Here is a 57,671-nt window from a genome sequence, read left to right on the forward strand (position 1 = left end):
TTTCGTTGTGGCTTCTTAGGCCTGCTGCATATGGAAATTATTCAGGAGCGGCTTGAGCGCGAATACAAGCTTAACCTGCTTGCAACCGCGCCGAGTGTGCAGTACGAAGTTGTCAAGCGTGATGGCACCACGGTCTTGATCAACAAGCCGTCAGACATGCCGCCAGCAGGCGAGATTGAAGAGATCCGCGAGCCATGGGCACGGGTGACAATCCTCACGCCAAGCCACTATATCGGCAATCTGATGGAACTGGCGACATCGCGCCGTGGTGTCTTGGTTGAAATGGACTATCTGGACCCCCAGCGGGTTCGCCTCGTGTTCGACGTACCATTGGCCGAGTTGATTGTTGACTTCTATGACCAGCTGAAGTCTCGCTCGCAAGGCTACGCGTCGCTCGATTATCAGCCGATCGGCTATCGGCCTGGCGACCTCGTGAAGCTCGACATTCTCGTCCACGGGAAACCGGTTGATGCGTTGTCGCTGATTGTGCATCGTGACCAGGCCTATGAGCGCGGTCGCGAGCTCGTTCAACGCTTGCGCACCTTAATCCCGCGTCAGCTGTTCGACGTGCCAATTCAAGCAGCGATTGGCAGCCGCGTCATTGCGCGCGAGACGATTAAAGCATTGCGAAAGAACGTGCTCGCTAAGTGCTATGGCGGAGATGTAACGCGCAAGCGCAAGCTCCTCGAAAAGCAGAAAGAAGGCAAAGCTCGCATGAAGAAAGTCGGCAGTGTCGAAATTCCGCAAGAGGCCTTCCTGGCCGTGCTGAGCCTCGGCGACAATACGCAGGGGGGCAACCGGTGAGCATCACCGTTGTTGGGCTTGGGCCAGGGCAAGTAGAACTGCTCACAGCTGAAGCACGCGCAATCCTTGAGCATGCTGCTGGCCACATCTTTGTCCGCACCAAACAGCATCCGGTTGTCGCTGCCTTGTCGCATCTCGCCTGGGAAAGCTTTGATCCACTCTACGAGCGGGCAGCAAGCTTTGAAGAAGTCTACGAAGGAATTGTCACAACGCTCATCGAAGCCGCCCGTCATGGACCGGTCGTCTATGCTGTTCCAGGGCATCCGCTCGTTGGCGAAGCAACCGTCCGCAAGCTTCTTGCCCAAGCGCGTGCATCAGCGATGTCCTGCAGCGTCGTCCCTGGATTAAGCTTCGTCGACGTCGTCCTGCCGCTGCTCGAGTGCGATGCACTGGCCGAGAACCTTCAGATCGTGGATGCATTCGACCTCGCTGCTTGCCTCGATGGTCAGCCCTTCTCCGGAGGCCGTTGGCCCATTTCACCCCTTCGGCCGGCGCTCATTGGGCAGGTTAGTGACCGGTTTCTCGCGTCGAAAGTCAAGCTGGCCTTGATGCGACTCTACCCCGATGATATCGAGATTACGGTTGTCAGCAGGGCTGGAATGGCTGATCCACTGGTCCGACGCCTCCCGCTCTATGAGCTTGATCACCACGAGATAGATGCATTGACGGCAGTGTTCATCCCTGCACAGTCTGCTGAACAGAGCCGTGTCGCTGAAGGACTTCAGCAGATCGTCGCACGACTGCGTGCTCCTGGAGGCTGTCCCTGGGATCGTCAACAAACGCCGCAGAGCTTGACACGGCATATCCTTGAGGAAGCCTACGAGCTCGTTGAAGCGATCGAGCAGAACGACACTGAGGCAATCTGCGAAGAACTTGGCGACTTTGTCTTGCAGGCCTTCATGCAAGCGCAACTCGCAGAAGAACAAGACGCCTTCACCCTTGAGGATGTTTTCAGCGGCGTTATTCACAAACTCGTGCGCCGGCATCCACACGTCTTTGGCTCTGTCCGTGCCGAAACTGCTGAGGTTGTGCTGGCAAACTGGGAGCAGATCAAGGCAGCCGAGCGAGCGGAACGCAAGGGGACAGCGGAGAACGGCACGCACGATGTGTCGCCATTTCCAGCGCTTGCCCGAGCACAGCGCTTATTCCGTCAAGCAGCCCGGCGCAAACAGGCTGTGCCACTACCGCCTCACGCCGCAGCGTCGCTTGAAAACCTCCGACAGGAGGCCCCAATACCGGAAGACATGGTGGTGGCACGGCTCGTGGCACTTTGTGCGCTGGCAAGCGAGCAGGGCATTGATCTTGAACGGGCGCTGTTTCGCTGGACACGCCAGGTCGAACATGCCCAGGACACCACTACGATGAATGCGGAGGCGATCGAAGAAGAGAACGGCGCGTAATCGGCATGTGAAAGGGATGCAGATGATGCAAGAACCGACAACAGGGCAACGGGTGCCAGGCGGTCGCTCGTATACAACATGTGGCGAGCTCCGTCTTGCCGACGCTGGACGCCGTGTTACGCTCAAAGGCTGGGTACACCGACGGCGCGACCACGGTGGCCTCATCTTTCTCGATTTGCGAGACCGGTATGGTATTACCCAGGTCGTTGCCAATCCCGAGCACTCGCCTGAGGCCCACGCGGTTGCGGATCGCGTGCGCAGTGAGTATGTGCTCGCTGTCCATGGACAGGTTGTGCCACGGCCGGAAGGAACGGCCAATCCATCGATGGCCACTGGCGACATTGAAGTGCTCGCCGATGCCATTGAGGTACTCAACCCAGCTAAGCCATTGCCGTTTCCTATTCACGAAGAAGCGCCTGTTGACGAAGCGCTCCGGCTCGAATTTCGCTATCTTGACCTGCGACGTCCGCGGATGCAGCGCAACATCCTGCTCCGGCATCAGGTGATCCGCTTCATCCGTGAGTACCTCGATGCTCGCGACTTCGTTGAAATCGAAACGCCAATGCTGATTAAGAGCACGCCAGAAGGCGCACGTGACTATGTTGTGCCAAGTCGCATCTTCCCTGGACAGTTCTATGCGCTGCCCCAATCCCCCCAGCAACTCAAGCAGTTGCTGATGGTCGCGGGATTTGACCGGTACTACCAAATCGCGCGCTGCATGCGTGATGAAGATCTCCGTGCTGACCGGCAACCTGAGTTTACGCAGCTTGACTTGGAGATGTCCTTTGTTGACATGGAGGACATCTTGACCCTCATCGAGGGACTCTATACTGAGCTCTTCGAGCGTTTCGCCACCAAGCCGTTGCAGCAGAAGCCGTTCCCGCGCCTAACGTTTGCTGAGGCGATGCTCCGGTATGGCAGTGACAAGCCTGACTTGCGTTTTGGCCTTGAAATCAGCGATGTCAGCGAACTCGTGGCCGAAAGCCAGTTCAGCGTCTTCCGTAACGCGGTCGCTCAAGGTGGAGTTGTGCGTGGTCTCGCTGCACCCGGTTTTGCCAGCGCCACGCGCAGCCAGCTTGACGGCTTAACCGAAATCGCACGCAGTTTTGGGGCAAAAGGCTTGGTGTGGCTTGCGTTGCAGCACGAAAACGGCCAACTCAGCGCTCGCTCGCCCGTGGCCAAGTATCTCAGCCAGACTGAACTTGAGAGTATGGCAGCGCGCTTGGGCGGCAAGCCGGGCGATCTTCTGCTCCTCGTCGCTGACCAGCCAGATGTGGCTGCCAACGTGCTCGGGCGATTACGCCTCCACCTTGGTCGTGAACTGAAGTTGATTAATGAGCATGTCCATGCCTTTTGCTGGGTAGTCGATCCTCCACTCTTTGAGTGGAACGATGAAGAAGGCCGTTGGGAGGCAATGCACCATCCCTTCACCGCGCCACGGGATGAAGACGTGCCTTTGCTTGAATCAGCGCCGAACCATGTTCGCGCCAAAGCTTACGATCTTGTTGCGGATGGCTATGAGCTTGGCACTGGCAGTATTCGGATTCATCAGCGTGATGTCCAGAATGCCATCTTCCGCATTATGGGGTACGACCAACCAGAGATTGAGCGACGCTTTGGCCACTTGCTCCGGGCATTTGAGTATGGCGCACCGCCGCATGGGGGCATGGCGCCTGGCATTGACCGGACCGTCATGATCTTGGCTGGCGAGGATTCAATCCGCGATGTCATCGCATTTCCCAAGAACCAGCGGGCGCAAGATCTCATGCTTGGTGCACCATCACCGCTTGACGATCGTCAACTTCGGGAGTTGCACATTCAGGTCGTCTTGCCTGAAGAAGAACACACGCCGGCGCGCTCGTAAGTAGTCGTGCTGTTACCGCGGCGCTGCCTGTTGGGTTTCCACAGGCAGCGCCGCGCCGTCTTCACGTTCCACTGTTTCATAGAGACGCTCTCCCCGGTGTAGTCGCGCGGCAATCCGATACGTCTGGACTTGCGAGCGAGCAGTTGGCGCGTGTGCAGCAAGATACCGGGTTGCTGCAAGCAGCATGTGCCAGCTTTCCGGTGTATTGCCGCGTTGCGCGACTTGGCTGACCGCTGCTTCAACCATCTGAATAGTGTGGAAGTTCCGATCTTCCCGCAGGAGAAGTTGTCCGAGCGTTGCCACGAGCGGTGCAATTGCGCCGCCTTTTGCTTGATAGCGTGCTACTGTCTCAGCGGCCGCTTGCACCTGCTGCTGGCGGTCAAGCAGCTCAGCAAGCGTTGCAAGCTCTTCGTGCGGATCACCTGCCAGAGACGGATAGGACGGGATCCGTACCGCCGGGATATTGAGGAAGCGGTCAAGATAGACACTCATAGCCGCGTCGAAGACCCCGCGAAGCAACCAGGGTGACGGGACACGGCGCAGTCCCCGCTCAACGGCATGAGCAAAGCTCAGCGTATGGAGCGCGGTATCCCAGTCGCTAAATTCATTGCTGGTGGGGAAGTGTGCGATCCGTAGCGCGGCAGCGTAGGTTACCGCTGCGGCAAGTTGGGCGGGTTTGGCACCGTCGCGCAGCGCGTCAAGCAAGGCATCTGCGATCGCCTGTGGATCATCTCCAAGCAAGACTGGGAGAAGTGTGGCCTCATCACTCCATTGGGTTGCTCGAGTCTGTCCCTGCTCCAAGGCCTGTGGCAGTACATCAAACGCCTGCTCCAGGATGCGCACGAGGTCGATGGGACGACGCCACTGGTTATGTTCTTCCATACGATCGCCGTTCACGTAACCCGGCACTAGACTCGGCAAGATCTCTGGCGCAAGATCCCAGCCCAGGCCATCGAGCGCTTCGAGAGCTTTATTCGTAAAGTCGAGTGGGTGTCCAAGACTAACGTAGCGATGGTCGGTGATCGCCGCAAAGAGTGTCTCTGCAATGACAGTCGGATCTGCGCCGTTCGTCAGCATGGAAAGCAGGCAACGTTCGGCCCCCTCACGGTCGCGAACGTCAACGAACTGGCGGAACCAACGTTGATAGAGCGCGTTGTCACGAGCTGGGCCGGGCAGAGGCCGGACCGGTAGGTGCGGAGGCATCTGCTGGGTATCAGCGGCTACGGCTACGATTCCGTGATACAAGGCTAATGGCCGGTCCTGGGGAGCAAGCCACGGAGCGAGGTTCTGCATACAAATCAGAATTGTTAGCCCAGGCCCCCAACCAGCCTGACGATACCGCACGCCAAAACGCGCCGCTTCGCAGTAGGCAGTGGATTCCGCTTTATTCTCCGCAAGCGTGAGCGCAGCTTTCGCAAGGACAAGCGACAGATTGTGTGCGAGTCCGTCCTGTAATCGCTGTAGAGCGTGTTCAACTGGCGAACTGGTTGGCGTCAGGTCAACCCAGACTTCGTTTCCTCGTATCTCGACTCGATACGTGCGCACGTCACCCGCCCAGAGGTCAAATGTGCCGCCGGTTGCAAGATCGAAGCGTGCGTGGTGCCAGTGGCACGTCAGCAAGCCGTCACAGACGGTACCACGGTCAAGCGGAAAGCCCATGTGCGGACAACGATTGTCGAGCGCGTAGACATGGTCGTTTTCAGCAATCAACAGGACTGCGTGGCCATTGAGTGATACGACAAGCTTTCCAGCCGCCTGTACCGCATCAAGCGGGGCAGCGTAGACAAACTGATCCTGTTCCATTGCTTCTGCTCCTTTGAAGCTATGCTGCTAACGCCAGGTGCGTTGTAGACTGCGCCGGATAGCGCGGCGAACCCACCGCCGTTCCACTTGTCGCGTCCGCCCGCGACTGAGGTCGTAGAGGTCAAGGATGCGACTTGCTGGCCGCCGTGCTGAGCGTGGGAGTAGCGCAAAGAAGAACCACCGCCACCACCGCATGGTTCGACTCCTCTCGGCCTGAGGTAAGTGTGGGAGGAAGTTGGCGAGGCGTCAAGAGGAAAATTGGGTGAGAGCATTAACAAAAGACCCGGCGCGATGGCCGGGGGATGTTCGCGTGGCTGGGGCTATCAGTGCCGAGGGGCGGGATCGAACCGCCGACACCGTGATTTTCAGTCACGTGCTCTACCAACTGAGCTACCTCGGCAAACGCCTGAATTCCCGGCGTCGTGGGCGATAGAGGACTCGAACCTCTGACTTCCACGGTGTAAACGTGGCGCTCTACCAGCTGAGCTAATCGCCCATGCCATGGTGCCGAGGAAGGGATTTGAACCCCCACGCCCTTTCGGGCACTACCCCCTCAAGGTAGCGCGTCTGCCTATTCCGCCACCTCGGCATCGCGCTGCCAGCCTCGGCAGCAACGAAAAGTATAGACGCGTCTGCCTGTTCCTGTCAAGCGCGTTGCGTTCGCCCCAAGCTGCCTGCCCGCGTGATTCGCGGGAAACCCTCGTGCGCTTCTTGGAAGAAGGGTACTACGAGGACTGAAGGCACACTGGCGTACTTACTGGGGTGCGGCGCTCCCGCGCACTGAAACCAGTATCTCGTAAACCACGTTGCTGCTTGAGGTTGTTGCCTGGCTTATCGACACTGGCCGCCTGACAGAACAGCACTGTCCGGTGACCGTTACTGATAAACCCAATGGCCGTTATATTGCCCACACTGTTCCTCTCCATGGTTCTGGGAAGCCGTTTCTCGCGCAACCCCAGGTGCGTCAGCGCATGTGGGTTGAGACGCATCTTAACTCGCTTGATCTCTACCGCAATGCGTGCACTATCCTCGAGCGATGTGGCGTGTCACCTGCCCGCGTACAGGTGCGCTTTGGATAGTCAGGCAACTGCCGAGGAAGAGGCATAGACCGGCACTGAGCCTGCACCAGGCACAGGATCACCAGACGCACGGTTGGATCTCTCCAGCGATACACGGGGCAAGGGTACCGCTCCTTGCCCCGTACACGTTGTCTATTTAATCGCAGGCAACTAGCGAGCAGCGGCAGCCGCGGCTTCAACGAAGAGATCGATTGCGCGCCGGTAATTCGCTGCAATCTGCTCAGCAGCCGCTTCAGCGCTGAGGTTGCCATTCAAATAACCGCGCACGCCATCCCACCACAACGTTCGTCCAATCGCAAACCCGATATAGCCTGGGACACCAGCCCCTTGTCGCAGCCAGTGATCAACTCGGTCCGGGTCAGCGCCACGGCCGAGAACGACGCAGCCCACATGGTCGCGCCCACCTTGGCGCACTTGCGCTGCCATCCGCTCACAGTCTTCGCGCCGGTCAAGCCCTTCGATCTTCCAGATATCCGGCTCAACCCCGGCTTCCTGAAACTCGGCGATCGCTTGAACCGTCAAACTTGGGCGAACATCCCGATCATATCGCTCCGTATCCCCACCGACTGATTCAAGTTGCGCCTTCGTCGCTGGCACCAGCAATTCCAGGAGAAACTTCCGGTCACGTTCATGCAGCCAATCCGAGAGCCGCTTTAAGCGCTCAAGCTGAATGCGCTTGGTTTCGGGATCATCGTCCGGGTTATAGCGGACCAGTGCCTTGGTAAATGTCGGATTAAAGTCTTCAATATGCTTCGCAAAATCTTCGCCATATTCAAAGTCAAAGACTTTCTGTCCACTCTTTTCAACCGGCATCGCAAACAGATAGCCTTGCGCGCGGGCATCCCGGGCAACATCGGCACCATACTGCTCGTCAACGAGGATGCCAGCGGCGTCACGGGGAGCGCCGTTGCGAATCGCATGCTGAAATCCTTCGTAAATGACGCGTTTGGCAGCGCGAACGCGCTCTGGCACCTCGTCCGGTGCAACACCAGCCTTTTGGGCCATCTCTTCAAATGAACTTCGGTGATCAAACGCCAGAATGTAGAGCGGTCGATCGTATCCGAGTGTTCCCATTACCGATGCTCCTTTCACTCCAACCCCTATGAGGGGTTGTACCCGATAGTGCGCACGCTGACAAGCCTTTTACCTATGGCAGGCGTTGTGCAGCGATCATACCAAGACTGCAAGACCAACACCCTTCGCTGTTACGTACTCCTCTCCTTGAGCAGCCTGCAATCTCTCTGTTCACGCTGCTTTTTCTGCGAGATTGGATGGTGGTGCCCCTTAGCTAGCGGGAACGTCGTGTCGGCAAGGCTGTTGCATCATAACATGTCGCGCACCGACCGAGTATGAATGCCGACACCGATCAGTGTGATGCAGCCGTTGACAGCGTGGCCAAATACGCAGTATTATTGCAGGCGGATATTGGGGAGTCGTCTAACGGTAGGACGGCTGACTCTGGATCAGCAAGTTGGGGTTCGAATCCCTGCTCCCCAGCTTCAGGCACAAGGCGGCTGACAAGCTGCCTTGTGCTTTTTGCTCACCAGCTCATTTCACTGGAACCCTATCCCAATCTGCCCAAGCGTAAGCACATCAGCATGGCGGATATGGGTTCGCTATACTCAAGCTAGCACGAATCTGGTGAGATGGAGGGAACGTTGATTGAGACACGGATGGCAACCGAGCGTGCCTTCCTCATTGGTGTTGACTGGGAACGGGATGGCTGGGATATTGAGTCGTCGATGGCAGAGCTTGCCCAGCTCGCGCGCTCGGCTGGCCTTGACGTCGTTGGTATGCTCACCCAACGGCTGCCCCATCCGCACCAAAGCCACTATCTTGGCGCAGGCAAACTCGAAGAACTGAAGGCACGTCAGGCAATCACGCCGTACGATGTGGTCCTCGTCAATGACGAGCTGAGTCCAGCGCAACTCCGAACACTCGAGGACGAACTTGGGGTCAAGGTCATTGACCGGACTGCACTGATTCTTGACATCTTCGCCCGGCGTGCCCAGACGCGCGAAGGTCGACTCCAGGTTGAATTAGCCCAGCTGGAGTATCGGCTCCCGCGCCTGACGCGAATGTGGACACACCTGTCGCGACAGGCTGTTGGTGGCGTCGGCTTGCGGGGACCTGGTGAGACGCAGCTTGAGATCGACCGGCGCCGGGCACGACAACGGATCACACAACTTCGACGGGAAATCGCCGAAGTACGTGCCCATCGTGAGCGCTATCGCCAGCGCCGCCGGCAGAACCAGATGCCCGTTATCGCGTTGGTCGGCTACACCAACGCTGGAAAGTCAACGTTGCTCAATGCCCTTGCCGGCAGTGACGTCTACGTTGCAGACAAACTGTTTGCAACCCTGGATCCGACAACGCGGCGCGTGACATTGCCAAGCGGCCGCGTCGTGCTCCTGACCGATACTGTTGGTTTTATTCATCGACTGCCGACGATGCTCGTTGCAGCATTTCGCGCAACGCTCGAAGAAATTCTAGAAGCTCGTGTCCTCGTCCACGTTGTCGATATCACCCATCCACGGGCAGCTGAGCAGGCGGCAACGGTCCGCCAAGTGCTTGCCGAACTCGGCGCTGCGCACTATCCAACGTTGACGGTCCTGAACAAGATTGATGGTATCGAGCCGAACCTCTCTCCCGAAGAGCTTGTCCGCGAATTTGACCTTGATGGCGATGTTGTGCCAGTCTCGGCCCTCAAAGGCACTGGACTTCCCTTGCTTCTCGAACGGCTCGAAGCCAAGCTGATGGAGGCTGAGCGTGTTCGCGAGGTAACCCTTGTCCTACCGTATGACCAAGTGCGCATGCTGCACCTCTTCCATGAACGAGGGCATGTCGAGGATGTCAGTTACCTCCCGTACGGGGTGCGCGTCCGGGGCCGTTTCCCCGCTTATCTTTTGGCATCCCTCATCCCCCAACTGCATCCAGTAGTCGAGCGTGAGGGGCAACGACGACCAATTGAGCGCATGAACCGGTACGAAAGTCACATTCCCTCGCCACAGCCTTTCCCCAAGCACTCCGTATAATGGCCAATGTCGAGGGTGTCTTGGTGACGGAAGGGGGAGGCGTGGCAGTCGGGGAAGTGCTGCAGCAACTCCGTGCTGAATATGGCTGCGATCTTGCAGCCCTCGTTGGTGTTGATGGATTGCTTATCGAAGCGGCGACTGCTGAAGGTCTTGATGCGGAGTCGGTTGCCGCAAATGCAGTGAGTGGCTTACTGATGATGGAAGCGCTTGGGCGCGAACTCCAGGAAACGGCAGCCCGGCAGGCCCTCATTGAGTTCGCCGACCACGTCGTGCTTGTTGCCCCACTGGGGGGTGATGTTGCGCTTGTCCTCGTTGCCTCAGGCGAGTCTAACCTTGGACGACTTCGACTTGCAGTACGGCGGATTCGTCCGCGTCTTGAAGCCGAAGTTGCCGCGCTGTAATCGCTCAACCGGTGCATGTATGGAGAAGGAATGAATACGCAACCAACCGCATGGACGTATGCCCAGGCAGGCGTTGATCTCGACGACGTTGCCCAGCTGAAGCGTCGCATTGCGACGCTTGCCGCGCAAACATTTACTCCTGGCGTCGTTGGCGGCATCGGCCACTTCGGCGGCCTCTTTCGCACGCCGGGGGAAAACATGCTTCTTGTGTCAAGCGTCGACAGCGTGGGCACGAAAGTGCTCCTTGCCGCGCTACTCGAGCGGTATGACGGCTTGGGCATTGATATCGTCAATCATTGCATCAATGACGTGCTCGCCTGTGGCGCACGCCCACTCTTTTTTCTTGACTACCTTGGGTTAGGAAGGCTTAACCCGGCGGCCGTTGAAGCGATTTTGCGTGGCATCGCCCATGCTTGTCACGAAGCAGGCTGCGCGCTTATCGGCGGGGAAACGGCACAGCTGCCTGGTCTCTATCGTGACGGTGCATTCGATATTGTGGGATGTATTGTCGGTGCTGTGCGGGCCGATCACGTACTCGACGGTTCAGCCGTTCGGGCCGGGGATGTGCTCGTTGGTTTACCGAGCAATGGTCTTCATACCAACGGCTATTCGCTTGTCCGCGCGGTACTTGGTCTTGATGATGATCCGCAACGGGCTCGCGCGCTTCTTGCTGAACAACCCGCATGGGCTGAAGCTTCGCTTGGTGAGCTACTGCTTCGTCCCCATCGGTCATATCTGCCGCTTGTCTTACCCTTACTTGACTCTGGGGTCGTCCATGCTCTTGCGCATATTACTGGAGGAGGTATCTGCGAGAATCTGGCACGCGTGATTCCGCCCGGGCTACAAGCTCGTGTTCGACGCCAATCATGGCCAATACCACCGCTCTTTTCCTTCTTACAGGAACGTGGCCATATTCCCGATGAAGAAATGGTACGGGTATTCAATCTTGGTATCGGCTATATTCTCGTTGTTGATGCACAGGTCGGCCACGCACTCCCATCCCAGCTTGGTGAAGGTTGGGTCATTGGCGAGGTTGTGACGAGTGCACACGATGAACCTCGTGCTGTGCTGGTGGCCTAAAATTCCCCGCAGTGGTATCTGGGAGCTGACATGAGCAGGCATGGCACCAAGCGACTTCTCGCACCAGAGACGCTACTCCACGCGCAAGCGCTGCTTGAGCAGTTTCTCCATGACTCGCAGGCCACACTTGCATTGCTTGTTGATCGGAATGGACGAGTACTCGCGGCCCAGAGTCACGAAGGGACTGAACGGCTTGCGAGTCTTGGCGCATCTGTTGCTGCTGTGTATGCGGCATTGCAGAGTGTGGCGAGCCTTTTGCATGAGGAGCGGTTCCTTACGCTCCTGCATGAGGGCTTGCATGAGCGCCTCCTTGCTGAAGCTGTTGGCTCACGCTGGCTTCTCGTTGTCATATTTGGGCAACATGTGCCACTCGGTTTAATGCGTGTGTTGGGTCACCAACTCGCTGAACAATTAACGGTGCTGCTTGAGCCAAGTACTCCGCCACGTCGCCTTCGCGAGCGACGAATTCGTCGAGCTGCTCAGGATACAGTTGATTTAATCTTTGGCTTCGATGCAACCGATACCGAAGCGCAGCCAGGAGCGAACCCATGGCCTTAATTAACGTCGCTGCGCGCGAAATTCACGGTAAGATTGTCTATTACGGACCGGGATTATCCGGTAAGACAACCAACCTGCAATATATTCATGCTCATATTCCGGAGCATACACGAGGGGAACTGCTCTCTGTTGACACTGAGTCGGAGCGGACGTTGTTCTTTGACTTTCTGCCTCTCAATCTTGGCACTGTTCACGGATTCACGATTCGTTTTCACTTGTACACTGTTCCTGGACAAGTTCTGTATGAGCGAACGCGTGTGGCGGTTTTAAATGGTGCTGATGGCGTTGTCTTTGTGGCAGATGCCCAGCGAGATCGGCTTGCGGAGAATATTCAGAGTCTTCGTGAACTTGGGCAGAACCTCATCGCTCAAGGCAAGCCTTTTCTCAATTTCCCATTAGTCTTGCAGTATAACAAAATGGACTTACCAACAGCGCTCCCAGTTCCTGTTCTTGATCGCTATCTTAACCCGATGCGTGCGCCGCGGTTTGAGGCCGTTGCGGTGCGTGGTGTCGGCGTTTTTGAGACCCTACGAGCGATCTGCAAGCTCGTTGTCAAGCGCTTCTAGCCCATTCCCAGTAAGATTGCCTCGGCAAGTAGTGCTTGCCGAGGCAATGCGCGTCGTTCTATCCGGGAGTCTGTATGCGTTTGGCGGAGCGCTTTCGTGATGACCCCTCCTTAGCACGAGCCCGTGCTGCTGGTGATATCGAGACACCCGATCCACCGCATAGTGAGCACGTGGCCTACCTCAGTTTGCGTCTTTATGACCAACTTCGCGAATTCCTGCAGTTACCCTCTGAAGGTCGAGACTTACTTGCAGCGGCAGCGCTGTGGCACGATTGCGGGCAATTTCGTTCATTGCCAGACCATCACCGGCAAAGCCTCCGGCGAATTCTTGCATTACCGCTGAACGGATTTAGCCGTGAAGAGCAGGCTGTCATTGCGAATATTGCACGGTATCACCGGGCTGCCCCGCCGTCGATTGAGCACCCGGAATATCGTCGTCTCTCTCCTGCTCAACGACGCGTGGTTGACCAAATGGCAGCGATTCTCCGTATTGCTGAAGGTTTGGATGCAGGTCATCTCCAGCTTGTGGAGGATGTCGTTGTTGAGCAACAACAGGGATATGTCGTAATCTGGGTCTACGCACCAACGCTGCCCTCGCTCGAAATCGAGCGCGCCCAAGCTCGTGCTGGCCTCTTCCGCGATGTCTTCAGCTGCGATATCGATGTGCGCTTGGCTCTCCCTGAAACGAAAGGAGCAAACACTTCATGCGCGCACTAATCTCCGTCGCCGATAAGTCAGCGATTGTCCCGTTTGCGCAAGCATTGCACGAATTAGGCTGGGAGCTCATTTCAACCGGCGGCACCGCTGCCATACTCGATGCAGCAGGATTACCCGTGACCCCAGTCACCGAGATCACTGGATTCCCAGAAATTCTCGGTGGTCGCGTAAAGACACTCCACCCGGCAATTCACGCAGCGATCTTAGCCCGACGTGAACAGGAAGATGACCTCGCCACACTTGCAGCGTACGGGATTACGCCGATCGATCTCGTTGCGGTGAACCTTTATCCATTTGCTCAAGCCGTGCAGCAGGGCGCCGTACTCGAAGCTGTGCTCGAACAGATCGATATCGGCGGCCCAGCACTTCTGCGCGCAGCAGCAAAGAATTTCCCATCCGTCTTGCCGGTTGTGGATCCCTCCGACTATCCCATGCTCTTGAGTTTTCTCCGACAGGGAGGCCCCCGAGCAGTCCCCTTTGCCGTCCGGCGTGGGCTAGCTGCAAAAGCGTTTGCTCATGTTGCATGCTACGATAGCGTGATCGCCCACTATCTCGGTGAAAAGCTTGAAACCTTCCCGCGCGAACTCCCCATCGGGCTTGCAAAGGTTGAAGAGCTACGCTATGGCGAAAATCCAGGGCAGTCCGCTGCTCTGTATCACCTCTATAGCCCCTCGTATCCAGTCAGCTCACCGTTTGCTACCCTCCAAGGCAAAGCGTTGTCCTATAACAATGTCCTCGATGCACTTGCAGCCTGGCTTGCAGTTCAGGAGTTTGATGAACCGGCCGCCGTTATCGTCAAGCATGCAAACCCCTGTGGGGCTGCAACCGCTTCAACACTGCTCGATGCCTACACGAAAGCCTTTGCTGGTGACCCGATTTCTGCATTTGGCGGCATTGTGGCCTTGAACCAAGAAGTCGACCACGAAACGGCACAAGCCCTAACCGAACAGTTCTACGAAGTCATTGTCGCCCCGAGTTTTGCAAGTTCGGCGCACGAGATCCTCAGCAAACGCAGTACACTCCGTCTTCTCCAAGCAACACCACTGCGTCGCCCTAAATTGAGCTTACGAACTATTGGTTCTACAGTGCTCGTGCAAAAGCCCGATCGTATTGCGGATGATATTACCCAGTGGCACGTCGTCACCAAACGCGCCCCGACAGCAGAGGAATGGCGAAGCCTCCAATTCGCGTGGCGCGTTGTTCGTCACCTCTGGTCGAATGCGATTGTGCTCGCGCAAGGGACGGCAACGGTCGGACTCTGCGGTGGACAACCCAACAGAGTTGATGCTGTCCGCTTTGCTGTATGGCGTGCCGGCGAGCGGGCCGCTGGATCGGTACTTGCAAGTGATGGCTTTTTCCCCTTTGCCGATAACATCGAGGTTGCTGCACAAGCCGGTATCACAGCCGTCGTCCAGCCAGGGGGATCTCGGCGTGACACAGAGGTCATCGAAGCTGCAGACGCAGCAGGCATTGCAATGGTCTTTACGAACCAGCGCGTATTCCGACACTAAAGCGCATCTGGATCGAGGCTTTCAAGTAACGGAAGAAGGCGATCATAATCCTGCTTAAAGACGCGCGCGATCTCACGTGCAGCCTGCTCAAGCCAAACTCGATCACGACCCCGCGCATCAAAGACGTAGCGAATATGCGCGACGAGCAACTGGTCGGTTGGCACTTCACCAGTATAGTGCGCAAGGATGCTGAAATATCGCGGACGCGCTGTAAACTGAACGACATCGTCAGACGTAGCAACTTCTACTGAATAGTGAAGCGGAGGTGGTAAACTCGGCAGCACGTGGTGAATAACTCCATTCGCTTCATAGCCGACAGCAACAGCGTGGAACAACGAACGCAGGATATGCTTCAACTCGGGGTTCTGCTCGTAGAGCGCTGCGTCACTCAGCCCTTGTCGCCCACGCCGGATAATTCGTCGTCCTGGGTCAATGCTACTCGTTTCCCCGTAGGCAACAACAGCGAAAATTCGCTCTCCTTGGACTCCATGCACAAGCACGAGGCTGCCAAGAGGCGGTATGCAATGAAGTTCCTCACACTCCGAGATGAAGCCGATTGTGCTTGTTGAGACAATTTCTCCCCAACGCTGGCGTTCAGCCTCAGGCATAGCGTCCTCGCTTGCTTCGCTGTTTGGCAGATTCCCGCAAAAGCATCCCGTGTTCTGCAAGCAATTGTTCAATCATCATCAGCAATGTCTCGCGTTCTTCAGCATGAATTACCGCTTGTTCATGCGCTTCCTGTAGCGCTAGTGGATACCCACGTGCTCGGTTACACTGATCGACAAGCACGCCATGGACAAAGTCGAGCATCTCCTGGTCAGCAGCAACCCAAGCGGGCACCTCAACGCGAGCAACTTCTGTCCCAGTATGGAGATAGAAGAACACGATGCGGTCTTCAGGCGGATAATGATCAAGTACGCGTGATGAGCTTTGGAACACCTGCGATCGTTCGCCGGGCTGAAGAGCAAGCGCTTTCTCAAAAAGTTCACGATCAGGAATGTCTGGGAGCTGATCACAGGCTGGGCGATGCCCTTCCGTGACGATGCGCGCACGGCAATGGTCACAGTTCACTGGTAGGCCATGCAGCGGATAGTCACAGACAGCAACGCGGAGAACGTTATACACGTCACTTGACCCCGGGAAGCTGATGAAACCAGCAACGGGAACACGCTTTTCACGAAAGGCAGCGAGTGCCGCAAGAAACGGCTTTAACCCCCACGATACGACGAAATCGGGGAGCCCTTCGAGTCCCCAGAGGATGAGTGTTCCATCGAGGACTGCTAGAGTGCCAAGGGATATGTCATTACTGGCCAGCCGAACTGCCGCCTCAAGCTCCGCTACAGCCCGCCGAATCCCAAGCACTGCACCCGCTACGGGCACCCGACGTGAACGATCGGTGACATAGAGCTCCTCGTCATTCGCACAGAGTTGCGTTTCAACATCAAGAAGAGCCTCACAGATTGCGCCATATTGGAGGATAGCGTAGCCGACGTTCAAGACGTAGTAGCGCAATGGAGTATGCCGATCGGGATGGATCACTGATCCATCGGTTGCAACCACACGATAGGAACGTGGTACGGCAGGTGACGGAAAGCGGTCAAAGTAACCAGCGTGTGTCCGCGCTAGTAACCAGGAAGTTCGTGCAGACGCAAGCCGCTGCAGTACCTCGGCCTCATCAAATACTGCGAGCGCCTGGTGGAGAACGTTCCACCGGGGCCGGGTTGCACCAACATTCGTCTCGACAACCGCACGAAGCGGCGCAGTGATCGCCGTAAAATCAATCGGCATAGCGTCGGTCACGCAGTCGGCTCACCAACTCTGCCAGTAACACGCCGAGCCCAATCATCAGGGTGGCGCAATTCGTCAAGGGTCGGGAGCAGCGCCGGTCCTTCCCAGATTCGCCGGAAGACATCCCGTCCATAGCGCTGGATGATCGCGTCAGCAAATTGTTCGCCAAGACGGTACTGCTCAAGCTTGACATCAAGACCAATAAGGCGAATGAACAGCTGCTCAGCAGGCGTACGCTGTTGCTGGCGCTGCTCAAAGCGGCGAGCAATTTCAGCATAGGAGGGAATAGTCTCGCGCCCAACAGCATTCATCACATGATTTCCATAGCCTTCGATAACGGCCATGACAGCTTGGACCTGCTGAAAGAGCTCACGCTGTTCAGTTGACAGCAGCGATTCAATAAACGCTTGGGTATCATCACCACGGCCAAAAAGAAGTGGTACAGCCCGTAGCCCTTGTTGCAGGCGCTTCATGAGTTGCCCCTCGGCGTACAAGCTTGTCACCAAGCGAACAATTCGATCATTGAGGTAATCGCGAAGCCAAGGGTGTGCCTCAAACTCAAAGGCATGCGTTACTTCATGCAGAGCAAGCCAAAAACGAAAGTCGACAGGATGGACTCCCAGCTGACGCTCGACCCAGCGCACATTTGGTTCAACGAAGTATAGGCGCCCTGTCGTTATCGGCTCACGGCCAAGCAACACCAGGTCATACTGTCCGAGGACTCGACGGGCAAGAAAACCTAACATGATACCAACTTCGGTAGTGGCAAGAACTTGGCCAGCCTGGATCCACGCAAGAGCACCTAACCGTAATGCTGGATGGTCAGGAAGGGAGACAAGCTCTTCAATCGGGCGAAGAAGCGCGGCAAACCCCTCAAGATTTGCATCGATCCAATCAACACGGTCGAAAGCGTAGACTCGTTCAACTGCAGCAGGAATTGAATCACCGGTATATGAAGCGACAAGCGGAGCAGCACGTTCAACCAGCTCACGATAGGCAGCCGTTAAACGCGCACGCTCTTCACCATTTAGCCGCTCACGCGCATTGGCCTGGATCGCGAGCTGGCGAACTCGTTCCCAGTCGATGAGACGCGGTGTTGTGTATGAGCGTGCAAAATCTCGCGCACGAGCGCCGGCCCACGCGCCGACAGTCATGCCAAGGAGCAGGCCGACCCCAAAGAGGGTGCGCGTGTTATTCTGATTCCGCGAGAAAGATAGTGGACGCATTGCCGTACGATTCATCCTTTCTTCCTCCGTCTAATGTGACGGGGTAGGCGTCGTCGATGGCTTTGCCGCTGGCGTCGGCGTTGGTGTCGTCGACGGCTGCGGACTTGGTGACGGTATAGGCTCTGGAGCCGGCTGCGTGCTCGACGATGCCGGCTGATTCGGCGACGGCCCAACGAGCGTCACATTGGACGACGGCAAATAGTGACTCTTGAGCACCAGATCATCAATCAACTGATCCCCCTGGTAAACCCGGCGATGGATCATCGCATCAAAACCATCACGCGCCTCTTCAACGACGACCCGAGCACCGGGTGGCAAATCGGGAGAAACTTCAACGCGTGGTGTTGGATCAGCTTTCACGACGTTCGTAATGACAGGATTATCGACCTCGACACGCCAGTTCGGTTTCGTTCCCCAAATTTCAAATCGCACCCACTGGCCATCAGCAGTTGCGACGATCGCGATCCAGTCATTGGTCGTATTCCGAAACTTGAAATCAAGTCCATAGTCAGTGTCAACGGTCGCATCAAGGCCAGTTAAGCCGCTTGGTGGTTGTCCATAGAGCGGAATCCAATAGAGATGCCAATTGCGCTCCACAATCGGGAAACCGCCCCAAAATGCCGCGTGAAAGAGTGTCGTCGAGACCTGACAGACACCGCCACCGACAGAAGGCACAGTAGCAACCTGGCCGTTCGTCGCAACAATGCCGTAGCCAACTTTAAAGCCGGACTTCAGATCAATTGGACCAACCGTCGCATCAAAGGAGAATACCCCACCGGGTGGCACAAGCGCCCCGTTGACCCGTTGAACAGCTAGTTCAACGTTGTACTTTCGATTCGGAACCGAACCACCATAGTATGTCGCACCTGAGGAAATTTTCTCGCGGATTTGGATCTGTGATGCCATCGCTGCAGTAATCTTTGGCGGCGTTGTCTTCACAGTAAGCTGCACGTCCCGCTGCCCAGCCATCAGCGCTTGCTTGAGTGTAGAAGCTGAGGCTGCGACATCGAGATCCTGGCCCGGTTGTTCAGGCGCAACAACCTTGACCTGGCCATTGAGATAACGCAGTTGAGCATCCCGCGCGTCAACATGGACGTTGGGAGCAAGATCCTGGAGGAGGCGACTTACTGCAGCGTCATCAACCGCCACATCAAGCCCCGCTACACCCCCGCTGGCATCGTTCTTCGGCACAAAGGTGAGCAACTGCGCCATTTGGTCAGGACGTAGTGTAGCAGTGCCATTCGTGCCCCAATGCAGGGTAAGCGGAGCATTGACCAAAGACTGGGCGCGATCTGCTGCCTGCTGCGCCATTTCGGCTGTCACCGCCGCAGGCCTGGTAACTGTTCGCACGACAACGTCATGCTTCCCTTGTTGCAACGCTGCAACGATGGCATCAACTGAACCTGCCGGATCAAGCACCTGTCCGGGCTGCGGCGGAACAACGACAAATCGTCCACCCTGCCAGCGAACAGTTGCGTCTCGTGGTGCTTGTGAAACATGATCGCGCAGCGTAGCAAGGTAGCTTTCGACAGCTGCACGGTCAACTGGCTGAATCGTCGGATTCCCATTTGACGAAGTGACAATGGTGAAGAGCCGCACAAGATCTGATGGTGGGATAGCCCAACGCTGGTCACCTGCCACCAACACCAGTGGCTGCCCAAACGCGGCCTGCGCCTGCGGCAACAGTGGCTTTAAGGTATCCGCCGTAATCGTTGGTTTAATCGTCACAAATGGTACAGCGATTGCGGCAGTGTCACGCTGACCAAGTCGATCGACGAGCATAGCATAGAGCGTGGCAACATCGATACCGCGGCCGGGATGATCAGGAGCAATTTGAATACCTTTGCCATCAAACGTAAAGTGCGCGTCAACTGGTGGCTGCGCAACTCCTTCAGCAATGGGAGCAAGTTGCTTAACGAATGCGGCTGGATCAATGGTAACGGCACTCGAGACAGCAGCGCCAAACAAGCGAGCACGCACCCAAGCGGCAGAATCGTGCCACAGATCACCTGTACGACCGTAGCGATACGCAGCGTCAGCAGCTTGGCTGGGATTGATCATGACATGTAAGTCGGCAAGCGCAAGCGGCCACTCTCGTCCGTCGGCACGTAAGGTAATCGTTCGTTGGGCAAAGGCTTGTTGCTCGGTTGCAATGCGAGCCTCAGCTTGTTGTTGCGTTAATCCGCCAACAGGGATTCCCGCAACAGTAACACCGGGATAGATCTTGCCATGCCAGACATAGCCATAGGCAAGGACAGCAGCACCACTCAGCATGCAGAGAAGCGCGAGCGTCGCTGCAACAAGCAAAAGGGCGCGCTGGCTAACATGCCAGACGCGCTGTTGTGCTATTGACCACTGCCTTGCCGGTGCAATATCCGCCATGCTCTGCCGTTGTCCCCCTCGCCACCTGTTCAGTGGCTTCCTTCCATCACGCGACGTGCTGCCGGCCTGAGTGTACCACAGGTCCCGAGATCCATCCCTTGCCTCGTGCAAGGAAGCTTGGTACATTCCGGCAGGGATAGGTACACGCGGAAGGAACAAGGGTGGAACGACAGGTTATTCAAACACCATTAGCCCCAAAGGCAATCGGGCCCTATTCGCAAGCCATCCGCTTCGGCCAACTCCTCTTTACGGCAGGACAGATTCCGCTTGACCCACACACGGGTCAACTCGTCGGTGATGACATCGCAACGCAAACGCGGCAGGTTCTTGAGAATCTCCGGGCCATTGTTGAAGCAGCTGGCAGCAGCTTTGCGCATGTTGTGAAGACAACCTGCTACCTTGTTGACCTTGGCGACTTTCAGACATTTAACCAAATCTATGCCGAGTATTTCGGGGAAAGCGCTCCAGCACGTAGCACGGTACAAGTCGCCAGCTTGCCAGCCGGTGCACGTGTCGAGATCGAGTGCATCGCTATCGTGCCCGAAACTGCTTAGGGGCTCGCGTAGAACACGACCGTCCTTGCATACTGGCGAATCAGCATGATAGACTATCGGCCAGGAACTGGGTGAGTAGCTCAGCTGGTTAGAGCGCGCGGTTCACATCCGCGAGGTCAGGGGTTCAAGTCCCTTCTCACCCACTTTGTGTATTGGGAAGGATGGCAGCGAGAGTCGCTGCCGTTTGTCTTACCGGAGCGAGGCAGCTAGCGCTTACAGGACGCGCTTGATGCATACAAGTACCCCGAAAGCGCTCCGCATGTGTTAACGTTCTGAACGCGGCATCTTCACGGTCCGGATTTCCGAGAGCGCCTGGCGGGGTAGAGAGGGTGGGAGATGGTTCGCGAACGCCCAGTCGTACTGACACCGCAAGGCAAAGCTCAGCTTGAGCAGGAGCTTGAGCACTTACGCACGGTGAAGCTTCCCGCGCTCGTCGATCGGCTCCAGCAGCTGAGCAATGAAGGCGATATCTCAGACAATAGCGAGTACGAAGATACCAAGGAAGAGCTGGTTCATACTGAAGCGCGAATCCGGGAGATTGAACACATTCTCCGCCGGGCGCAGATCGTGACGGCTGGTGACCGAGAACGGGTTCATCTCGGCGCGCGCGTTACCGTGGTTGACGATGAGGGCATCGAAGAAACCTGGGTGATCGTCAGCCCGGAAGAAGCAAATGCCTCGCAGGGTCGCATCTCCGTCGAGTCACCTGTGGGCTCAGCTCTGCTTGGAAAACGCGTCGGAGACACCGTTGTCGTCCAAGCCCCTGGCGGCGAAACACGTCTCACCATCAAACACATTGAGTAACGCCAAGGCAGTGGATAAGCACGTGGTATCCTAGCCCCGGCATCATCTGGGGAGAGGTGGGGTATGCCACTGAACGACCAGCAGCAGCAACGGCTTGCAAAGCTCCAGGCTTTACGCCAACAGGGAGTCGACCCTTATCCCCCGCGAGCAACGCGAACACACACAACGCAAGCAGCCATCGCTCGCTTTCTCGAGCGCGAGCCAGCACTCCAGGGGGCGCCCGACCCCGAGGGCATTAGCGTTGTCGGAAGGCTCACTGCAATCCGGGACATGGGGAAACTCGTTTTCTGCCACATTCGCGATGGCTATGGCGCTCTCCAACTCTATCTCCGCCAGGATGTGCTGGGCAGCGAGCAATTTGCCTGGTTTAAGCGGTATCTGGACCTCAATGACTTTGTTGAGGCCCATGGTCACCTGTTTCGTACCCGCACCGGTGAAATTACCCTCCAGGTAACCAGCATCCGCTTGTTGAGCAAGGCATTGCAACCTCCGCCTGACAAATGGCATGGGCTCAGTGATGTTGAAACCCGATATCGACAACGGTACGTTGATCTGTTAGCGAATGAAGAAACACGGCAACTTTTCGTCACACGCACGCGGATCATTAGCGCGATCCGTCGGTTTCTTGACGAGCGCGGCTTCCTGGAGGTTGAAACGCCAACATTACAGCCCCTCTATGGAGGAGCCGCAGCTCGTCCATTTACAACCCACTACCATGCACTTGATCAAACCTTTTATCTTCGGATTTCCGACGAACTGTATCTGAAGCGCCTTCTTGTCGGCGGGTACGAGCGGGTCTACGAGATCTGCAAAGATTTCCGGAATGAGGGCATCGATTCACGGCATTCGCCCGAATTCACCATGCTCGAGTTCTACATGGCCTATGCCGATTATCAAGAAGTGATGAACCTCTGTGAGGAGCTTATTCTTGCTGCCGCCGATGCTGCACTTGGGCAACGACAGATTCAATGGGGCGAGACGACAATTGACCTCTCACCTCCATGGCGGCGGATGACACTGCGTGAGGCATTGCGCGAAGCCACCGGCATCGATTTCCTTGAGGTTACTGAGCAAGAGACACTCTACGAGCGAGCACGAGCGTTAGGTGCTGACGTGACTCCCACAACGGTCTGGCCACGAATCATTGATGAATTGCTCAAGACATTCGTCCGACCACGGCTTATCGCACCAACGTTTCTTTATGACTACCCTGTCGCGCTTTCTCCACTCGCGAAGCGTAAGCCCGAAGATCCTCGACTCGTCGAGCGTTTCCAGTTGTTCATTGGCGGGATGGAACTCGCGAACGCATACTCCGAGCTCAATGACCCACTTGACCAACTGGCCCGGTTCCTCGAGCAGGCACGGGATCGCGCCCGCGGCGACGAGGAAGCGATGCCAATTGACGAAGATTATGTCAATGCACTGATGTACGGCATGCCCCCGACGGGGGGTTTTGGCCTCGGCATCGACCGACTCGTCATGCTCTTCACCAACCAACAAGCGATCCGCGAGGTCATTTTGTTCCCACAACTCCGCGTGAAGCCAACGCCGCTAGGACTTACCGAAGCCCTTACCCCGTATATCGCGGAAGAAACTTCAATCAACACTGGCTAGTCCAACTGCCGCGCATTCGAGTGACTTGCCAGTTCGGCTTCGCGCAGTCGGCGGTAAAGATATCGATAGACATCACGACAAGCAGCGGCAATCGGGACAACTAACAGCGTTCCAAGTAAGCCCCAAATCGCGCCGCCGATCACGAGCAACAGCATGACGATCGCCGGATTGAATTGCACAGCGCGTCCCTGAACGCGCGGAACGAGCAAGTTGTTCTCAAGTTGCTGGATAACGATAAACGCAATCGCGACAGCAAAGAGTTTGTCGGCATCAGTGGCGAGTGCAACGACGGCGATCACGAGGAAAGACAAAATCGGGCCAAGCAATGGCACGAGCTCGAGCACACCAGCAATAAGTCCAAGGACAAGCGGTTGCGCCAAGCCAATCGCCCACATTGCAAGGCCAGTCGCTGTGCCAATCACCACACCAAGGAAAAGTTGACCACGAATATAGGCGCCAAATGTTCGATCAATAATGTGGACAATGGCACGCACATCATCCTGCCACTGCACCGGCCAGAGACCATAAAACCAGTGAAGTGCCTGGCGTTCGTGCCGGAGAGCATAGAAGATCCAGAAGGGGAGCAGCACCAGCGCAGAGAAAAACCCGAAGAGCGCGCTGACAGCCGTAACCGTTGCCAGGAGCGCTGGACGCGTTATCGAAAAGAGTACCCCAACCAAGCTCTCAACCTGACGTTCGATTTGTATTTGCAAACGTGGCGGCAAGCCCTGCTCGAGCCGAGCAGAAAGGTGCGGTACTGCTTGGAGAAGACTGCGGAGATAGTCGGGAAAATTTGTCACGAACTGGATCGCCTGCTCCAGGAGCGGTGGCACAAGAATATAGCCGGCCAGAGCAAGTCCACCGAAGAAGAGCAAATAGCTCACTAGGATCGCAATGGTTCGAGCCAGGCCCGGAGAGCGCTGTGCAAAGGGAAGCTGCTGTTCAATGCGCGCGACGAGCGGGGCAAGAAGGTACACGATGAGTGCACCAATCGCAAAGGGAATCAATGCTCCCCGCGCGCGCCATAGCATCCAGCCAACAAGGCCGACAGCGAGCGCAACCATCACGCCACGCCAGAAGCGCGGCGTCCGCCAAGGAGAAGAAGGTGGTGAAAGGTCGTGTTGTGGACGAGGTTGAACGCGCTCGATCATCGCAATGTCCTTCATGTACTGTGGACAACTACTGAACGCGTCTCTTGATTGTCTACGATCTTGCCACATCGGTCGGACAACGACACCCCCAGCATAGCTGGGGGTGTCAACACATGATTGGCCTTTGTGGAAACGACTGCGTTAGAGAAGCCCACGCTGCTTCCACTTGTTGAAGATATCTTTAATCTGTTGCACGGCAGTGCTGATCGCATCATCGACACTCGCCTTGCCCGTGGCAACTTTGGTAAACATGTCGTTGATAATCCAGCGGTCAAAAATCTCCGCTTCAGCCGCATTCATGTAGCCCGGGTAGCCGATGTTAACGGTCCAGTCAGGAGCCGTAGCAAGTACAGCGTACTTATCGGGTGGTGTCGCCTTCGGATCATTCTTCACTTGCTCCTGCCAATCGGGCACAGCCTTGGGGAACGATGGAACATTATAGAAACGACTTGCGGTAAATGCTTCCTTATAGTTATCAACCAGATCCAGCAAAAACTTCTTGGCCAGGTCAACATTTGGCGAAAACTTCCAGATAACGAAGCAGTTCAACCAGTGGGCTGAGCCACGACGATCCTTCGGGCCAGCAGGGGTCTTCGCAACACCGACGTTCTTCGCTAAGTCAGGATATGTGCTCTCAATCGTCCGGAGAGCCGAGATCGCGTTGAGAATTAGGGCGCCACGTCCCGAGGCAAGCAAGCGGTTATTGGATGATGCATCCCAGGCCAACACTTCTTCCGTTTCGGCATCTTTGAAGAGTGAGGCGGCAAACTTGAGTGCATCGCGGGTTTCCGGAGAGTCAAGCACGATGTTTCCATTCGCATCCTGAATCGACGCGCCGAAGCCCCACATGATAGTGCGCATTGCCATGCCAGTATCAATTTCGGGAGAGAAACCAATGCCGATCGGCGTGCCCTTTGGCTTGAGCTTGCGGCCAGCTTCGAGGATACCTTCCCAGGTGTCAGGGTTACCGCCGACCTGCTGGAAGAGATCGGTCCGGTACAGAATCGGGTCGACGGCCCAGAAGTCCATGAAGGCAAACCATTTATCGGTCTTCGGATTATGACAGGAGCGTTCGTAGAGAGGATAAGGATCCCCATATTTCTGCTTCAATTGGCTGACAAGGTCGTTGAGTGGCACAACCTCTGTTTCGTACTGGGCCGGTGGGAAGCCAAACGCAAAGAGATCATGCCCACTTTGCGCTGAAACTTCCGCTGCCGCACGGGCCGGAATGTCGGCATAGTTAATATGGTCAGAGACGACTGTCACATTATTTTGCTGGGCCCATTTCTGGACGTACTGATCAAACCATTTATCATAATCGGGCACAAAGTGACTCCACTGAAGAATCTTGAGCGTACCAGTGCCTTTAGCCTGCGAAGTAGTTATTACCGTCGGTGTTGCTGCCGCGGTGCTTGCGGCTTTCGTTGGAGTTGCAGCGGCCGATGTCGCTGCTACGGTTGGACTTGCCTGTGCGCCACCGCCTGATTGCGGTGCAGGTGTCGGCGTCGCCCCACCACCACCGCAGCTTGCAAGCAAGCCGGTAGCAGCGGTTGCCGCAGCCCACTGAAGGAGCCGTCGTCGGGTCAAGGCATTCATTGCACTACCCCCTCACGTCTCAACGCCACCCACCGATCGCACGTTACCGCAGTGCCCCAGCCGTCAGCCCTTCGACAAAGCGATCCAAAAACGCGTTGTAGAGCAAGGCGACTGGGAGACTGACCACGAGTGCTGAGGCCATGATCGCGCCCCAGAAGAAGACGTCACCACGAATCAGGTCCGTCGGCACACCAACACTCACGGTTTTCAAGTCGGAAATCGAAACGAATGTAAGCGCGTAGATGAACTCGTTCACCGCAACCGTGAGCGTGAAGATCACGACGGTCAGGAGTCCCGGCAGCGCGAGCGGTAGAAGCACGCGAGTAAATGCGGAAAGCCGCCCAGCCCCATCAACGAGCGCAGCTTCCTCAAGCTCCTGCGGGAGAGAACGGAAGAATCCCATGAGCAGCCAGACACAGAACGGCACGCTGAGGCTTGGATAGGTCAAGACGAGAGCCCAATCATTATCTTGAAGCTTGAGCCAGCTCACAACCTGAGAGAGTGGCAGGAAGAGCAGGGTTGGTGGAATGAGATACGTTAAGAAAATGGCAATCGCCAGTTGCTGACCAAGCCGTCCCCGCAAGCGTGCAAGGGCGTATCCGGCTGGAACGCTGAGCGCAAGGGTAATGATAACAGTAAGCAGTCCAATCCAGGCAGTATTCACAACCCAATGGCTGAACTTCGTCTCATGAAAGAGAATTGAGAATTGACGAAGCGTCGGTGGCTCATTGAAGAAGAACGGATTATGCGTTGGGTTGTAGAGGTCACTATCACGCTTAAATGCCGTAATTGCCATCCAGACGAAAGGAAACAGTGCTTGCACGAGAAAGACGGCGAGAACAGCAACCACAATCAGTCGCAGTACGTACCACCGCAAGGGATGAGCAGGTGCTTGCGGCCGCGCTTGAGCCGTGCTCATTCGGTCACCTCCCGGCTGGCAAGACGCAGCACCCAGACAGCGACTGCAGCAAGAACAGGGAGCATAAACAAGGCAATGGCAGCACCCTGAGCAAGGTCACCGGCGACGATACCCACTTGAAATGCCCAACTTGCAAGGACGTGACTGGAATTATAGGGACCGCCACGTGTCAAGATCCACACCACAGCCATATCAGTGAAGGTAAAAAGTGCAGTGAACAGCACGGCGACGCCGATGATCGGGCGAATCATCGGCAAGGTAATCTGAAAGAGCCGTGTAAAAAAGCCGGCACCATCAACCAACGCCGCCTCAAGTAACTCTTTCGGTACGGCATTGACTCCTGCAAGGGTAATGACGGTAGCGAACGGCAAGATGCGCCAGACCTGAACCATAATAATGGAAATAATTGCGAGTTTGGGAACACCAAGCCACTGCGGAAATTCATACGGGCCGATAATATGCAACTGGCGAAGCACCCAGTTAATCACGCTGTACTGCGAGTCAAAAATCCATTTCCATGCGATCGTGCTCATCACGACTGGAGCAGCCCAAGGTAAGAGCAACAGATACCGGACAACGGCCCTCCCTCGGAACCGCGCTGCCAAGATGGTGGCGAGAATCGTCGCCAAAATAAGTACGATGACAAGCACAGCTATCGTAATCAGTACGGTATTGCGAAGCGCTTGGAGAAAAATGCCATCATGAAGAATAGCGCGGAAGTTAGCCAGACCGGCGAAAGAGAAATCTCGCCGACCCACGGAAATATGACTGAGGCTGTAATAGATTGAAAGAATGAGGGGAAAGCCAATTAAGAGAAAGATATAGATGACCGCAGGAAGAAGAAGCCAGAATTCCCAGGGGATCGCGCGCTTTGGCCGGGCAACTGCAGCTTCTGGCCGAATAAGCGGCACCGCCGTTTCACTCACCGGCTTTGCCACCGGAACCTGCCCTCCTCACTTACCCATGCACGATACGGCCAGCACAGTAGTTGGGAATCTACCACATCCACGGCTTAGTAGCTTTATCGTACCAAAGGACTTGGTTGTTGACAAGAGGAAGGCCGAATCGGAAGCCACAGCCCCGGTCATGTATGATCATGCACCACTCTGGCACAACACCGGTCTGGCACAACACCGGGAAACCTTCAGACAAGAACAAGACACAGAAAAAGCAGGCTACCGGTGGTCGCATAGACACTTGTCGGATCGAATCGGGAGAGCTTGATTTCCTCTCCTTGAAGATAGACTCGTCGTTGACCACGAGCCGCCGCCGACAAAACATTTTCGCAACTACGGTAATCCTGCCCCAAATAACAAAATAACAAAAGCACAGCGAATGGTTGCAGATATCTTCGCTGTGCTACACAAGAGAGATTCGACCGGCGAATACGCTTACAACTGCGCACTATGATGGAGTAACCAGGTGTTCCTCGGTGTCATCATGGGTAAATGGGAGTCGCTCACGAAGCGAGCCAAAGGTTCGGCTGACAAGCGCGCTTAACTCACTCACTTCTTGCGTGACTAACTCGCGTAAATAGGTGTTGGTTTGTCCCATGCGGCGGAACTTCCGCCAGCGCTCGCGGATAAGCCGTTCAGGCGGCTGATCAACCAGCTGACCAAGATGCCGGACAATCGCGTCGAGTAAGAGCGCAGCTGCATAGTCCGGATCTCGGTGCGCGCCGCCTTCTGGCTCAGGGACGATATCGTCAATAACATCGAAGCGTTTCAGGTCAGCCGCCGTAATCTTGAGTGATTCAGCAACCTCAGGAGCCCGCGCGGCATCGCGATAGAGGATCGCCGCAGCCCCTTCAGGAGAGATCACACTATAAATCGTATGCTCTTGCATGAGCACCCGATCCGCGACAGCAAGGGCAAGCGCACCGCCACTGCCGCCTTCACCGATAATGACGGCAATTGTCGGCACTGGTAGTAAGGTCATCGCCGCAATCGATTCGCTAATCGCACTTGCAATTCCCCGCTCTTCAGCACCTTCACCCAAGTAAGCGCCCGGTGTATCAATGAACGTAAGCACGGGAAGACGCAGTCGGGACGCGAGCGCAAAGAGACGAATTGCCTTGCGGTAGCCTTCCGGCAATGCTTGCCCATTCCGACGGATTGGGTCACCATGACCTCGCTCATGGCCAATGATGATGACGCCATGGCCAGCAATTTCGCCGATCCCGCCGACAATAGCCGGGTCATCGCCATAGAGGCGGTCACCGTGGAGTTCAACGAATTGCGGGCTAATTCGGCGAATATAGTCAAGCGTGGTGGGGCGATCTGGTCGACGTGCAAGCTGGACAACCTCCCACGCCCGGCGAGTAGGACGCTCCTGTGGTATTGGCGAGGCCGTTGTCCGCTCAGGCAGTTCAGCACGCGCCTGAAGAAGGCGAAGGATCAGGGCGATGGTGTCACGCAGACGACGACGATCAACCACCTGGTCAACAAAGCCATGCTCCAGCAAGAACTCCGCGGAATGCGAACGCACCGGTTCCGTATGCGCGGTTTCCTTCACAACGCGCGGACCAGCAAAGCCGATGAGCGCACCGGGTTCAGCAAGAATGATGTCGCCCTGGTTGGCGAAAGAGGCATAGATGCCACCAGTGGTCGGATGCGTCAACACAGAGATATAGGGTACGTTCGAATCATGGGCACGCTTGGCGGCCGCCGTTGTCTTCGCCATCTGAACAAGGCTCAGGATGCCTTCCTGCATCCGAGCCCCACCTGATGCAGCGACAGTGATAATTGGCAGACGTCGCTCCGCGGCACGTTCAAAGGCGAGTGTAATTTTCTCACCAACGACGGAGCCCATGCTCCCGCCAAGAAAGCGAAAATCAAGCACAGCCAGCACAACCTCATGCCCACGAATCCGTGCAATCCCCGTTACCACGGCTTCGCGCAAGCCAGTTTGCTCGCGGGCTTGGAGAATTCGCTTACGGTACGGGAGTCGATCAGAGAAGACCAGCGGATCAACCGAGACAAGATGACGGTTAAATTCCTGAAACGACCCAGGATCAACGAGCAAGCGGATACGTTCATCGGCAGAAAGGGTAAAGTGGTGACCACATGCTCCACATACCCGATAGCGGGCATAGGTCTCATCGTTGGACAGATCAGCACCGCACTTGGGACACTGCGGTGCAACGTCGGTGACTGCGGTGCTGGCTGCCTGCTGCTCTGCCTGGCTCACACTCGCCTCCTGCCATGAAGCCGTTCCCTGCGCTTTAGCTCCATGATACCGTACGGACAAGCACACGGTAGCGATGAACGTGAATACATCGGCGCAGTAGTGGGGAAAGGATAGGAATGTGCGGATCGGGCTCGTCCGTATCATGCAACGAAGCAACACCTTCGCACGCCAACCTGGGCGGTTACGCCGCGAAGATGGTGCACGCTGGTATGTCGGCGAAGCACTCAGCACCCATTTTGCTCACACGGCAACCGCGCTCGGTGGCGCCCTCGCTGCCTGTCACGACCTTGGCATCGCAGCAGTCCCGCTTCTTGCCGTTGATGGCGAGGCGGGAGGCCCTGTTCCCGACACAGACCTTCGGGACACGCTTGCCGCCCTTGAGCAGGCCGTTCGCACCGCGCAGCCACTCGACGGCATCTTCATCGAACTTTCCGGCGCGTTAACAACCCAAGAGGGAACCCACGGTGATCAAGCAATTCTCCAGGCATTGCGAAGTTGGCTCGGACCGGAGCCAGTGATCGGCGTTCTCTTCGATCATGCGGCAAACCTGTCTTTTGAACTGCCAAGCGTCGTCGATATCGTGGTTGGCCCAGGAACGGCTCCAGCAACCGACAAAGCAGAGCGAGCACGCCAGCTCATTGTCGCACTTGCAACAATCGGAAAAAGTAAGCGTCGACCTGCTCTGGCAATGCGGCGCATTCCCCTCCTCCTTCCGCTCTCCTGGCAATGGACCGGCTATCCCCCTTTACAGCGCCTGCTTCAGGAAGTGCGCGAGAGTGAGGATCTAGAACAGTGCGCGTTAACGAGCCTGTTCTTCGGTTTTCCACAGGCTGATGTGCCCTGGGCCGGAGCTACCGTATTCACCAGTGATGCCCGTGGACCAGCTGCTGCACATGAGCGAGCAGCAGCGTTCGCTGAGAAGCTTTGGCACACACGCAATGACCTTGCACAAACACAATGGAACATCGAAGAAGCTGTCCACACAGCGATGGCCGATCCCACAACACCGTTCTGCCTCGCAGAGCTCGGCGATGTCCCGGAGGCAGGTGGGCCGGCCGAAGGCACAGCAGCCCTCTGGGCCATGCTCGACCTGGGCGTCCACGAAGGGCTGCTCGTTGCCATCGCCGACGCCGAGGCCCTCGCGCAAGCCCAACGCGTGGGTGTTGGCGGAGCATTTAACGGCGCAATCGGCGGCAAACGCGATACGCGAGGCGGCTATCCGATTGATGTCCAGGGCGAGGTTCGTGCTCTAGCCCCTGGGCGATTTCGACGAGAACGTGGAGACGGAGCCGGGCTTGACGATGATGCAGGCGGGATTGCTTTCCTGGATCTTGCAGCACGGCACGGAGGGCATGTTCAGGTGATCTTGACCGAGCGCCCGGTCGTACCTGATCCCGGTCTGTTCACCGCCATCGGCATTGATCCGATACCAAACCTCTTGGTCGTCAAGTCAGCGCTCGCGTTTCGAGCAGCCTGGCCTCACCGTCTCGCCTTACCGGTAGCAACACCAGGTATTACCACGCCGGAGTTCACCTTCTATCGATTTACGCGTTTACCACGTCCGCTGTGGCCACTTGATCCGCTTTAAGGCGACGAAGCAAGCGAATCAGCAAGCGACATGAGGCAGTCAGCAACAGCGTCAACCCCAGGAAGGAGGAGATCGGCGATCTCAGTCAATTCAGTCGGCGCCTCAGCGCTGGCTACCCCAACAGCTACACCAGTGAACTGACCAGCAGCGCGTAACGCGCGAACCGCATGCATCGCATCGAGGTCAGTTCGATCGTCGCCAAAAAAGACGAGTGATCGTAGGGAGAAACGACGAACCAGGTCCTGAATGGCCTGCCCCTTCGAAACCTCGTTCCGAGGACGCACCTCCACGAGCATGCGTCCACGGGTAACCGTAAGAAGAGAAGGAAATGTGTGGGCAACTCGCTGATTCACCCAATCTTCAAGTTGCTGGCGAACAATCTCAGGTGCAGGAGCCGTGCGATAGTGAAGGCTCAGCGAAAAGCGCTTCGCCTCAACCAGCACACCAAGCGCCGCAAAACGCTCCCGCGCTTCATTGGCCAGCAACGCGATAGCCTGCGACGCAGCCGTTGCTTCTGGCATAACCCAGCGGGTGCTATCGGTGAGCCATTCGGCCCCATGCTCACCAATGTAGACAATGCCGTCTAACCCCACACGAGCACGGAGGTCATCAACCTGCCGCCCACTCAACAGAGCAACGCATGCCAGCAACTGCCGAAGCCGCGCGAGGGCAGCGCGGGCAGCTGGATGAATGGTCGCAGCCGCTGGATCTTGCACAATTGGGCTGACGGTGCCATCAAAATCACAGCAAAGACCAGCACGGGGAGAGCGCAAGACCGGCAGGAGACGCTGACGACAAACGGCATCCATCATTGGTCATATCACCATGAAACATACATCCATCCGCGCCTCTCTCATCGTATACTACCCCCGGCGCGCCGGGAGTGTCCGGAGTGGGTGGGACGTCATGGCTGCCGTGCGAAGCGGGTTACGAGGATACATCCAAGGGTTGGCCGCGCTTGATGCCGATATCAAGCGTTTTTTCGTCTTTAGCCTCTTCTCAAATATCGGCATCGGTGCCTTTACCTTGCTCTACAACCTTTACCTTGTGCAACTTGGCTATAAAGAAGATTTCATTGGATTATTCAACAGCGCCTCGACGATTGCGCTTGCGCTCGGAGCACTCCTGATTGGACGCCTCCTGAATGCCCGTGGTTCGTGGTGGACAACCACGTATGGCACGGCCGCATTCGTTGTCTGTTCCATTGCCTTAGCGCTTTCGACGCATCCAATAACCATCATGATTTTTGGAGCACTCTATGGCATTGGCTCCGGCTTTGTCCTCGTAACACTCATGCCCTTCATTGTCGAGCACGTGCCATCGCGTGAGCGATCAACGGTCGCCGCAGTAGCGCTTTCCCTCACATCAGTCTCGGCAACACTTGGGAGCCTTCTTGGCGGCTGGACACCGCGGCTCGTCAACGTGCTGCTTGGACGACATGGTCCAAGTGCACTCGGCTATGCAACAGCCCTTGTCTTCAGCATGATCCTGACAGCTGTTGGTCTCGTGCCACTCTTCCAAATGCGCCAAGCACGCTGGCATCGGCTGGAACAGACAACGAGCCTGCACATTCGTCTGAACGAAAACCAGCGCCAACGCCAGGGGCACTTCTATCTCATCGCCTTCGTACTGGCTGGCGGTCTCCTTAGCTTAGGATCAGGTGCAGCGGTACCGTTCTACAACGTTTTCCTCTCTGACATCGGGATGCGGACCAGTCAAATCGGTTTCGTGTATGCACTTGGCAATTTGCTCGGAGCATTCTTTGGCTTGTTTAGCCCGCCACTGGCACGCCGATTTGGGCCACTGGGAGCAGTGAGCGTCATTCGCTTCGCTCCCGTGCCGCTCTTCGCACTCTTGGCACTCCTCCCGAACCCTGGACTTGCGATTCTCGCCCACCTTGTCCGGATGGTGTCGATCTCAATGGCCTGGCCAATCGATTCCACGTTGGTCGCTGATGTCCTTCCAGGGAGGTTACGAGCGACAGCCTACAGCTGGCGAAGTGCTGCCTGGAACCTCGGTTGGGCCGGTGCGAGCCTCGTCGCCGGACGGGTTATCGTGAGCACGGGGTATGGGCCAGTCTTCCTCGCCTTTTGCCTCTTCACCATACTGAGCATTGGGGTGATGGTCGGCGTCTTTCGTACCCATCCCGCAGCTCAGCGAGCAGTCTCCCAGTCTGTTACACCATCGCCGTGACCAGTGCTTCCGCTTCACTTGCAATTTGATCCGCAACGTACGCAGCTATCGTGAGCGACGAGGTCGCGGCCGGCGATGGCGCATTGCGAATGTGGACAATACCAGGCTGACGTTCGATAACGAAATCGTCAACTAACGTGCCATCGCGCGTCATAGCCTGAGCACGCACGCCAGAAGGCCCAGGCAGAAGGTCATCGTCAGTCAGTTCGGGGATGTAGCGCTGGAGCGCGCGCAAAAACGCACGCCGGCTAAAGTCCCGCCACATTTCCAGCGCGCCCGTCAGCCAGTATCGGCGCGCAAGACGTTGAAATCCGGGATACGTCAACGTTTCAAGCAATTCGTTTGGCCGCACGGTGAAGCGCCCATACCCCTCGCGGGCGAAGGCAAGCACAGCATTTGGCCCCAGCCAGACACTCCCATCCATGCGCGGCGTGAAATGAACCCCCAGGAATGGGAAGCGCGGATCAGGTACCGGGTAAATATTGCAGGGAACGAGCGAACGGCGTTCCGGACGCAACACATAGTAGTCGCCACGAAACGGAACGATGCGTGGATCAGGCGCGCCACCGCTGAGACGGGCGACATGATCGGCGTAGAGCCCAGCACAACTAATGACTAGCCGCGCTTCAACGGGATTCCCCGTCGTCTCGAGACGGGTCCAACCGCCACGCCGGGCTACGCCAACAACGGCGTGGTTAAGCCAGATGGCCCCACCAGCGCGCACGATGTCAGTCGCATACGATTGGGCGACTTGCTCGTAATCAACAATCCCCGTGACGGGCGACCAGATGGCACGGATCCCACTTGCGTGTGGCGCATATTCCCGTAACTCTTCTGGGCCAATCAGACGCAAGCCACGCACACCATTGGCTTGACCTCGCTCGAAGAGCGCTTGTAAGCGAGGGAGTTCTTCTGGTGACGTTGCCACGACAACTTTGCCACACTCGCGATAGGGAATACCGTGCTCATCACAATAGCGCTTTAATTGCGCTGCTCCAGCAACACAAAGCCGAGCTTTGAGAGACCCGGGAGTGTAATAGAGCCCGGAGTGGATCACTCCACTGTTATGGCTTGATTGATGGGCGGCAATGCGTGGCTCCTTGTCCAGCACGACGAGGCGCAGGCGTGGCCACCGCTGGAGCAATTCCCGTCCAACAGCCAACCCAACGATTCCCGCTCCAATAACTGCCACATCGTATTGCATGCCTTCAGCCCTCTCCGCTCACCGTATCACGAGCCACGCGTCAACCATGGTATATTCTCTGGCAAAAGGCGCCAAGCGGAGGGCGCAGTCGGTACGAAGCCCTCGGTAGTGACAAGCCATGATTATTGGTGTCGCACGATTTTCCATTTTCATCCCTGGTGCACAGTCCCTCAAAGACAAGCGGCACGTAATGAAGGCAATCATCAACCAGGTACAACATCGCTTCAACGTCGCGATCGCTGAAGTTGACGGCCATGATCAGTGGCAAGCCGCTGAATTAGGGGTTGTCTGCGTCTCAACATCAGCTGACCATGCTGATGCCATGCTGCAGGAAGTCGCACAGTTTATTGAGCGCCGGCTCGTCGACGGCTACGTTGCCGGCGTGCACACTGAGCTTATCCCGATGGGCTAATCTTTGCCGTTAGGATGTGGATTGCTGCACTTGGGCACGATGCTCAAGCTCACGCCGTCGTTCCTCGATAAGGCGTAAGACACGGCGACGACGCATACGCTGGTGAGCAAGCTCCTGCCGAAGCACCTGCTCCTGTTGCGCAAGGTACCGCTCAAGCGCAGCCGGTCCACGAGCCCGGAGCCGTCCTAAATCGGATTGCCGCAATGCCGCAAGTTGACGCTCCAGTGCACTCAGTTCCACGCCAAGCTGAGCAACACGGGTACGCAACGACTCGAGATCGCGTGGCCGCTCCTCCTGATCACTGCGGGACCAGATCGCCAGCAAGCGACGGAGTTGGTCCACATCCCCGGCTTCGCGCGCCTGGTTCACTAAGCGCATGAGCGCTTCGCGTTGGGCTCGCTCATGTTCGTCACGGGCAAGATCGGGGTGAATAAGGCGGGCAAGGGAACGGTAGAGTTGACGCAGGATGCCATCGTCATGGCCATTGGGAGAGCTGAGCAGCCGGCCGAAGCGCGCCTCGCCTTCAGCTTCCTCGGCTCCATTCGTCGATCGTTGGGCGCGTTCTTGGGCACTGAGTTCAGCATCACTTAAGGGGCGATCGGCACGGAGGAGGCGCCGAAGCCGCGATTCCAGTACGGCAACTTCCGCCTGGATATGATCGACTTCGCGGCGAAGCGTGCCAATCCGCTCGTCAATCTGCCGTTGGAGTGCTTGCTGACCTAACTCCTCTGCCGCAAGTTCCTGGCGAACACGCTCAAGGAGTGCCATACGACGGTGCAACTCGAGTTCCAGCTGCACCCATTCAAGATCGGTGAGTTTGGCGACTGCTCGCTGTGTCATCGTCCTCGTCACACGCTCCGTCTCGCAACCCCCTCATTCTAGCCAGTCGCGTGCGAACGCGCCAAACGCACCGGTTGGCTTCCAAGAAGAATTCAGCTATGCTGCAAGGCAAAAATGGCCTGCAGTACCAAAACCGAAGGAACAGGGCATGACCCAACACATCGCCAGCAAGCAAGTCGAAAATGCGAAGCCAGCACAAACACCGTGGCAGGCACTCGTTGATCAGCTTGCCGCCGAAGGCGTGCGCGTGCTCTTTGGGATGCCTGGGGGCGCGAAACATCTCTACGACGCGCTCTACGACCAGCCAGCAATCCGCCCCGTGCTCGTCCGACATGAGACCTCCGGGGCATTTATGGCTCACGCGTATGCCCGGGTCTCGGGTGAACTCGGCGTCTGCTTCGGCTGTCCAGGCCCAGGCGTCGCGAACCTTGTCCCCGGTGTCCTCGAGGCCTGGTCTGCCTGCATGCCCGTGCTTGCCCTCGGCGTGCGAGCGCCAACGCGAACATTCGGGATGGGGGCATTCCAAGAAGCTGATCAACTCAGGATCTTCCGGCCGATCACGAAGTGGGCGTTCACCGTTGAGCGGCCGGAACGCGTTGGCTGGGCCGTGCGGCGTGCGATAAGCCTTGCGACAACCGGACAACCCGGACCCGTCTACCTCGAGCTCCCAGCCGACGTTGCGTTAACCCCCGTTGTGCATCCATCAGTGGCTCGGGCTGACCGCACGGTTCGCCCAGCGCCTGATCCAGCCCGGGTTGAGCAGGCGATCCACCTGCTTGCTGCCGCACGACGTCCCCTGCTCGTCTGCGGCGGTGGCGTGATCCTTGGGCGAGCGCACCAGGCAGTGCGGCGTTTTGCCGAAACGTTTGGGATCCCGGTTCAAACAACGGCAAGCGGACGAGGGTGCTTTCCCGAAGACCACCCGCTGTTTGCTGGGCTCATTGGCCTCTACCGAACAGAATACGCGCAAGAAATCTATGAACAGGCTGACCTCCTGATTGCCGTCGGCACGCGGTTCGAAGAATTCCAGTCGGGGAACTGGCACTACTTCCCCGCTGGGGCTCGGTTGGTGCAGATCGATATCGCCGCCGAGGAGCTCGGACGCAACTGGATCCCCGATCTCGCGATTCACGGCGATGCCGCCCTGACCCTCGAGGCCTTGACGGCAGCCGGCCTGGCTCATGGGCTGCAGCCGAATCCAGCGCGGGTCGCAGAACTCGCAGCCGGCCATGCCGAAGCCGTCGCACGCGCTGCGCAGGACGCGTACGATCCCCAGGTGCCAGTGCGTGGCAAACGCGTGGCCTGGATGATCAGCCGCGTGTTCGACCGTAACTGCATCCTTGTCAATGAGAACGGTGCACAAGATCTTTGGGCCTATTACTGGCCCTATACCATCATCGGCGAGGAAAACGCTGTCGTTCCGCCAGCTGAGCAGACCGCAATGGGATTTGGCGTTTGCGGCGCTATCGGCGCCAAACTTGCACGACCTGAGGCGACGGTTGTCTGTACAACTGGGGATGGTGCATTCCAGATGGGTCTCCATGAGCTCCCAACTGCGGTCCAAGAACGAGCACCAGTGGTGTGGGTTGTCTTCAACGACGGGGCACTTGGCTGGCCACGGTGGACGCAGCAGACCGCCCTTGGCGGACGCGTGATTGCGACCGAATTCCACGCGCGCTTTGACTTTGTGACGGTCGCACGCGCTGCCGGCTGCTGGGCGCAGCGCGTGGAGACGCCCGAAGAACTTGGTCCGGCGCTTGAAGCGGCAAAGCGGGCCAATGCCGATGGCGTCCCCGCTGTCGTCGATGTTGCGGTCGACAGCCAGGAGCACCATCCCAACTTTGTGGCGTTCCACAGCGTGCGTTAGATTGAGAGGGGATCATGCTCGACCACACTGGACGCTACCGCACGCGCTACGAAGACACGCTTCGGGCACTCGGTCACTACCTGGACGCACACCATTTCACCCGCATTGCGTTGGTTGAGACACCGGAAGGCTTTCTAGTCAAAGGCTATCGGGTTGAAGAGACCAAACTCACCGGTGAGAGCACCCTTGCGCCTGAGACATATCTGTTCACAAACGAAGATCTCGAGGCGTTGCTTGAAGAGGCCTATCGACGGCGCGGCCAAGGCACTTCCCGGCAGTAGCACCATCAACGCGCCGCGATGTGGCAGGGGCTGGAGTCCGCTCAGTCAACGGTAAGCGACACCAATCGCCTTGGCGATGCACGCTCGTGCCCAATTGCTCCAGGTGCGCGCGCTTCCTACAACATACTCTCAGCGGCAGCGCCCAACGACAGCATCCGGAGACTGCTGCGAGGGGCATATACACAGTGCAGCGACGTTCGGCTCAGCCATCACAGGAGAGAGACGAACTGCAGCGCGAATCACGGCAACGCCTGTACGAACGCGCATCGTCAAGGCCACCATGCGTGTTTGGCGCACCAGACAGGGAATCGCGTCGAGACAGGCCGGGTGACAGCAGCAGGACCGCCAGGGCGTGCTTGGCGAATGTCCGGAGCAACGGTATGCTCAACAATGGGCACGGCACGTGGCGAGCGTGTCGGGGGGCGATGAGGGCGGATCGGGCCCGGTGGCCCGCACGGTCTTCAAAATCGCTGGGCGTCGGTCGTCCCGGCGCTGGTGGGTTCGACTCCCATCCGCCCTCGCCAGCGTCCGTACGCACCAACTCGATGATCAGCCATCGACGTCCTCCGGGGCGGTGTGCGCGGAGTTAGCAATTGAGTTAGCAACCAGCGCGCCGAGCCGGTCGGCGGCTTCTCGCGCGAGTCCCGGCGTGACATGCGAGTAGGTATCCAGCGTGAGCTGGATCGTGCTGTGGCCCAGGAGACTGGCCACCACCTTCGGATGCACCCCGTCGGTCAAGAGCAGCGTTGCCGTGGTGTGCCGCAGATCGTGGAAGCGCCGGTGTGACAGGCCCGCGCGCGCGAGCAGCTGCTGGTAGTCGTGGGTGACGTCGGCTGGATCGAGCGGCGTGCCAACACGCGTGGTGAAGACCCAGTCGCCGTCGGCCCAGGCCGGGCCAGCCGCCAGCCGCTGCTCGAGTTGCCGCCGCCGCTGGAGCCGCAGGGCCTCGAGCGCCTGCGGTGGCAGGGGAATGCTGCGCCGTGACGTCGCCGTCTTCGGCTCAACGACGACCAGGCCACGGCCGGTAACGCGCTGGATGGCGCGGACGACGCGCACCTCGCCTCGTTCCCAGTCAATGTCACCCCACTGCAGGCCGAGGAGTTCCCCCAGCCGCATCCCGGTGAACACCGCGAGCGTCACCAGCGGGCCGAGTGGATCGTCGGCGCAGGCGGTGAGCAGCGCCCGGACCTCGTCGAGCGTGAGCGGCTGAATCGCCGGCCGCGGGGCATGCGGCGGGTCAACCAGGTCACACGGGTTGCGGCCGAGCAGGCCCCATTTCACGGCGTCCTCAAAGGCGCGGTGCAGGAGCCGGTGGGCGTGGACGACAGAACGCGGGGCGAGGCCGCGCGCGAGCAGCTGGCTGTAGGCGGCCTGGAGCACGGCCGGCGTCACCTTCTCCAGGGTGAGATGGCCGAGCACCGGCACGATCCGGCTGCGGATCACCATGCGGTAGCTCTCCACGGTGCGCGGCCGCAAGCTCGGCCGGCGTCCCTCGAGCCACTGGGTGAGGAACTGCGCGAGTGTCGGCGGCCGGCCATGGGCCAGCACCCCCCGCTCGTGTTCTTCCCGCAGCTTCTGCAGGAGCTTGAGCGCCTCGCGCTGCGTGTCGGCCACGCGCGAGACTCGCCGCAGCCGGCCCCGGACTGGATCGGGCACGGAGAGCTGCGCCACCCACTTCCCACGGCGCTGGTCGAAGAAGACGGTGCCTTCGCCGCTCCCCCGGCGGCGGCTCTTGCGCTTGCTGTGGTCTTCGGGTACGGTTGTCATTGCACACACTCCTTTCTGCGGAGCGCCCGGTTCCCCAGTGGGAGCCGGGTACCGTCCCGTTTAGCGCACCGCCAGGAGCGCGTGGAGGCGCGCCCCCTGCGGGGTCTCGGCGTCTTCCTCAACCACAGCCGTTCCCTCACCTGGGTGGGCCGGCACGATCTCGAGCGCAACGTGCAACCCCAGCGTCTCGGCCAACCGAACGAGCGTGGCGATCTCCGGCACATGCTCGCCCGACTCCCAGCGGGCCACCGTGGGCTGGCTCACCCCGAGCCGGCGTGCCAGTTCCGTCTGGGAGAGACCGAGTTCGGCCCGGCGCCGCACCAGCCAGAGCGCAAATGCCCGCGCCAGAGCGGTGGCCTGCCAGCGCTGCCGGACTGCCGTATCCGTCAGCGCCCGCGCGAGCACTGCCGTCGCCGGCTCGAGTCGGCGTTCAGGTTCTGTCGTCATGCGGTTCCTCCTTCCCGGAGCGCTGCCGCGCGTTCCTGCGCCCGCTGGACGGCGGCACGGAACCCCGGCGGGTCGTGCCGGGCCTCGGGGGCAATCGTCAGGATGACGAAGCGGCCACCGATCCGCGTGTCCAGCGCCCGCCAGGGACTGTGTCCCGAGCGCGGCCGGAGTTCGCGCAGGTTGGCCATGCCACGGACCGTGCTCGTGTGCGGGTACGGGAGTCGGGGGCCGAGCGCCATGAGTTTTTCGACCGCGTGCAAGAGCGCGACCCGCTCGTCAGGCGGGAGCAGGGCGAGTTCCGCTTCCGCGACAGCCACGAAGCTAACCCTCCACATGGAGTATAGTATGCATGCTATACCAGTATGAACCAGTGCGTGGTTCATGACTGGGACGCTGCATCAGCATCCAAGCCAACCGCGGCGCGGTACTCGGCGATCTGGGTGACCTTGATCGCCAACGCCTCGGCGAGCTTCCGCCAGGTTTCGCCACGTGGGAGCTGTCGTCTTCCATGTTCGATCGCCGTGATTGTCGCATGCGACACGCCAGCTCGACGCGCAAGCTCCCGGATTCCATAGCCGCGCTCGATCCTCCACCGTCGGAGCGGCCAGATCCGTTCCTCGTTCATCGCCACCTCCTTGTCCAGAGCTATCGTACCAGATCTGCCACGAAACGAACCACTTTGATCCGATCCTTAACAAGACATACCAGACTTGGTCACTATGGTCAGAATCGGTTGGTAGTGGGTCGAGAGGAATGGAAAAGGGAGTTGACCAACGGCACAGTGAACGATCAAAAGCGAAGCCGAGCAGTGCGCCGCTCTGTTCGACAAGCGGCTGGCGAAGGCTAAGAAACCGGTAACCCAGAACACGGTCTGTGCACGGTCTCCGGTCAGCCGGATACTCGCAGCATGGTCAACGGCGCTGGCATGCTCGAGTTCGTCAACGCCATGACCGGTACGTGCTCGCGATCCGACCGCCTCTGCCGCAACCGCCTGGGCCTGCCCTGTAAGCACAGCCGGAGGGACACACTAATCAGCAGCCTAAGCGCGACTGGCGCTGATCAGTCGTGCTTCAGCAAGAACGAGAGTGGAGCACAGGCCGCACTCCCTGTGATCCTGCTCACCCTACGGACAGATATTCTGATTGAGCCGGAAGAAGTTCGTGATACCACACCGCCGCTCGAGGGCAACCAGCCGCTCGTAGTGCGGACTATAGGTCTGCTGCACTCGCTCATCCCCTTCCCCGCTCATGAAATTGACATAGGTGCCACGTTCGTTGGCCTGCAGAGCCCCGGATCAGCGGCGCAGCCTCGACTGGCTGCGCTCATCCTCCACCGGAACCGTCCAGATCGCCAAGATGTCATAAAGATGATAGATAGGTTGGATGGACGAACGCACTTGACGCCAGAACGACACGCACAATCGCGCCCCTTGGTGATGCATATGGATCATCGACAGCGGTGTCGGGCAGTAGTTGCCGTAGTACACCACAATTTACTAGCAGCGCGATGAGGCAACTAATGAAGCCAGAACGCCAGTCGTGGGACAGACCCAGCGGATAGGCTCCGGGCATCTGCCCCCAATTCTCGGTATAAGAGCCATAGCCTATCCGGAATCTTGACAAACGAAACCACATATGTTACGCTTTGAAAGTGAAAACGGCGATCTCCACTAAAGTGATAACTGAGGGTTTATCAAATGGCTGAAGGGGTTACTAGAGATAATAACGTGTTAATCGAAATGCGAGGCATCTGTAAGCGTTTCGGAGCGGTTACTGCTCTTGATCATGTCAATTTAACGTTACGCTCTGGAGAAGTACTCGGCCTTGTCGGTGATAACGGAGCGGGGAAATCAACATTAATGAAAATTTTAAGCGGTGCATATCAGCCAGACGCCGGCCAGATACTGTGGCAAGGAAAACCTGTCCGGTTCGCGAACCCGCAGGACGCACGCAATATAGGCATTGAAATGGTATACCAAGATTTAGGATTAGCCGATAATTTATCGGTGGTCGAAAATATTTTTCTTGGACGTGAAATTACCAAAACGTATATAAAAGGCATTATTCGCTTCGTTGATTTCCGCGCCATGGCAGCTAAGACCCACGCTCATCTTAACCAATTACAAATTAATATTCCTGACATCTGGCAAAGAATAGAGCTACTTTCAGGAGGGCAAAGACAGGCAGTAGCCATTGCACGAGCTACGGTCTTTAGGGCACGTGTCGTTATTATGGATGAGCCAACAGCTGCCCTTGCAATTAAGGAGGTCCACAAAGTGCTCAACTTAGTCCGATCTCTCAAAGATCATGGAGTTGCTGTGATTCTCATCAGCCACCGAATCGACGACATTTTTCAAGTATGCGACCGAGTAATGGCTCTATATCAGGGGCGCAACTTTGCTGAATCTCCAATTGAATCAGTGCAACCTAATGATGTTATTGGATGGATTATGGGGTTAAGCCATGCAAAGCCAGTATGAACCTGAAGAGTATAGCATGCCCCCGTCAAAACTTAACATAGATTCTCCGCTCCCATGGCGGATTCGGGCTATTGACTTAGCCGAGCGCTTTGGCGTCGCTGCTATCGCCCTTCTGATGGCACTCTTCCTTGCTTTGACTCGGCCTGAGACATTTCCAACTTCTGGGAATCTAGCAAATATCGCTCGCCAAACACCCTATATCGCTGTCTTAGCGCTTGGTGAATTCTTCACTATCCTTACCGCGGGCATCGATCTCTCTATCAGCTCGGTTATGGCGTTGAGCATGGTTACTCTGGCGTTAGCTGTTCACGCTGGTGTCCCTGTAATCATATGCGTATTCACCCCGCTCTTAATTGGATGTTTATTTGGTCTTCTCAATGGTATTGGATTAACCCGTTTGCGTCTTCCGCACGCATTTATTATGACACTAGGAACACAATATATTGCGCGGGGGTTGACTAACCTTATATCAGGTGGTGTGCCGATCTCTGGCTTGCCTCCATCTATACGCTGGCTTGGTGCGAGCGATATTGAACTTAGCAAAAATCTAGCTATCCCTTGGGCTTTCATTGCTGTCTTGCTACTTTATAGTCTGGTAGGGGTGTTCTTACACCGAACTGTAACCGGGCGCCGCATCTATGCTGTTGGAGGAAATCCCAAAGCCGCTCGCTATGCCGGTATTGATGTTGATCGTATCCTCGTTATTGTCTATACCCTCTCTGGTACGCTCGCTGGATTAGCTGGTCTTATTTTAGCCGGTCGCACTGGTTCAGGGTATCCAAATGCTGGATTAGGTGACGAACTCTATGCTATTGCTGCTGTCATTATTGGAGGAACTAGCTTTTTCGGAGGTCGCGGCAACCTTCTAGGCGTATTTGCAGGGGTCATTATTATCGGTCTATTGCGAAATGGACTAAATCTCTTTAATGTTAGTGTTTTCTGGCAACAAGTTTTAATAGGAGTCATAGTGATTACGGTCGTCTATGGAGATGTTTTGCGCCAACAAATCGCACAACGTTTCCAGCGAGGACAATAAAAGATGATCTAGGCACATAGATCAATGGCGATGGAGGTGTACGGTGTTAAGCAGTAGAGAGGAGGGACTGCCATGCAGCAAAGCCTAAAGTCACTTATCTTGGGTACGGCCTTAGCTATCCTTGTTGTAGCCTGTGGCTCTCAAGGGGGGGCGACTCCCACAACGGCCGGGGGAGTCAGTGGTAATACCCCGACTGCCGCTCTAACTCCTACTCAGGGGACTGTTCAAACCGCTTCGCCAACGCCGGCTCCACAAAACTCTCCTACGGCGAGCAGCACTACAGTTGGCAAAGTTAAAATTCTGCTAAGCATGAAGGGTCCGGGCGGCGGCAATCCATTCTGGGCTGCAGTGGAACAAGGAGCGCGTGACGCAGCAAAAACAAATGGAGTTGATCTTGTCGTTCTCGCTCCGCCTAACGAAACTGATGTTCAGACCCAAATCAGTCAAATTGAGGACCAAATCACTGCTGGAGTTCAAGCGATTGTTGTCGCGCCGACTGATCCACAAGCGTTGAATCCCACCCTCGATAAGGCTAAGGCGAAGGGAATTCCTGTCCTCTTCGTTGATACAGATGCTCCATGGCCGGGAAAGATTACCTTTATCGGAACGGACAACAAAGCAGGTGGCCAATTAGCTGGCCAATATATCTGTCAACATCTGTCGAAATCTAAAAAAGTTGCTATTATAACTGGCGTTATGACGCAACAAACACATATTGATCGCGATAGTGGGGCTAAAGCCGCATTGCAAGCCTGTGGAGCGAAAATTGTTGCAGAGTTGCCAGCGGATTCAGATCGAGCCAAAGGGCAACAAGTTATGGAAGATATTCTCACGTCCAATCCAGATTTAGAAGCTGTCTTCGCTACGAACGATCTTATGGCATTAGGAGCAGCCGAGGCCGCCAAAGCGGCTGGTAAACTACCGGGCATTATTATTGTTGGCTTTGACGCGAATCCTGATGCTGCCAAGAGCATCCTAGCTGGCGAGATGAGTGCTTCTATCGCACAGAATCCCTACAAGATGGGACAGCTCGGGATTGAAAATGCACTTAAGGCTATTAAGGGCCAGCCAGTACCACCACGCATCGATACTGGTACCACCTTGGTAACGAAAGACAACGCGCAGCAGTACATCAAATAAAAGCCAATATTTGGAGGAATACCACATGCTTCGAATTGGTGTTATTGGTGTTGGAGCAATCGGACAGGGTCATGTTCGACGCCTACATCATCTTGCTCCAGACTTAGTTAAGGTAACAGGTGTAGTTGATCTAAGCTCTGATCGCGTTGCGGCACTAACTCGCGAAATACCATCCCTGAGAGCCTTTGAGAGTAGCAATGAGCTTATTGATTCACCAGAGATTGATGCTGTGGTTATCGCTAGCTGGGGAGCTACCCATGCAGACTTAGCGGTGAGGGCAATTAGCAGGGGGAAACCAGTATTCTGTGAGAAGCCTCTGGCCCCTACCGTTGCAGACTGCCAACGTATCGTCGAAGCAGAACTCAAGGCAGATCGTCGTCTCGTATGGGTTGGATTCAATCGCAGATACGACAAAGCTTATTTGGAACTCAAGCAGGCCCTTGATGCACATATAGTGGGAAAACCCTTATTGATCCACTGCAGACATCGCAATCCTGGTGTGCCTTCTCACTATACTGGCGATATGCCTATCACCGATACCGCCGTGCATGAGTTCGACCTAGTGCGCTGGTTGTTTGAGTCAGAAGTCAGCGAAGTTAAAGTTTTTCTACCGCCTCGATCGTCCCGAGCAAAACAGAACCTTGTTCATGATCCAGTGATAATTATTCTTAAGTTATCAAGTGGTGTAGTTGCAGAAATTGAGATCTTTGTTAATTCCTACGGCTACGACATTTCTTGCGAAGTTGTAGGAGAAGAAGGTTCGCTTCTCCTAAGAGAGAATCCAAATCTTACCACTAGTAAAGAGGGAAAGGTGACCGGCGCGATTGCTCAAGGATATGAAGAGCGTTTTGCCGCGTCTTATGAACTTGAGTTGCGTAAGTGGATCGAAAGCCTGCTTACCGGACAACACGAGGGGCCAACTGCATGGGATGGCTACATGGCAACACTAGTTGCCGATTATTGCTTAAAATCAATGCAATCAGATGATATGTTAACGATAAAGATCCCCGAGTGTCCTAAGCTATACCGAAAAGACTTTGAACTAAGGGGTGCAGCGCGATGACGGTGAAGCCGGTGCGGGTGACGATCTGGAACGAATACCGGCACGAGCGACAGGATCCCGCGGTGCGTGCCCACTATCCGGCAGGCATCCACGCGGTGCTGGCCGCAGCCCTGGAGGCGGCTGGCTGCACGGTGCGCGTGGCCACGCTGGACGAGCCGGAGCACGGGCTGGACGCGGCCACGCTGGCGGCGACCGACGTGCTGGTCTGGTGGGGCCACCTGGCACACGAGGCCGTCGCCGACACCGTCGTCGACCGGGTGCAGCAGCGTGTGCTCGATGGCATGGGACTGGTGGTGCTGCACTCCGCCCACGAGTCGAAGATCTTCCGGCGGCTGATGGGCACGACCTGCAAGGTGATGTGGCGCGAGCGTGGGGAACGGGAGCGGGTGTGGGTGGTGCAGCCGGCCCACCCGGTCGCGGCTGGGTTGCCGGAATACTTCGAGCTGCCGCAGTCGGAGATGTATGGCGAGCCGACGGACATCCCGGCGCCCGACGAGCTCGTCTTCATCAGCTGGTTCCAGGGGGGCGAAGTCTTTCGCAGCGGTGGCGCCTACACCCGCGGCCGGGGCCGGATCTTCTACTTCAGCCCGGGCCATGAGACCTTCCCGATCTACCATCACCCGCTCGTCCAGCGGGTCATCGTCAACGCGGTGCGCTGGGCAGCCCCCAACGACTTCTCGGGGGCGCCGGTGGCCGGTATTCGCCAGGGCGGCGCGCACCGGCCGGACCCGCTGGAGCCGCTGGACTAAGGGGAGAGGAGGCCGACGATGACGACGCGCCGGCTGACGGTGGCGCAGGCCCTGGTGCACTTCCTGGCAGCGCAGTATAGCGAGCGCGATGGCGTGCGCCAGCGATTGATCCGCGGGGTCTGGGCCATTTTCGGGCATGGCAACGTAGCCGGGCTGGGGCAGGCGCTGGCCGAATACGGGACGAGGCTTGGGTTGCCGACCTATCGCCCGCAGCACGAGCAAGCGATGGTGCACGCCGCGGCCGCCTTTGCCCGCCACACTGAACGGCTGAGTACGTTTGCCTGCACCGCCTCGATCGGGCCAGGCTCGACGAACATGCTCACCGCAGCCGCGGGGGCAACGATCAACCGGCTGCCGGTGCTGCTCTTGCCAGCCGATGCCTTCGCTAACCGGGTACCTGATCCTGTGCTTCAGCAACTCGAGCACCCACTGGAGCGCGACGTCAGCGTCAACGATGCGTTTCGCCCGCTCTCGCGCTTCTTTGCCCGGATCACCCGGCCGGAGCAGATGCTGGACGTCCTGCCGGAGGCGATGCGGGTGCTGACGGATCCGGCCGAGACCGGGGCGGTGACGGTGGCCTTGCCGCAGGATGTGCAGGCCGAAGCCTATGACTGGCCAGTCGCCTTCCTGGCCGAGCGGGTCTGGCCGATCCGCCGGCCGGTGCCGGATCCGGCAGCGGTCGCCGTGGCGGCACAGCTGCTGCGGCAGGCGGAGCGGCCGCTGGTGATTGTGGGCGGAGGAGCACGCTACAGTGCGGCGGGGGAGGCCCTGGCCGCGCTGGCCAGCCGCTTTGGCCTGCCGGTTGCCGAGACACAGGCGGGCAAAGGGGTGTTGAGCTGGCAGCATCCGTGGAACGTGGGGCCGATCGGGGTCAACGGCGGGCTGGCGGCTAACCGGCTGGCACGGCAGGCTGACCTCATTCTGGCGGTCGGCACACGGCTGACCGATTTCACCACGGCGTCCAAGACGGCCTTCCAGCATCCTGCGGTGCGGGTCATCGGGCTGAACATTAACGCGGCCGATGCGGCCAAACTGGGCGGGGTGGCGCTGGTGGGCGATGCCCGGCAGGGGATAGAGGCCTTGGCGGCGGCGCTCAGCGACTGGCCGGGCACGGCTGCGCCCTACCGGGCCGAGGTGGCGCAGTTGCGGACCGAGTGGGACGCGTGGGTCGCGGCGTGGCGCACGCCGCCCGCAGCAGCCGGGCCACGACTCCGCCAGGCGGCAGTGCTGGGAGTGCTCAACACGGTCGTCGGCGGGCGGGCGACGGTGATCAATGCGGCGGGGAGCATGCCGGGGGACCTGGTGCGGCTCTGGCGTGCGGAGGAGCCCGCCGCCTACCACGTCGAGTATGGCTACTCGTGCATGGGCTATGAGCTGCCGGCAGGGATTGGGGTGAAGCTGGCCGAGCCAGACCGGGACGTGGTGGTGCTGGTGGGCGATGGGAGCTACCTCATGGCCAGCGCGGAGTTAGTCACCGCCGTGGCCGAGGGGCTTGACCTCACCGTGGTGCTGGTGGACAATGGCGGGTTTGGCTCGATCCACGGGTTACAGCAGGCGGTGGGCTCGCCGCCGTTCGGGAACTTATTGCGGGCGCGGAATCCGGCGACCGGGCAACTGGATGGGCCGCCGATCGTCGTTGACTACGTCCAGCATGCGGCGGCGATGGGAGCACGGGCCTGGGCTGTGACGAGCTACGAGGAACTGGCGGCGCGGCTAGCGGAGGCACAGCGGCTGCCGGGGGTGAAGGTGCTGGTTGTGCCGGTTGATCCAGACGACCGGCTGCCGGGCTGTGAGAGCTGGTGGGACGTGCCGGTTGCCGCAGTCTCGGAGCAGCCGGCGGTGCAGGCCGCCCGCCAGGCCTATGAGCAGGCCCGGCAGCAGCAACGGTGGTTCGGCTAAATGAGGAGTAATGTAGATGGAGCGGCTGCGCTTCGGCAATGCACCCTGCTCGTGGGGCATTATCGAAGGGATATCGGGGGATCGACTCCCGTATTACCAGATGCTCGATGAACTTGTCGAGGCTGGTTATGAGGGAACAGAACTGGGAGATTACGGCTATCTCCCGACTGACCCAGAGGTTCTTAGAGCAGAGCTGGACCGACGCGGATTAACGCTCCTGGGTGCTTTTGTCATGGTAGCCTTGACTAATCCTCATGCTCATCGTGAGGGGATACAACAAGCTGTACGCACCGCCACACTTCTTGCACAGGTTGCTGATATCGGCGACCCACACTGGCGACCACTGCTGATTCTATCTGACGCACACAGCTTTGCACCGGTTCGCCTTACCTACGCTGGCCGAATACGCCCAGAGATGAGCCTCACGAAAGAGGAATGGAATATTGTCACCCAAGGAATCAAACAGATTGTCCAGGCGGTTCGAGAGACCACTGGCATTGAAACTGTATTTCATCCCCACTGTGCCAGCTACGTTGAGACCCCGGACGAGATTGCGCAAGTGCTTGGGCGTACAGAAATTGGGCTTGTGTTTGACACGGGACATTACTTCTATGGCAGTGGAGGCCTAGACGCCAGCATTGTCTTAGAAGGAGTAGAGCGCTTCGGGCCTCGAATTCGCTATGTCCACCTTAAGGATGTTGACCCTACTTTAGCTGCACGAGCCCGGTCAGAAGGGTGGGATTACCAGAAGGCCGTCCGTTCTGGTTTGTTCTGCGAACTTGGGAAGGGAGCAATTGAGTTTGGAGCTCTTATTCAGACACTGCTTCGTCTTGGCTACCACGGGTGGATCACGGTTGAGCAAGACGTGGTGCCAGGCACTCCGATTATCCCCCGAGAGAGTGCATGGCGGAGTCGAGAGTATCTTCGCAAACTCACTGGCTGGTAAAAGCTAGTCGTAATGGGGGAAGTGAAATGCCAGAGTACATGTATGATATTGTCACCCTAGGACGCTGCTCGATTGATCTCTATGCCAATGACATCGGAGTGCCTTTTCCAGAAATTCGAACCTTCGGAGCATATCTAGGCGGTAATCCTTTGAATATCGCAGTAGGAGCCCGACGTCTCGGCTTAGTCACGGCGCTTGTTAGTGCGGTTGGCGACGATATTGTCGGGGATTTCGTACTTACCAGGCTTGCCAAAGAGGGGGTGGAAACCCGATTTATCTCGCGTAAGACGGGAACGCGAACTCCAGCAGTGCTACTTGGTATCGAACCACCTGATCACTTCCCACTAGTCTTCTATCGCGAGAACGCAGCAGATTTCCAGCTTACAATTGATGATGTTGCTTCTCTACCGTTTCACGCGATCCGCACCTTCCTACTCTCAGGAACAGCCCTTGCCCGAGATCCCTCGCGGAGCGCTGCTCTCTATGCGCTTGAACGAGCGCATGCGAATGGCTGTATGACCTACCTTGATCTTGACTTTCGTCCAGATCAGTGGGGTGATCCTCGAAGCTATGGCGTAATCACTCGTCTCGTCTTACCCCTTATTGACGTTGTTATCGGGACTGAGGCGGAGGTTAACGCCCTCTTCGCGACTCGGGTGAGCGACATACAAATACCTAGGCACCAACTTACGGCTCCTCAAGTATGGGGCGATCTACATGCTCATATTGATCAAATTCTTTGTTCAGGGCCAAAAGCCTTGATTGTAAAGCAAGGTGCCGCAGGTGCAACAGCCTATCTTCCGGGACATGAGGCAATTAGGGTCTCTGGCTTCGTAGTAACGGTGGTGAACACACTCGGCGCTGGCGATGCATTTGCTGCTGGCCTGATCTACGGGCGCCTTCAAGGCTGGGATTGGTACCGCAGTATCCAGTTCGCGAATGCCTGTGGGGCGATCATCGTAACTCGGATTGGTTGTGCTGACTTTATGCCCACGCGTGTTGAAGTTGAACAATTTCTTGGGGAACACATAACACACTAGCTGCTTATGGCAAAGAGGGAAAGTTGAGATGAGTCAGGCAATCGGAATTGCACTCATTGGTGCAGGACGGATCGGACTAGAACATGCCCGGAACCTAGCCAACATGCCAGAGGTTAAGCTCGTGGCTGTTGCTGACCCAAATGGTGACGCTGCAGCGCAAGCAGCCCTCCTGTCACAGGCAGAACGGACATTCCGTGATCCTGCTGAGGCAATTGCCTATCCAGGCGTCGACGCAGTTGTTATTGCCTCGCCTTCTGTGCTTCACGCTGAGCATATCCGCCTTGCAGCCCATTTTAAACGAGCGATCTTCTGTGAAAAGCCAATCGCTCTGACCCTTGCCGAAGCAGAGGCAGTAGCAACTGCAGTTCGCGACGCAGGGGTGCCATTCCAGATTGGATTCCAGCGTCGCTATGACCCAGGATACATCGCGGCACGGGAGCGTTTGGAGAGCATTGGTCCCGTTGAACAGTTCCACGCTGTCACTCGGGATCCTTTTCCACCATCACCAGCATTCCTGAAAGCTTCGGGTGGGCTTTTCATCGATCTAGCCATCCACGATTTCGATCTTGCCCGATTTCTGGTTGGTGATGTCGCCGCGGTTCAAGCATGGGGCCGTGTCTTTGTCGATCCGGAAATTGCTGTTGCTGGGGATGTGGATACTACAATAACAGTGCTGGAATTCGCGAACGGTGCATTAGGAGTAATCGAGAACAGTCGTCGTGCAGTCTACGGATATGACATTCGCACCGAAATTTTCGGGGCGCAAGGAATGCTCGTTATCCACGCTTTGCCTAAAACACCCCTATACTGGTACAGTAAAAGCGGCGTAATCGTCGACCACTTCCACTTCTTCCTCGATCGCTTTCAATCAGCATATCAGGCAGAGTTAGCTGCTTTCTGTCATGCACTTCGCACTGGGAAACCGCCGACACCGAACTTGGATGATGCCTTACAGGCCCTCGCGATTGGTCTCGCTGCTGCACAAAGTGTCAGCGAGGGGCGACGGGTAGCTGTGGCGGAGGTGTTGAATCATGAGGATTGCATCTAATCCAGCCTGTAGGGCTATCGTGGGCATCACGCCCATGCAGGCCCGATGGCGCTACCTCTCATTCTGGGTTATTCAGCTCCAAGTCGGCGAAGGCTATGATCTGCTTCTTGGTCAACAGGAGGCAGCACTTGTACCCTTAGAAGGAAAAGGACTGGCTAGAGTAGGCAATCAGAATTTTCAGCTACAGCGTAGTAATGTCTTTCAGGAATTACCGCATGTTCTCTACATTCCGCCACAATGTCATCTTCGCGTGTCAGCAATTACAGCGCTTACATTCGCGATTGGATGTGCCCCAGCCACTGGTATGTTTCCTCTGCGTCTGTTCGCGCCAGCAGAGATGCGTATTGAGTTGCGTGGCGGAGGACCGGCATGGCGGCAGGTTAACCACATTCTTGGTCCTGATCTGCCAGCTGAACGACTCATTCTCTATGAGGTTTACACGCCATCAGGTTTCTGGTCGGGTTGGCCACCACATCGGCACGATGGACGTCTTGGTTCACCATACTTTGAAGAAATTTACTACTATCGAATCCAACCGGTCACAGCACAGGCCATCCACTGGAACTATGATCCAGAAGAAGGATGTGAAGCATTCTTTGCCGTTCATGACGGCGATTTGGTACTAGTGAGACAGGGGTATCATCCTGTTGCAGCACCGCCGGGGGCAAATGTTTATTATCTCAATTACTTGGCTGGTGATCCGCGAGGAGCCGAGCGAGCCCTACCACCTGTTGACGACCCAACGTGGGCCTGGATTCGCAAAGACTGGTCAGGTAATCCACTGATACTGCCAATCGGAGGCGTATGAGTATTCAAGAACGGCGACGATACATCATTGAACTACTCGAAACCAAAGGTGAAGTGACAGTCGATGAGCTTGCGCAGCGCTTTGGCGTCAGTCAGGTTACGATTCGCAAAGATCTGCATGAACTAGAAGAGCGTGGCATTCTCCACCGCACGCATGGCGGGGCCATTCCGGTCCATAAAAGCCTGTTTAATCCTTCGTTCTACGAGAAGCTCAACTTTAAGCGGCAGGAGAAACAAGCGATCGCCTGGGCCGCGCTCGAGCTGATCCAAGAGGGCGACAGCATCATCCTGGATGCTGGCAGCACCACGCTCGCCCTGGCACGGCTGCTGCGCCACCGGTTTCGTCGGCTCTACGTCATCACGAATTCGATGCCGGTCGCCTTGGAACTGTCCAAGTCCGGCTTCGATGTGCTACTCACGGGCGGGCAGATGCGGCACCATAGCCTGGCGCTCATCGGGCCGGCAGCGGTCGACATGCTGCGGCACTACCATGTCGACAAAGCGTTTCTGGGGGCGACGGGTGTGGATGACCAAGGCTACTCGACGCCGAACCCGATTGAAGCGCAGACGAAACGGGCGCTGCTGCAGGCTGCGAGCGTGGCCTACGTGCTCGCCGACTCCAGCAAGCTTGGGCAGCCAACGCTGGCACGTTTCGCGGCGTTGGAAGAAGTGGCCCTGCTCATTACTGATGCTGCGGCCCCGGCTGACTTCTTGTCGCGCCTGGATGCGCGTGGGCTCAAATACTGGCTCGCTCCGCAAGCCCCCAGCAAGCACAGGTGCGAAACACTGCCCCCTCCCCACACCCCTTGAACCTTTGTCAACCTTTACAGCAATTTCGCGGGTACAGTAAGCTGGCGTCGCAGGACCCTAACTCTAACTTTGTTTACAACGTTAATTTCGATCATCTTAATGCAGCTTGACAGTGTCGGGAGGACCAATCATGATGAGAATGGACACTGATGAGCGTGCGGAGCGAGGGAGCAGGGGGCACCGCTTCGTCAAATCAGCCATCTGATGAGACGGCGGAGTTGTCTGCTAGCCGAAGCAGCACTCACGTATCGCTGCGCTCAAGCCGCGCGTCGACCGCGCGTATCACCAACCAATACATTGGGGGGGAAACAGTACTGACGCGGGCGGGTGAAGGGTACATAGCGATGACGACGACACTTGATGCACTCTGTGTGCCACGCGATTGGGTTTTTGATCCATCAGTTCATGACACGGTCCATGACATCGACGAACTTGATCAGCTTGATCCAGAACGCTTCTTCGCAGAAAACTATGTCACGGAGGGGATGCGGCAACTCCTGAGTGAGGCCTTCAAGCGTCTCGAGGGACAGACCGAGAACGCGTCTGGCATCTTCCTGCTCTCGCAGTCCATGGGTGGCGGCAAGACGCACAACCTGCTGGCGCTTGGGCTCCTTGCCAAGTATCCGAAGTGGCGCGAGCCAGTCATGGGGTCCTTCTACAAACCAGGGCCACTCGGATCGGTCCGGGTCGTTGCCTTCAGCGGACGAAAGACGAATACCCCCTACGGTATCTGGGGCGAAATCGCCGAACAACTCAACCGACGGGAGGTGTTTCGCGACTTCTACAGCCCGCTTCGCGCGCCTGGAGTGGAAAACTGGGTAGAACTCTTGCGAGGTGATCCTGTTCTGATCCTGCTCGATGAATTGCCACCCTATTTCCAGGCTGCGCGGGCAATCCAGGTAGGGCAAACGACCCTTGACCAGCTCACCACCGTGGCGCTCGCGAATCTGTTGGTCGCGGTCGCCAGTGGAAAACTCCCAAGGGTCTGCGTCGTCCTGACTGACCTCCGTGCCCAGGCCTACGAAGCCGGGAGTACGGCGATCTCCGAGGCTCTCCGCAATCTCGAGCTCGAAGCGAATCGCACCGCAACGCGGATCGATCCGGTTCGTTTGAACACGGCAGAGTTGTACGCGATTCTCCGGCAGCGCCTCTTCAAACACCTCCCTGGGGAAGCAGAGATCGCCAAGGTTGCTGACGCGTACGCTCAGGCGCTCGAGCAGGCGCGGGTGCTCGACCTGAGCGCGCTCTCGCCACAGGCAGTACGGAGCGAGTTGCTGTCTTCGTACCCGTTCCATCCCGCGATCCGCGATCTCTTCGCCCGCTTTCGCGAGAACCCTGGGTTCCAGCAAACACGCGCCCTGATCCGGATGATGCGGATCGTCGTCGCGCAATTGTGGTCGACCGGCGCCGCGCGGCACAAGTTCCTGGTCGGCGCTCACGATGTCGACCTCAGCCGCTCAGACATGATTAGCGAGATCCGACAGATCAATGGAGCCCTTGAGAACGCCATCGCCCACGACATCGTCGACGAGCGGGGTGGCGCGGTTGCCCAACAGATCGACGCAGAACTCGGTGGGAGCGGTGCCCGTGATGCGGCGACGTTGATTTTCCTCTCCTCATTGTCGCTGGCTGTCAATCCAGTCCTCGGGTTAGATCGGTCTGAAATCTTCGGCTATCTGGCCGAACCAGGCCGGGAACTCACGCAGGTGCGTGAGGCGCTGGATCATCTTCAGCAGTACGCCTGGTATCTCCACACGACAACCGCCGGGAAACTGCTCTTCAAGAATGTCGAGAACCTCAACGCCAAGCTCGAAAGCTATGCGAGCGGGCTGCGCGACGAGCGCGAACTTGAGCTTCGGGAGCGCCTCCGCGGCATGTTCACGCCGAATCTTCAAACCTGCTATCAGGTTGTCGAGCCGTTACCAGCGCTCGATCAGGTTCAGCTGAGCCCAGATCGGGTGACGCTCATCATCTTCCGTCCGTTGTCAACGGCGCTGGCCGAGGTTCAACGCTGGTGGGAAAACCAGCAATACAAGAACCGGGTCCTCTTCCTCACCGGTACTTCCGCCGGTTATGAGCGCGTGATCGAACGCGCTGCCTATCTCCGGGCTATCCGGCAGATCATGGAGGAGTTCAAGCAGCAGAATGTCCCGGAGACCGATCCACAGTTCATCGAGGCGCGCAAGATCGCCGAGCGAGAAGAGAGCGCGTTCTACCTCGCCTGCCGCGAAACGTTCCAAAACCTCTACTACCCCTACCGCACTGGGCTCGTCCCAGTCGACCTCGACCCGCGGTACGTGGCAAATCACTACAATGGAGAACGGCAGATCATCGAAGCGCTCAAGGCGGTCGAAAAATTCCGTGAGGATACTGATCCGAACTCCGTCGGGTTCCGGCAGTTACTCGAGAGCCGTCTCTGGCCGGAGGGCCAGAAGGAAGTGCTCTGGTCGGAGATCAAACGGCGAGCAGCAGCTGACCCAGGCTGGGTGCTCCATCACCCGCGGGCACTCGACCATCTCAAGGATGCGCTTGTCCAGCGAGACATCTGGCGCGATATCGGCGGCGGGTACATCCAGCGTGGACCATTCCCCAAGCCGAAAACTGCAGTACAGATCCAACGTGTCTCCCGCGATGACAACTCCGGCGAAGTCACGCTCCGTGTCAAACCGCTGCATGGCGATACGGTCTATTACAGTTTCAATGGCCCACCGACCACCCAGGCCACGAAGCTCGAGGGCAGTCAGTTGACGACCTGCGCTTTGCGCGTCTGGTTCCTCGCGGTCGACTCGAAGGGAGAACACGAGACTGGTGAGCCCACGTGCTGGACGAACGACCTGGAGGTCAAGTATCGCTTCTACCAGCAGGGTGAGCAGCGGATGTGCGAACTTCGCGCGATCCCCGAGGGGGAGATTCGGTACACGCTCGATGGTTCCAGCCCCGATCGCTATGGAATCCACTATGACGGACCGTTCCCCGTCCCAGCTGATACCTGGGTGATCCTGGCGCAAGCGACGGCCGATGAGCTGAGTTCGCAGGTACTCCAGATTAACGTTCCTATAGGTCCGAACACACCCTCTGTTGATCGGCACAAGGCAGCGCGTTGGGAGCGTCGTCAGCGGCTGGACGATACGGGAGCAACGTATCGCTTCCTCGAGTTGGTCGAGCGACACGGAGCTCGCTTGTGCGGGGTCATGGCAATAGTCGCCCGGGAACAACGCTGGGTCCAGCTCACGGCTGACTCTCAGACTGAGTTCACCGCTGCCCAGCTACGGGATGCCCTCGAAATGCTGCGCCAGTACCTCCCGAACGGGCTTATCACCCTCGATGTCGAAGCAATCTGGACCGAAACGGGACAACAACTGCTCGATCTTGTGGCCGACCTACGGACCGAACTCAAGCCGGAGGAGGTCAAGCAGTGACGCGCCAGCGAGCGGTCTACGACTTCGGCTTCGATCCGAGTCATGGTGGCCACCACTTCGAGCTGAACGACGATGGCCAGCTCGTGACCCTCGTCGAATGGTTTGCCTGGAACGGCACGGAACCAGGGGACGACGAGAAACTGCTCCCGGCCCCGGAGCCCAAGGTGCACCTGGATCGCTATCGCTGGTTGCGTATTGCTGCGGCTGCGGCCGACGAGTTCAATGCTCGGCTCCGGCGAGCGAGACTGCGCCCGGCAAACTGGAAGACACGGACGCTCCTCGCACCGCACTTCGGCAAAGAACTCGCCCTCTTGATGTGGGCGGTCGAAGACCTCGACCCGTCGCTTATCCCCAATGTCATCGCGAACTGGCGTGGCTTCGCCCCGGAAGAACGCTGGTGGCTCTACACGACGATCAACGCGACAGCCGGACACCCGGAACATGGGAAAGACCGCGGCTGGCGCAAGGCGATCCGGATCGCACTCGCCGAGAATCCGACCGAGGGGACGCCGTCCTCGGCCCTCCGCGAGCTGGCACCGTTGCTCGAGGCTCAGGAGCGCCGGCGTCGCCGGGAACAGCGGCGTCCCGAACAACCG

The 57,671-nt window shown here is 57.5% G+C and carries 52 protein-coding genes and 6 tRNA genes (2 of these 58 cut by a window edge); 35 read left to right on the forward strand and 23 right to left on the reverse strand.

The genetic code is table 11. The annotated features are described in order from the left end of the window. The 3 genes in view from lepA to aspS are tightly spaced (at most 25 nt apart) and all read left to right on the forward strand, a layout consistent with a single transcriptional unit that may run on beyond the window. Window positions 1-804: the 3' end of a translation elongation factor 4 gene (gene lepA / locus N675_RS09590; protein WP_038039745.1), read on the forward strand. 1,020 nt of this gene lie to the left of the window's left edge; 804 of the gene's 1,824 nt are visible here — the last part of the coding sequence; the start codon falls outside the window, past its left edge; it ends in the stop codon at window positions 802-804. Then, window positions 801-2,204 (forward strand): MazG family protein, encoded by a 1,404-nt coding sequence (locus N675_RS09595; RefSeq protein ID WP_038039151.1) that lies wholly within the window; start codon window positions 801-803, stop codon window positions 2,202-2,204. Before lepA ends, N675_RS09595 begins: the two co-directional genes overlap by 4 nt. 25 nt (window positions 2,205-2,229) lie before the next feature. Further along, window positions 2,230-4,068, forward strand: a complete 1,839-nt coding sequence (gene aspS / locus N675_RS09600) for an aspartate--tRNA ligase (RefSeq protein WP_051914607.1) — start codon at window positions 2,230-2,232, stop codon at window positions 4,066-4,068. Window positions 4,069-4,080: 12 nt separating this feature from the next. Here aspS and N675_RS09605 read toward each other — a convergent pair whose 3' ends face one another. From N675_RS09605 to N675_RS09620, 5 genes are all read right to left on the reverse strand, one after another. Next, window positions 4,081-5,871 (reverse strand): Rieske (2Fe-2S) protein, encoded by a 1,791-nt coding sequence (locus N675_RS09605; RefSeq protein WP_081886991.1) that lies wholly within the window; start codon window positions 5,869-5,871, stop codon window positions 4,081-4,083. 27 nt (window positions 5,872-5,898) lie between these two features. Next, window positions 5,899-6,066 (reverse strand): hypothetical protein, encoded by a 168-nt coding sequence (locus N675_RS14365; protein ID WP_156100860.1) that lies wholly within the window; start codon window positions 6,064-6,066, stop codon window positions 5,899-5,901. Between the two features lie 132 nt (window positions 6,067-6,198). Next, window positions 6,199-6,271: transfer RNA gene (locus tag N675_RS09610), tRNA-Phe, on the reverse strand. Between the two features lie 23 nt (window positions 6,272-6,294). Beyond that, window positions 6,295-6,367: transfer RNA gene (locus N675_RS09615), tRNA-Val, on the reverse strand. Window positions 6,368-6,373: 6 nt separating this feature from the next. After that, window positions 6,374-6,460, reverse strand: a tRNA-Leu gene (locus tag N675_RS09620). 280 nt (window positions 6,461-6,740) lie between these two features. Between N675_RS09620 and N675_RS09625 the strand changes: the two genes are divergently transcribed. Beyond that, the gene (locus N675_RS09625; protein WP_231577995.1) at window positions 6,741-6,950 is read left to right on the forward strand and encodes a hypothetical protein; all 210 of its coding nucleotides are present in this window, start codon (window positions 6,741-6,743) and stop codon (window positions 6,948-6,950) included. Between the two features lie 150 nt (window positions 6,951-7,100). Here N675_RS09625 and N675_RS09630 read toward each other — a convergent pair whose 3' ends face one another. Next, window positions 7,101-8,024 carry a 2-deoxy-5-keto-D-gluconate 6-phosphate aldolase domain-containing protein gene (locus N675_RS09630; RefSeq protein WP_038039154.1) on the reverse strand — a complete coding sequence of 308 codons (924 nt, stop codon included), beginning with the start codon at window positions 8,022-8,024 and terminating at the stop codon, window positions 7,101-7,103. A gap of 352 nt (window positions 8,025-8,376) precedes the next feature. On the opposite strand from N675_RS09630, the gene N675_RS09635 reads away from it, so the two are divergent. From N675_RS09635 to purH, 8 genes are all read left to right on the forward strand, one after another. Next, window positions 8,377-8,447, forward strand: a tRNA-Gln gene (locus tag N675_RS09635). Between the two features lie 161 nt (window positions 8,448-8,608). Next, complete coding sequence (gene hflX, locus N675_RS09640) at window positions 8,609-9,985, forward strand: GTPase HflX (RefSeq protein ID WP_231577996.1); 1,377 nt, start codon at window positions 8,609-8,611, stop codon at window positions 9,983-9,985. Between the two features lie 41 nt (window positions 9,986-10,026). After that, window positions 10,027-10,386, forward strand: coding sequence for a roadblock/LC7 domain-containing protein (locus tag N675_RS09645; RefSeq protein ID WP_197066286.1), 360 nt, complete (start codon window positions 10,027-10,029; stop codon window positions 10,384-10,386). A gap of 30 nt (window positions 10,387-10,416) precedes the next feature. Next, window positions 10,417-11,466, forward strand: a complete 1,050-nt coding sequence (purM, locus tag N675_RS09650) for a phosphoribosylformylglycinamidine cyclo-ligase (RefSeq protein WP_051914534.1) — start codon at window positions 10,417-10,419, stop codon at window positions 11,464-11,466. 30 nt (window positions 11,467-11,496) lie between these two features. Next, a complete protein-coding gene (locus N675_RS09655; protein WP_038039158.1) occupies window positions 11,497-12,024 on the forward strand; it encodes a roadblock/LC7 domain-containing protein in 528 nt (175 codons plus the stop codon). Then, on the forward strand, window positions 12,015-12,590 hold the full coding sequence (locus N675_RS09660) for a GTP-binding protein (RefSeq protein ID WP_038039159.1): 576 nt from the start codon (window positions 12,015-12,017) through the stop codon (window positions 12,588-12,590). Before N675_RS09655 ends, N675_RS09660 begins: the two co-directional genes overlap by 10 nt. A 74-nt stretch (window positions 12,591-12,664) precedes the next feature. Then, the gene (locus N675_RS09665; RefSeq protein ID WP_051914535.1) at window positions 12,665-13,306 is read left to right on the forward strand and encodes an HD domain-containing protein; all 642 of its coding nucleotides are present in this window, start codon (window positions 12,665-12,667) and stop codon (window positions 13,304-13,306) included. Further along, window positions 13,294-14,817, forward strand: coding sequence for a bifunctional phosphoribosylaminoimidazolecarboxamide formyltransferase/IMP cyclohydrolase (purH, locus tag N675_RS09670; RefSeq protein ID WP_038039160.1), 1,524 nt, complete (start codon window positions 13,294-13,296; stop codon window positions 14,815-14,817). The genes N675_RS09665 and purH overlap by 13 nt, the downstream gene beginning before the upstream one ends. Here the strand turns inward: purH and N675_RS09675 are convergent. The 4 genes from N675_RS09675 to N675_RS09690 are packed head-to-tail and all read right to left on the reverse strand — an operon-like array spanning window position 14,814 to window position 20,213. Then, window positions 14,814-15,425, reverse strand: a complete 612-nt coding sequence (locus N675_RS09675) for a hypothetical protein (RefSeq protein ID WP_038039161.1) — start codon at window positions 15,423-15,425, stop codon at window positions 14,814-14,816. The two genes, purH and N675_RS09675, sit on opposite strands and share 4 nt — an antisense overlap. Continuing rightward, window positions 15,418-16,617: a DNA double-strand break repair nuclease NurA gene (locus tag N675_RS09680; RefSeq protein WP_156100861.1), complete on the reverse strand. Its 1,200-nt coding sequence runs from the start codon at window positions 16,615-16,617 to the stop codon at window positions 15,418-15,420. Before N675_RS09680 ends, N675_RS09675 begins: the two co-directional genes overlap by 8 nt. After that, entirely contained in the window at window positions 16,614-17,846 is a 1,233-nt protein-coding gene (locus N675_RS09685; protein ID WP_231577997.1) for a zinc-dependent metalloprotease, read from the reverse strand. The genes N675_RS09680 and N675_RS09685 overlap by 4 nt, the downstream gene beginning before the upstream one ends. Before the next feature lie 15 nt (window positions 17,847-17,861). Further along, the gene (locus tag N675_RS09690; protein ID WP_038039162.1) at window positions 17,862-20,213 is read right to left on the reverse strand and encodes a VanW family protein; all 2,352 of its coding nucleotides are present in this window, start codon (window positions 20,211-20,213) and stop codon (window positions 17,862-17,864) included. A 161-nt stretch (window positions 20,214-20,374) separates the two neighbouring features. On the opposite strand from N675_RS09690, the gene N675_RS09695 reads away from it, so the two are divergent. The 4 genes from N675_RS09695 (at window position 20,375) to lysS (ending at window position 23,185) form a co-directional block, all read left to right on the forward strand. Beyond that, complete coding sequence (locus N675_RS09695; protein WP_038039163.1) at window positions 20,375-20,767, forward strand: RidA family protein; 393 nt, start codon at window positions 20,375-20,377, stop codon at window positions 20,765-20,767. Between the two features lie 69 nt (window positions 20,768-20,836). Next, a tRNA-Val gene (locus tag N675_RS09700) sits at window positions 20,837-20,910 on the forward strand. Window positions 20,911-21,103: 193 nt separating this feature from the next. Beyond that, a complete protein-coding gene (gene greA, locus N675_RS09705; RefSeq protein WP_038039164.1) occupies window positions 21,104-21,571 on the forward strand; it encodes a transcription elongation factor GreA in 468 nt (155 codons plus the stop codon). Between the two features lie 63 nt (window positions 21,572-21,634). Next, complete coding sequence (gene lysS, locus N675_RS09710) at window positions 21,635-23,185, forward strand: lysine--tRNA ligase (protein WP_038039165.1); 1,551 nt, start codon at window positions 21,635-21,637, stop codon at window positions 23,183-23,185. Here the strand turns inward: lysS and N675_RS09715 are convergent. From N675_RS09715 to accD, 5 genes are all read right to left on the reverse strand, one after another. Beyond that, a complete protein-coding gene (locus tag N675_RS09715) occupies window positions 23,182-24,336 on the reverse strand; it encodes an AI-2E family transporter (RefSeq protein WP_051914536.1) in 1,155 nt (384 codons plus the stop codon). The two genes, lysS and N675_RS09715, sit on opposite strands and share 4 nt — an antisense overlap. Window positions 24,337-24,477: 141 nt before the next feature. Continuing rightward, window positions 24,478-25,932, reverse strand: a complete 1,455-nt coding sequence (locus tag N675_RS09720) for an extracellular solute-binding protein (RefSeq protein WP_051914537.1) — start codon at window positions 25,930-25,932, stop codon at window positions 24,478-24,480. Window positions 25,933-25,975: 43 nt separating this feature from the next. Further along, entirely contained in the window at window positions 25,976-26,851 is an 876-nt protein-coding gene (locus N675_RS09725) for a carbohydrate ABC transporter permease (RefSeq protein WP_051914538.1), read from the reverse strand. Next, window positions 26,848-27,789 (reverse strand): carbohydrate ABC transporter permease, encoded by a 942-nt coding sequence (locus N675_RS09730; protein WP_231577998.1) that lies wholly within the window; start codon window positions 27,787-27,789, stop codon window positions 26,848-26,850. Before N675_RS09730 ends, N675_RS09725 begins: the two co-directional genes overlap by 4 nt. A gap of 466 nt (window positions 27,790-28,255) precedes the next feature. After that, window positions 28,256-30,040, reverse strand: coding sequence for an acetyl-CoA carboxylase, carboxyltransferase subunit beta (gene accD / locus N675_RS09740; protein ID WP_051914539.1), 1,785 nt, complete (start codon window positions 30,038-30,040; stop codon window positions 28,256-28,258). 118 nt (window positions 30,041-30,158) lie between these two features. On the opposite strand from accD, the gene N675_RS09745 reads away from it, so the two are divergent. Continuing rightward, complete coding sequence (locus N675_RS09745; protein ID WP_038039168.1) at window positions 30,159-31,628, forward strand: M81 family metallopeptidase; 1,470 nt, start codon at window positions 30,159-30,161, stop codon at window positions 31,626-31,628. Here the strand turns inward: N675_RS09745 and otsB are convergent. Continuing rightward, window positions 31,625-32,440, reverse strand: a complete 816-nt coding sequence (gene otsB, locus N675_RS09750; RefSeq protein ID WP_038039169.1) for a trehalose-phosphatase — start codon at window positions 32,438-32,440, stop codon at window positions 31,625-31,627. The genes N675_RS09745 and otsB overlap by 4 nt on opposite strands. Before the next feature lie 94 nt (window positions 32,441-32,534). Between otsB and N675_RS09755 the strand changes: the two genes are divergently transcribed. Next, on the forward strand, window positions 32,535-33,821 hold the full coding sequence (locus N675_RS09755; protein WP_038039170.1) for an MFS transporter: 1,287 nt from the start codon (window positions 32,535-32,537) through the stop codon (window positions 33,819-33,821). On the opposite strand, the gene lhgO is transcribed toward N675_RS09755, so the two are convergent. Continuing rightward, a complete protein-coding gene (gene lhgO / locus N675_RS09760; protein WP_038039172.1) occupies window positions 33,805-35,025 on the reverse strand; it encodes an L-2-hydroxyglutarate oxidase in 1,221 nt (406 codons plus the stop codon). The two genes, N675_RS09755 and lhgO, sit on opposite strands and share 17 nt — an antisense overlap. 118 nt (window positions 35,026-35,143) lie before the next feature. Between lhgO and N675_RS09765 the strand changes: the two genes are divergently transcribed. Next, the gene (locus tag N675_RS09765; protein WP_038039173.1) at window positions 35,144-35,437 is read left to right on the forward strand and encodes a DUF503 domain-containing protein; all 294 of its coding nucleotides are present in this window, start codon (window positions 35,144-35,146) and stop codon (window positions 35,435-35,437) included. A gap of 9 nt (window positions 35,438-35,446) precedes the next feature. Here the strand turns inward: N675_RS09765 and N675_RS09770 are convergent, their stop codons facing one another. Then, window positions 35,447-36,277, reverse strand: a complete 831-nt coding sequence (locus N675_RS09770; protein WP_051914541.1) for a coiled-coil domain-containing protein — start codon at window positions 36,275-36,277, stop codon at window positions 35,447-35,449. A gap of 148 nt (window positions 36,278-36,425) precedes the next feature. Between N675_RS09770 and N675_RS09775 the strand changes: the two genes are divergently transcribed. The 3 genes from N675_RS09775 to N675_RS14370 all read left to right on the forward strand — a co-directional run bounded on the left by N675_RS09775 (window position 36,426) and on the right by N675_RS14370 (window position 38,949). Beyond that, the gene (locus tag N675_RS09775; protein WP_051914542.1) at window positions 36,426-38,144 is read left to right on the forward strand and encodes a thiamine pyrophosphate-binding protein; all 1,719 of its coding nucleotides are present in this window, start codon (window positions 36,426-36,428) and stop codon (window positions 38,142-38,144) included. 14 nt (window positions 38,145-38,158) lie between these two features. Beyond that, window positions 38,159-38,425: a hypothetical protein gene (locus N675_RS09780; RefSeq protein WP_038039174.1), complete on the forward strand. Its 267-nt coding sequence runs from the start codon at window positions 38,159-38,161 to the stop codon at window positions 38,423-38,425. A gap of 427 nt (window positions 38,426-38,852) precedes the next feature. Beyond that, window positions 38,853-38,949: transfer RNA gene (locus tag N675_RS14370), tRNA-Sec, on the forward strand. Window positions 38,950-38,974: 25 nt separating this feature from the next. Here N675_RS14370 and N675_RS09785 read toward each other — a convergent pair. From N675_RS09785 to N675_RS14745, 5 genes are all read right to left on the reverse strand, one after another. Further along, complete coding sequence (locus N675_RS09785; protein ID WP_051914543.1) at window positions 38,975-40,192, reverse strand: tyrosine-type recombinase/integrase; 1,218 nt, start codon at window positions 40,190-40,192, stop codon at window positions 38,975-38,977. Between the two features lie 60 nt (window positions 40,193-40,252). After that, entirely contained in the window at window positions 40,253-40,639 is a 387-nt protein-coding gene (locus N675_RS13740; protein ID WP_051914544.1) for a helix-turn-helix transcriptional regulator, read from the reverse strand. Next, entirely contained in the window at window positions 40,636-40,956 is a 321-nt protein-coding gene (locus tag N675_RS09795) for a type II toxin-antitoxin system RelE/ParE family toxin (protein ID WP_038039175.1), read from the reverse strand. Before N675_RS09795 ends, N675_RS13740 begins: the two co-directional genes overlap by 4 nt. Window positions 40,957-41,018: 62 nt before the next feature. After that, the gene (locus tag N675_RS09800; protein WP_038039176.1) at window positions 41,019-41,264 is read right to left on the reverse strand and encodes a helix-turn-helix domain-containing protein; all 246 of its coding nucleotides are present in this window, start codon (window positions 41,262-41,264) and stop codon (window positions 41,019-41,021) included. 498 nt (window positions 41,265-41,762) lie between these two features. Beyond that, the gene (locus N675_RS14745; protein ID WP_277870643.1) at window positions 41,763-41,924 is read right to left on the reverse strand and encodes a BBE domain-containing protein; all 162 of its coding nucleotides are present in this window, start codon (window positions 41,922-41,924) and stop codon (window positions 41,763-41,765) included. Between the two features lie 411 nt (window positions 41,925-42,335). Between N675_RS14745 and N675_RS09805 the strand changes: the two genes are divergently transcribed. From N675_RS09805 to N675_RS09865, 13 genes are all read left to right on the forward strand, one after another. Continuing rightward, complete coding sequence (locus N675_RS09805) at window positions 42,336-43,118, forward strand: ATP-binding cassette domain-containing protein (RefSeq protein WP_038039177.1); 783 nt, start codon at window positions 42,336-42,338, stop codon at window positions 43,116-43,118. Then, entirely contained in the window at window positions 43,102-44,154 is a 1,053-nt protein-coding gene (locus N675_RS09810) for an ABC transporter permease (protein ID WP_156100862.1), read from the forward strand. The genes N675_RS09805 and N675_RS09810 overlap by 17 nt, the downstream gene beginning before the upstream one ends. A 72-nt stretch (window positions 44,155-44,226) precedes the next feature. Beyond that, complete coding sequence (locus N675_RS09815) at window positions 44,227-45,294, forward strand: sugar ABC transporter substrate-binding protein (RefSeq protein ID WP_038039178.1); 1,068 nt, start codon at window positions 44,227-44,229, stop codon at window positions 45,292-45,294. A 25-nt stretch (window positions 45,295-45,319) separates the two neighbouring features. Further along, the gene (locus N675_RS14135; RefSeq protein WP_081886998.1) at window positions 45,320-46,357 is read left to right on the forward strand and encodes a Gfo/Idh/MocA family oxidoreductase; all 1,038 of its coding nucleotides are present in this window, start codon (window positions 45,320-45,322) and stop codon (window positions 46,355-46,357) included. Continuing rightward, a complete protein-coding gene (locus N675_RS09825; RefSeq protein ID WP_038038084.1) occupies window positions 46,354-47,106 on the forward strand; it encodes a ThuA domain-containing protein in 753 nt (250 codons plus the stop codon). Before N675_RS14135 ends, N675_RS09825 begins: the two co-directional genes overlap by 4 nt. A gap of 18 nt (window positions 47,107-47,124) precedes the next feature. Then, complete coding sequence (gene iolD / locus N675_RS09830; RefSeq protein WP_038039180.1) at window positions 47,125-49,005, forward strand: 3D-(3,5/4)-trihydroxycyclohexane-1,2-dione acylhydrolase (decyclizing); 1,881 nt, start codon at window positions 47,125-47,127, stop codon at window positions 49,003-49,005. A 16-nt stretch (window positions 49,006-49,021) separates the two neighbouring features. Further along, window positions 49,022-49,951, forward strand: coding sequence for a sugar phosphate isomerase/epimerase family protein (locus N675_RS09835; protein WP_038039181.1), 930 nt, complete (start codon window positions 49,022-49,024; stop codon window positions 49,949-49,951). Between the two features lie 26 nt (window positions 49,952-49,977). Then, a complete protein-coding gene (iolC, locus tag N675_RS09840) occupies window positions 49,978-50,991 on the forward strand; it encodes a 5-dehydro-2-deoxygluconokinase (RefSeq protein ID WP_038039182.1) in 1,014 nt (337 codons plus the stop codon). 28 nt (window positions 50,992-51,019) lie between these two features. After that, the gene (gene iolG / locus N675_RS09845; RefSeq protein WP_038039184.1) at window positions 51,020-52,039 is read left to right on the forward strand and encodes an inositol 2-dehydrogenase; all 1,020 of its coding nucleotides are present in this window, start codon (window positions 51,020-51,022) and stop codon (window positions 52,037-52,039) included. Further along, window positions 52,023-52,847: a 5-deoxy-glucuronate isomerase gene (iolB, locus tag N675_RS09850; RefSeq protein WP_038039185.1), complete on the forward strand. Its 825-nt coding sequence runs from the start codon at window positions 52,023-52,025 to the stop codon at window positions 52,845-52,847. Before iolG ends, iolB begins: the two co-directional genes overlap by 17 nt. Continuing rightward, window positions 52,844-53,656: a DeoR/GlpR family DNA-binding transcription regulator gene (locus N675_RS09855; protein WP_038039186.1), complete on the forward strand. Its 813-nt coding sequence runs from the start codon at window positions 52,844-52,846 to the stop codon at window positions 53,654-53,656. The genes iolB and N675_RS09855 overlap by 4 nt, the downstream gene beginning before the upstream one ends. A gap of 344 nt (window positions 53,657-54,000) precedes the next feature. After that, entirely contained in the window at window positions 54,001-57,075 is a 3,075-nt protein-coding gene (locus N675_RS09860; RefSeq protein ID WP_038039187.1) for a DUF499 domain-containing protein, read from the forward strand. After that, window positions 57,072-57,671 carry the 5' portion of a DUF3780 domain-containing protein gene (locus tag N675_RS09865; RefSeq protein ID WP_038039188.1) on the forward strand. 21 nt of this gene lie beyond the right edge of the window, so 600 of the gene's 621 nt are visible here — the first part of the coding sequence; its start codon is at window positions 57,072-57,074; its stop codon lies off the right edge, out of view. The genes N675_RS09860 and N675_RS09865 overlap by 4 nt, the downstream gene beginning before the upstream one ends.

Origin of the sequence: Thermorudis peleae, from assembly GCF_000744775.1 — a bacterium.
Classification (GTDB): domain Bacteria; phylum Chloroflexota; class Chloroflexia; order Thermomicrobiales; family Thermomicrobiaceae; genus Thermorudis; species Thermorudis peleae.

Coding starts and splice junctions, on each gene's coding strand:
- greA (WP_038039164.1), top strand. CDS start 21,104: ATGGTTCGCGAACGCCCAGTCGTACTGACACCGCAAGGCAAAGCTCAG.
- N675_RS09800 (WP_038039176.1), bottom strand. CDS start 41,264: ATGAACGAGGAACGGATCTGGCCGCTCCGACGGTGGAGGATCGAGCGC.
- N675_RS09675 (WP_038039161.1), bottom strand. CDS start 15,425: ATGCCTGAGGCTGAACGCCAGCGTTGGGGAGAAATTGTCTCAACAAGC.
- N675_RS09720 (WP_051914537.1), bottom strand. CDS start 25,932: ATGAATGCCTTGACCCGACGACGGCTCCTTCAGTGGGCTGCGGCAACC.
- purH (WP_038039160.1), top strand. CDS start 13,294: ATGCGCGCACTAATCTCCGTCGCCGATAAGTCAGCGATTGTCCCGTTT.
- N675_RS09780 (WP_038039174.1), top strand. CDS start 38,159: ATGCTCGACCACACTGGACGCTACCGCACGCGCTACGAAGACACGCTT.
- N675_RS09665 (WP_051914535.1), top strand. CDS start 12,665: ATGCGTTTGGCGGAGCGCTTTCGTGATGACCCCTCCTTAGCACGAGCC.
- N675_RS09770 (WP_051914541.1), bottom strand. CDS start 36,277: ATGACACAGCGAGCAGTCGCCAAACTCACCGATCTTGAATGGGTGCAG.
- aspS (WP_051914607.1), top strand. CDS start 2,230: ATGCAAGAACCGACAACAGGGCAACGGGTGCCAGGCGGTCGCTCGTAT.
- iolG (WP_038039184.1), top strand. CDS start 51,020: ATGAGTCAGGCAATCGGAATTGCACTCATTGGTGCAGGACGGATCGGA.
- N675_RS09755 (WP_038039170.1), top strand. CDS start 32,535: ATGGCTGCCGTGCGAAGCGGGTTACGAGGATACATCCAAGGGTTGGCC.
- N675_RS09775 (WP_051914542.1), top strand. CDS start 36,426: ATGACCCAACACATCGCCAGCAAGCAAGTCGAAAATGCGAAGCCAGCA.
- N675_RS09690 (WP_038039162.1), bottom strand. CDS start 20,213: ATGGCGGATATTGCACCGGCAAGGCAGTGGTCAATAGCACAACAGCGC.
- iolB (WP_038039185.1), top strand. CDS start 52,023: ATGAGGATTGCATCTAATCCAGCCTGTAGGGCTATCGTGGGCATCACG.
- N675_RS09815 (WP_038039178.1), top strand. CDS start 44,227: ATGCAGCAAAGCCTAAAGTCACTTATCTTGGGTACGGCCTTAGCTATC.
- purM (WP_051914534.1), top strand. CDS start 10,417: ATGAATACGCAACCAACCGCATGGACGTATGCCCAGGCAGGCGTTGAT.
- iolD (WP_038039180.1), top strand. CDS start 47,125: ATGACGACGCGCCGGCTGACGGTGGCGCAGGCCCTGGTGCACTTCCTG.
- N675_RS09825 (WP_038038084.1), top strand. CDS start 46,354: ATGACGGTGAAGCCGGTGCGGGTGACGATCTGGAACGAATACCGGCAC.
- N675_RS09655 (WP_038039158.1), top strand. CDS start 11,497: ATGAGCAGGCATGGCACCAAGCGACTTCTCGCACCAGAGACGCTACTC.
- N675_RS09835 (WP_038039181.1), top strand. CDS start 49,022: ATGGAGCGGCTGCGCTTCGGCAATGCACCCTGCTCGTGGGGCATTATC.
- N675_RS14135 (WP_081886998.1), top strand. CDS start 45,320: ATGCTTCGAATTGGTGTTATTGGTGTTGGAGCAATCGGACAGGGTCAT.
- N675_RS09805 (WP_038039177.1), top strand. CDS start 42,336: ATGGCTGAAGGGGTTACTAGAGATAATAACGTGTTAATCGAAATGCGA.
- N675_RS09765 (WP_038039173.1), top strand. CDS start 35,144: ATGATTATTGGTGTCGCACGATTTTCCATTTTCATCCCTGGTGCACAG.
- N675_RS09725 (WP_051914538.1), bottom strand. CDS start 26,851: ATGAGCACGGCTCAAGCGCGGCCGCAAGCACCTGCTCATCCCTTGCGG.
- N675_RS09855 (WP_038039186.1), top strand. CDS start 52,844: ATGAGTATTCAAGAACGGCGACGATACATCATTGAACTACTCGAAACC.
- N675_RS09785 (WP_051914543.1), bottom strand. CDS start 40,192: ATGACAACCGTACCCGAAGACCACAGCAAGCGCAAGAGCCGCCGCCGG.
- N675_RS09630 (WP_038039154.1), bottom strand. CDS start 8,024: ATGGGAACACTCGGATACGATCGACCGCTCTACATTCTGGCGTTTGAT.
- otsB (WP_038039169.1), bottom strand. CDS start 32,440: ATGATGGATGCCGTTTGTCGTCAGCGTCTCCTGCCGGTCTTGCGCTCT.
- N675_RS09810 (WP_156100862.1), top strand. CDS start 43,102: ATGCAAAGCCAGTATGAACCTGAAGAGTATAGCATGCCCCCGTCAAAA.
- N675_RS09860 (WP_038039187.1), top strand. CDS start 54,001: ATGACGACGACACTTGATGCACTCTGTGTGCCACGCGATTGGGTTTTT.
- N675_RS09715 (WP_051914536.1), bottom strand. CDS start 24,336: ATGATCGAGCGCGTTCAACCTCGTCCACAACACGACCTTTCACCACCT.
- lhgO (WP_038039172.1), bottom strand. CDS start 35,025: ATGCAATACGATGTGGCAGTTATTGGAGCGGGAATCGTTGGGTTGGCT.
- N675_RS09685 (WP_231577997.1), bottom strand. CDS start 17,846: ATGAATCGTACGGCAATGCGTCCACTATCTTTCTCGCGGAATCAGAAT.
- N675_RS09660 (WP_038039159.1), top strand. CDS start 12,015: ATGGCCTTAATTAACGTCGCTGCGCGCGAAATTCACGGTAAGATTGTC.
- lysS (WP_038039165.1), top strand. CDS start 21,635: ATGCCACTGAACGACCAGCAGCAGCAACGGCTTGCAAAGCTCCAGGCT.
- N675_RS13740 (WP_051914544.1), bottom strand. CDS start 40,639: ATGACGACAGAACCTGAACGCCGACTCGAGCCGGCGACGGCAGTGCTC.
- N675_RS14365 (WP_156100860.1), bottom strand. CDS start 6,066: ATGCGGTGGTGGCGGTGGTTCTTCTTTGCGCTACTCCCACGCTCAGCA.
- N675_RS09605 (WP_081886991.1), bottom strand. CDS start 5,871: ATGGAACAGGATCAGTTTGTCTACGCTGCCCCGCTTGATGCGGTACAG.
- iolC (WP_038039182.1), top strand. CDS start 49,978: ATGCCAGAGTACATGTATGATATTGTCACCCTAGGACGCTGCTCGATT.